49 protein-coding genes, 1 tRNA gene, 1 rRNA gene and 1 other RNA gene (1 of these 52 only partly in view) are annotated in these 49,622 nt (G+C 73.1%); 24 read left to right on the top strand and 28 right to left on the bottom strand.

Features of this window, described 5'->3' with window-relative positions; genetic code table 11:
- Positions 1-366: the 3' portion of an adenosylcobinamide-GDP ribazoletransferase gene (locus tag J3P41_RS16835; RefSeq protein WP_307862046.1), read on the top strand. 399 nt of this gene lie to the left of the window's left edge; 366 of the gene's 765 nt are visible here — the last part of the coding sequence; the start codon falls outside the window, past its left edge; the stop codon is at positions 364-366.
- A 50-nt stretch (positions 367-416) separates the two neighbouring features.
- Entirely contained in the window at positions 417-944 is a 528-nt protein-coding gene (locus tag J3P41_RS16840; protein ID WP_210651669.1) for a bifunctional adenosylcobinamide kinase/adenosylcobinamide-phosphate guanylyltransferase, read from the top strand.
- 19 nt (positions 945-963) lie between these two features.
- On the opposite strand, the gene J3P41_RS16845 is transcribed toward J3P41_RS16840, so the two are convergent.
- The 8 genes from J3P41_RS16845 to J3P41_RS16880 form a co-directional block, all read right to left on the bottom strand.
- Positions 964-1,692 carry a hypothetical protein gene (locus J3P41_RS16845; RefSeq protein ID WP_210651670.1) on the bottom strand — a complete coding sequence of 243 codons (729 nt, stop codon included), beginning with the start codon at positions 1,690-1,692 and terminating at the stop codon, positions 964-966.
- Positions 1,689-2,339, bottom strand: coding sequence for a SatD family protein (locus J3P41_RS16850; protein WP_210651671.1), 651 nt, complete (start codon positions 2,337-2,339; stop codon positions 1,689-1,691). Before J3P41_RS16850 ends, J3P41_RS16845 begins: the two co-directional genes overlap by 4 nt.
- Positions 2,340-2,392: 53 nt before the next feature.
- Complete coding sequence (locus J3P41_RS16855; RefSeq protein WP_210651673.1) at positions 2,393-5,377, bottom strand: bifunctional [glutamine synthetase] adenylyltransferase/[glutamine synthetase]-adenylyl-L-tyrosine phosphorylase; 2,985 nt, start codon at positions 5,375-5,377, stop codon at positions 2,393-2,395.
- Between the two features lie 130 nt (positions 5,378-5,507).
- Complete coding sequence (locus J3P41_RS16860; RefSeq protein ID WP_210651674.1) at positions 5,508-6,854, bottom strand: glutamine synthetase family protein; 1,347 nt, start codon at positions 6,852-6,854, stop codon at positions 5,508-5,510.
- 89 nt (positions 6,855-6,943) lie between these two features.
- A complete protein-coding gene (locus J3P41_RS16865) occupies positions 6,944-7,723 on the bottom strand; it encodes a hypothetical protein (RefSeq protein WP_210651675.1) in 780 nt (259 codons plus the stop codon).
- Positions 7,707-8,060 carry a hypothetical protein gene (locus tag J3P41_RS16870; protein WP_210651676.1) on the bottom strand — a complete coding sequence of 118 codons (354 nt, stop codon included), beginning with the start codon at positions 8,058-8,060 and terminating at the stop codon, positions 7,707-7,709. Before J3P41_RS16870 ends, J3P41_RS16865 begins: the two co-directional genes overlap by 17 nt.
- 94 nt (positions 8,061-8,154) lie before the next feature.
- Complete coding sequence (locus J3P41_RS16875; RefSeq protein WP_210651678.1) at positions 8,155-8,763, bottom strand: hypothetical protein; 609 nt, start codon at positions 8,761-8,763, stop codon at positions 8,155-8,157.
- Positions 8,764-8,831: 68 nt separating this feature from the next.
- Positions 8,832-9,260, bottom strand: coding sequence for a hypothetical protein (locus J3P41_RS16880; protein WP_210651679.1), 429 nt, complete (start codon positions 9,258-9,260; stop codon positions 8,832-8,834).
- A 101-nt stretch (positions 9,261-9,361) separates the two neighbouring features.
- On the opposite strand from J3P41_RS16880, the gene J3P41_RS16885 reads away from it, so the two are divergent.
- Positions 9,362-10,069: a response regulator transcription factor gene (locus J3P41_RS16885; RefSeq protein ID WP_210651680.1), complete on the top strand. Its 708-nt coding sequence runs from the start codon at positions 9,362-9,364 to the stop codon at positions 10,067-10,069.
- Position 10,070: 1 nt separating this feature from the next.
- The gene (locus J3P41_RS16890; protein ID WP_210651682.1) at positions 10,071-11,372 is read left to right on the top strand and encodes a HAMP domain-containing sensor histidine kinase; all 1,302 of its coding nucleotides are present in this window, start codon (positions 10,071-10,073) and stop codon (positions 11,370-11,372) included.
- Positions 11,373-11,392: 20 nt separating this feature from the next.
- Here the strand turns inward: J3P41_RS16890 and J3P41_RS16895 are convergent, their stop codons facing one another.
- The 5 genes from J3P41_RS16895 to J3P41_RS16915 form a co-directional block, all read right to left on the bottom strand.
- On the bottom strand, positions 11,393-11,779 hold the full coding sequence (locus J3P41_RS16895) for a hypothetical protein (protein WP_210651683.1): 387 nt from the start codon (positions 11,777-11,779) through the stop codon (positions 11,393-11,395).
- A 24-nt stretch (positions 11,780-11,803) separates the two neighbouring features.
- Entirely contained in the window at positions 11,804-12,187 is a 384-nt protein-coding gene (locus tag J3P41_RS16900) for a hypothetical protein (RefSeq protein ID WP_210651684.1), read from the bottom strand.
- Between the two features lie 115 nt (positions 12,188-12,302).
- Entirely contained in the window at positions 12,303-14,345 is a 2,043-nt protein-coding gene (locus tag J3P41_RS16905) for an NAD(+) synthase (RefSeq protein WP_210651685.1), read from the bottom strand.
- A 51-nt stretch (positions 14,346-14,396) separates the two neighbouring features.
- On the bottom strand, positions 14,397-15,626 hold the full coding sequence (locus tag J3P41_RS16910) for a hypothetical protein (RefSeq protein WP_210651687.1): 1,230 nt from the start codon (positions 15,624-15,626) through the stop codon (positions 14,397-14,399).
- Entirely contained in the window at positions 15,623-16,111 is a 489-nt protein-coding gene (locus J3P41_RS16915) for a SigE family RNA polymerase sigma factor (protein WP_210651690.1), read from the bottom strand. The genes J3P41_RS16910 and J3P41_RS16915 overlap by 4 nt, the downstream gene beginning before the upstream one ends.
- A 147-nt stretch (positions 16,112-16,258) precedes the next feature.
- On the opposite strand from J3P41_RS16915, the gene J3P41_RS16920 reads away from it, so the two are divergent.
- The 6 genes from J3P41_RS16920 to panB all read left to right on the top strand — a co-directional run bounded on the left by J3P41_RS16920 (position 16,259) and on the right by panB (position 21,879).
- A complete protein-coding gene (locus J3P41_RS16920) occupies positions 16,259-17,449 on the top strand; it encodes a sorbosone dehydrogenase family protein (RefSeq protein WP_210651693.1) in 1,191 nt (396 codons plus the stop codon).
- Positions 17,450-17,519: 70 nt separating this feature from the next.
- Complete coding sequence (locus J3P41_RS16925; RefSeq protein ID WP_210651694.1) at positions 17,520-18,053, top strand: hypothetical protein; 534 nt, start codon at positions 17,520-17,522, stop codon at positions 18,051-18,053.
- Entirely contained in the window at positions 18,050-18,379 is a 330-nt protein-coding gene (locus J3P41_RS16930; RefSeq protein WP_210651701.1) for a hypothetical protein, read from the top strand. Before J3P41_RS16925 ends, J3P41_RS16930 begins: the two co-directional genes overlap by 4 nt.
- A complete protein-coding gene (locus J3P41_RS19375; RefSeq protein WP_210651703.1) occupies positions 18,376-20,388 on the top strand; it encodes an alpha/beta hydrolase in 2,013 nt (670 codons plus the stop codon). The genes J3P41_RS16930 and J3P41_RS19375 overlap by 4 nt, the downstream gene beginning before the upstream one ends.
- Before the next feature lie 17 nt (positions 20,389-20,405).
- On the top strand, positions 20,406-20,924 hold the full coding sequence (locus J3P41_RS16940) for a hypothetical protein (RefSeq protein WP_210651704.1): 519 nt from the start codon (positions 20,406-20,408) through the stop codon (positions 20,922-20,924).
- A 94-nt stretch (positions 20,925-21,018) separates the two neighbouring features.
- Positions 21,019-21,879, top strand: coding sequence for a 3-methyl-2-oxobutanoate hydroxymethyltransferase (gene panB, locus J3P41_RS16945; protein WP_210651705.1), 861 nt, complete (start codon positions 21,019-21,021; stop codon positions 21,877-21,879).
- Between the two features lie 34 nt (positions 21,880-21,913).
- Here the strand turns inward: panB and J3P41_RS16950 are convergent, their stop codons facing one another.
- Positions 21,914-22,138 carry a hypothetical protein gene (locus tag J3P41_RS16950; protein ID WP_210651706.1) on the bottom strand — a complete coding sequence of 75 codons (225 nt, stop codon included), beginning with the start codon at positions 22,136-22,138 and terminating at the stop codon, positions 21,914-21,916.
- 23 nt (positions 22,139-22,161) lie between these two features.
- On the opposite strand from J3P41_RS16950, the gene map reads away from it, so the two are divergent.
- The 3 genes from map to J3P41_RS16965 all read left to right on the top strand — a co-directional run bounded on the left by map (position 22,162) and on the right by J3P41_RS16965 (position 24,102).
- Positions 22,162-23,010: a type I methionyl aminopeptidase gene (gene map, locus J3P41_RS16955; protein ID WP_210651707.1), complete on the top strand. Its 849-nt coding sequence runs from the start codon at positions 22,162-22,164 to the stop codon at positions 23,008-23,010.
- A 13-nt stretch (positions 23,011-23,023) separates the two neighbouring features.
- An RNA gene (rnpB, locus tag J3P41_RS16960) (RNase P RNA component class A) lies at positions 23,024-23,399 on the top strand.
- Positions 23,400-23,538: 139 nt separating this feature from the next.
- Positions 23,539-24,102, top strand: coding sequence for a hypothetical protein (locus J3P41_RS16965; RefSeq protein ID WP_210651708.1), 564 nt, complete (start codon positions 23,539-23,541; stop codon positions 24,100-24,102).
- 108 nt (positions 24,103-24,210) lie between these two features.
- Here J3P41_RS16965 and J3P41_RS16970 read toward each other — a convergent pair whose 3' ends face one another.
- Entirely contained in the window at positions 24,211-25,668 is a 1,458-nt protein-coding gene (locus tag J3P41_RS16970; protein ID WP_210651710.1) for an RNB domain-containing ribonuclease, read from the bottom strand.
- A 51-nt stretch (positions 25,669-25,719) separates the two neighbouring features.
- Between J3P41_RS16970 and yaaA the strand changes: the two genes are divergently transcribed.
- Positions 25,720-26,499: a peroxide stress protein YaaA gene (gene yaaA / locus J3P41_RS16975; protein ID WP_210651711.1), complete on the top strand. Its 780-nt coding sequence runs from the start codon at positions 25,720-25,722 to the stop codon at positions 26,497-26,499.
- A gap of 15 nt (positions 26,500-26,514) precedes the next feature.
- Here the strand turns inward: yaaA and J3P41_RS16980 are convergent, their stop codons facing one another.
- The 4 genes from J3P41_RS16980 to J3P41_RS16995 are packed head-to-tail and all read right to left on the bottom strand — an operon-like array spanning position 26,515 to position 31,072.
- Positions 26,515-27,606: an aromatic acid exporter family protein gene (locus J3P41_RS16980; RefSeq protein WP_210651712.1), complete on the bottom strand. Its 1,092-nt coding sequence runs from the start codon at positions 27,604-27,606 to the stop codon at positions 26,515-26,517.
- Positions 27,607-27,619: 13 nt separating this feature from the next.
- The gene (locus J3P41_RS16985; protein WP_210651713.1) at positions 27,620-28,360 is read right to left on the bottom strand and encodes a zinc ribbon domain-containing protein; all 741 of its coding nucleotides are present in this window, start codon (positions 28,358-28,360) and stop codon (positions 27,620-27,622) included.
- A 32-nt stretch (positions 28,361-28,392) separates the two neighbouring features.
- Positions 28,393-29,511 carry a Nif3-like dinuclear metal center hexameric protein gene (locus J3P41_RS16990; protein ID WP_210651714.1) on the bottom strand — a complete coding sequence of 373 codons (1,119 nt, stop codon included), beginning with the start codon at positions 29,509-29,511 and terminating at the stop codon, positions 28,393-28,395.
- A gap of 28 nt (positions 29,512-29,539) precedes the next feature.
- Positions 29,540-31,072, bottom strand: a complete 1,533-nt coding sequence (locus J3P41_RS16995) for an AMP-binding protein (RefSeq protein ID WP_210651715.1) — start codon at positions 31,070-31,072, stop codon at positions 29,540-29,542.
- Positions 31,073-31,220: 148 nt separating this feature from the next.
- Between J3P41_RS16995 and J3P41_RS17000 the strand changes: the two genes are divergently transcribed.
- From J3P41_RS17000 to J3P41_RS17010, 3 genes are read left to right on the top strand one after another with little or no spacing between them, the layout of a single operon-like run.
- Positions 31,221-31,748 (top strand): hypothetical protein, encoded by a 528-nt coding sequence (locus J3P41_RS17000; protein ID WP_210651716.1) that lies wholly within the window; start codon positions 31,221-31,223, stop codon positions 31,746-31,748.
- A complete protein-coding gene (locus J3P41_RS17005) occupies positions 31,687-33,171 on the top strand; it encodes an ATP-binding protein (RefSeq protein WP_210651718.1) in 1,485 nt (494 codons plus the stop codon). Before J3P41_RS17000 ends, J3P41_RS17005 begins: the two co-directional genes overlap by 62 nt.
- 13 nt (positions 33,172-33,184) lie before the next feature.
- A complete protein-coding gene (locus J3P41_RS17010) occupies positions 33,185-33,856 on the top strand; it encodes a response regulator transcription factor (protein ID WP_210651719.1) in 672 nt (223 codons plus the stop codon).
- On the opposite strand, the gene J3P41_RS17015 is transcribed toward J3P41_RS17010, so the two are convergent.
- The 6 genes from J3P41_RS17015 to J3P41_RS17040 all read right to left on the bottom strand — a co-directional run bounded on the left by J3P41_RS17015 (position 33,846) and on the right by J3P41_RS17040 (position 38,033).
- Positions 33,846-34,727, bottom strand: coding sequence for a serine/threonine-protein kinase (locus tag J3P41_RS17015; RefSeq protein ID WP_210651720.1), 882 nt, complete (start codon positions 34,725-34,727; stop codon positions 33,846-33,848). The genes J3P41_RS17010 and J3P41_RS17015 overlap by 11 nt on opposite strands.
- A 23-nt stretch (positions 34,728-34,750) precedes the next feature.
- The gene (locus J3P41_RS17020; protein WP_210651721.1) at positions 34,751-35,134 is read right to left on the bottom strand and encodes a hypothetical protein; all 384 of its coding nucleotides are present in this window, start codon (positions 35,132-35,134) and stop codon (positions 34,751-34,753) included.
- A 121-nt stretch (positions 35,135-35,255) separates the two neighbouring features.
- A tRNA-Val gene (locus J3P41_RS17025) sits at positions 35,256-35,330 on the bottom strand.
- Between the two features lie 157 nt (positions 35,331-35,487).
- Positions 35,488-35,961, bottom strand: coding sequence for a peroxiredoxin (locus J3P41_RS17030; protein ID WP_210651722.1), 474 nt, complete (start codon positions 35,959-35,961; stop codon positions 35,488-35,490).
- Between the two features lie 3 nt (positions 35,962-35,964).
- Entirely contained in the window at positions 35,965-37,608 is a 1,644-nt protein-coding gene (locus J3P41_RS17035; RefSeq protein WP_307862047.1) for an AMP-binding protein, read from the bottom strand.
- Positions 37,605-38,033, bottom strand: coding sequence for a DUF3052 domain-containing protein (locus J3P41_RS17040; protein WP_210651723.1), 429 nt, complete (start codon positions 38,031-38,033; stop codon positions 37,605-37,607). Before J3P41_RS17040 ends, J3P41_RS17035 begins: the two co-directional genes overlap by 4 nt.
- Positions 38,034-38,206: 173 nt before the next feature.
- On the opposite strand from J3P41_RS17040, the gene aceE reads away from it, so the two are divergent.
- The 7 genes from aceE (at position 38,207) to J3P41_RS17075 (ending at position 47,664) form a co-directional block, all read left to right on the top strand.
- A complete protein-coding gene (gene aceE / locus J3P41_RS17045; protein ID WP_307862048.1) occupies positions 38,207-41,002 on the top strand; it encodes a pyruvate dehydrogenase (acetyl-transferring), homodimeric type in 2,796 nt (931 codons plus the stop codon).
- Positions 41,003-41,057: 55 nt separating this feature from the next.
- Entirely contained in the window at positions 41,058-42,230 is a 1,173-nt protein-coding gene (locus J3P41_RS17050) for a CdaR family transcriptional regulator (protein WP_210651724.1), read from the top strand.
- A gap of 79 nt (positions 42,231-42,309) precedes the next feature.
- Positions 42,310-43,494 (top strand): acyltransferase domain-containing protein, encoded by a 1,185-nt coding sequence (locus tag J3P41_RS17055; protein ID WP_210651725.1) that lies wholly within the window; start codon positions 42,310-42,312, stop codon positions 43,492-43,494.
- Positions 43,494-44,507, top strand: a complete 1,014-nt coding sequence (locus tag J3P41_RS17060) for a beta-ketoacyl-ACP synthase III (protein WP_210651727.1) — start codon at positions 43,494-43,496, stop codon at positions 44,505-44,507. Before J3P41_RS17055 ends, J3P41_RS17060 begins: the two co-directional genes overlap by 1 nt.
- Before the next feature lie 71 nt (positions 44,508-44,578).
- A complete protein-coding gene (locus tag J3P41_RS17065) occupies positions 44,579-44,824 on the top strand; it encodes an acyl carrier protein (RefSeq protein ID WP_129456799.1) in 246 nt (81 codons plus the stop codon).
- An 89-nt stretch (positions 44,825-44,913) separates the two neighbouring features.
- The gene (locus J3P41_RS17070) at positions 44,914-46,167 is read left to right on the top strand and encodes a beta-ketoacyl synthase (protein WP_210651729.1); all 1,254 of its coding nucleotides are present in this window, start codon (positions 44,914-44,916) and stop codon (positions 46,165-46,167) included.
- A gap of 90 nt (positions 46,168-46,257) precedes the next feature.
- Positions 46,258-47,664, top strand: a complete 1,407-nt coding sequence (locus J3P41_RS17075) for a carboxyl transferase domain-containing protein (RefSeq protein ID WP_210651770.1) — start codon at positions 46,258-46,260, stop codon at positions 47,662-47,664.
- A gap of 83 nt (positions 47,665-47,747) precedes the next feature.
- Here the strand turns inward: J3P41_RS17075 and J3P41_RS17080 are convergent, their stop codons facing one another.
- From J3P41_RS17080 to rrf, 3 genes are all read right to left on the bottom strand, one after another.
- Positions 47,748-48,263, bottom strand: a complete 516-nt coding sequence (locus J3P41_RS17080) for a DUF3145 domain-containing protein (protein ID WP_210651771.1) — start codon at positions 48,261-48,263, stop codon at positions 47,748-47,750.
- A gap of 171 nt (positions 48,264-48,434) precedes the next feature.
- Positions 48,435-49,055, bottom strand: coding sequence for a hypothetical protein (locus J3P41_RS17085; protein ID WP_307862050.1), 621 nt, complete (start codon positions 49,053-49,055; stop codon positions 48,435-48,437).
- 485 nt (positions 49,056-49,540) lie between these two features.
- Positions 49,541-49,622, bottom strand: a 5S ribosomal RNA gene (gene rrf / locus J3P41_RS17090); the annotation flags it as partial.

The following is a 49,622-nucleotide window of genomic DNA, read 5'->3' on the forward strand; positions in this document are numbered from 1 at the left end:
CGGCACGAGCACGGGTGGTGGGTCGTCGCCCTGCTCGTCTGCGCCTCGCGTGCCTGCCTGGCCGTGGCGTGCCTTCGCGGCGTGCCGGCCGCCCGAGCCGAGGGGCTGGGCGTGGTCCACGTCGGCGCGGTCCCGGCGCTCGGCGCGGTCGTCTCGCTGCTCGTGGCCGCCGCCGCCGTGGCAGCGGCCGGACACGGGCTCGGGTCGCCGTGGCCGCTGCTGGCGGGACTGCTGCTGATGGTGGCGGCGGTCCTCGCGCTGGCCCTGCGCTGCGTACGCCGGCTCGGCGGGATCACCGGAGACGTGCTCGGAGCCGCCGTGGAGGTATCGCTCGCGGTGCTGCTCCTGGCGGCGGCCACCGTCTGAGCGATGCCCGCCGAAGGCGCGCGGGAGAAGGCTCTGACAGGATGCGCGCCATGCGGATCCTGGTCACCGGCGGCGTGCGGTCCGGCAAGTCCACCCATGCCGAGGCGCTGGTGGGCGACGGGCCCGCGGTCTACGTCGCGGCCGGGCCTTCGCCGGACGTCGACACCGACCCCGACTGGGGCGCGCGGATCGCCGCCCACCAGGCGCGGCGGCCCGCGTCGTGGGAGACCCTGGAGACGCAGGACCTGGTGCAGGCGCTCCAGGGCGGCGCCGATCCCGTGCTCGTCGACTGCCTCGGCACCTGGCTGGCCGCCGTGGTCGACGCTGCGGACGCGTGGGAGCAGGACTCCGCGACCGTCCACGACCTGGTGAGCGCCCGCGCCGACGAGTTCGCGGCCGCGCTGCGGGTCTGCGAGCAGGACGTCGTGGTCGTCACCAACGAGGTCGGGCTCGGCGTCGTGCCCGAGCACCGCTCGGGGCGCCTCTTCCGCGACCTGCTCGGCGTGGTGAACATGCGGGTCGCCGCGGCCTGCGACGAGGTCCACCTGGTGGTGGCCGGGCGCGTCCTGCGCCTCTGACGAGCCGCGCGCAGACCCGTCAGGACAGCAGGACGACCCCGCCGAGCGCCACCAGCCACGACACGAACGAGCCGAGCAGGAAGTACTCCGTCATCTGGTGGACGCGCTCCTGCTCGCGTCGCGACGACAGCTCGGGGAAGCGCAGCAGTCCCTTGGCAGCGACGACCACGCTGGCCGCCGTCACCTGGCCGGCCAGGGCGAGGCCCAGGATGAAGATCCGCTCCAGCGGTCCGAGCAGGCGGCCGCCCTTGAGGCGCGTGGGAGGCATCCGGCCGTCGGCGAGAGGGTGGATGGTGCCGGTCGACTTGAGGACCAGGCGGACCAGCACGTTGCCGGTGGAGAGCTGGACGCCGAACGCGCCGAGCAGCAGCAGGAAACGGTCGGGGTCCATGCCTTCGAGTGCGGGCAGGGCGACCGAGTCCAACCAGCGCCCCAGCAGCCTGTCCGCCCCGGGCGCGAGTCCGGAGCAGGCCACCGACACGGCGAGCGCCAGCAGGAAGACGCCGAGCGGCAGCCATGCGGGTCCCGGGTGCCCGAAGCCCCACGTCACCGTCACTCCCCACACGAGCACCGCTGCGACGATCGCGAACAGGGCGACGACGTCGCGACCACCGGTCAGCCCCGCCAACAGGCCGACGACGAGGGCAACGAGTGCCCCCACGCACTCGGGCAGGTAACGCACCTTGCGCACGGAGTGGGTGAGGTCCGTGGCGGCGAAGCCGATCAGCATGATCGCGATCCAGCTCATCGCTGACCATCTCCCTTCTGCGGCCCCAGCATGTCGTGGGCTGCGACGATCGCCCCCAACCCGTCGGCGCGCACCCGTTGCGACACCGCGGAGGCACTGATGCCGAGCTGCTCGGCGAGCTCGCGCTGCGTATGCTGCGACAGCAGACCACGCAGCACCGACAGCGAGCGTTCGGACAGCCGGCTGACCCGCTCGTCGCGCAGGACCAGACCGGCGTTGACGAGCCCGGCGTGCGGTCCGTCGGTGGCGCCGTCGGCCGCGACGTACGCCGTGCGCAGCCAGCGAGATGCTGCCGTGCGCCCGGCACGGGCGGCGGCGTCGATGGCGGCGCGAGCGGCCCACCACCCGGGACCGTCCTCGATGCCGCCGTCGTCCAGGACGGTCGTGGTCCCCCAGCCGATGCCGTGCCGCACGTCGTGGTCGGGCAGGAGCCGCAGGCGCACCAGCAGGGAGGCCTGAACCGCCTCCCCGACCGTGCCGAAGGTCCCCTGGTGCTCGTCGCCGGCGGTGATCCACAATGGCCGCACCGGTCGCAGCAGCTCGTTGACCTCCTGCAGCGCGGCGTCGAGGCGCCGGTGCAGCTCGGCCCGGTCGCGCGAGGACCGGGAGCCCACGAGGTCACCGATCACGGTCGCCACGGACGTCATGGCCCAATGGTGAAGGTGATTGCTTCATCTGTCTAGAGATGAAGCGTTCGACTTCACTCCCAGAACACGCGCTCGACCACGGCGTGCGCCCGGCGCGTGGTGCGGAGGTAGTCGTTGAGCAGCTCGTCGGACGAGCCCGGCGGGTAGCCCAGCACGCCGGCCACCGCGGCCCGTTCGCGGGCGTCGCGGGGCAGCTGGTCCGACGGCCGCCCGCGCACCAGCGTCACCGCGTTGCGCACCCGGCTCACCAGCCGCCACGCCTCCGCCAGCCTCGCTGCGTCGGACTCGGCGATCAGTCCGGCCTCCACGGCGGCGGCCAGCGCCGGCAGGGTCTGCGGCGTCCGCAGCGCCTCGACCGTCCCCGCGTGGCGCATCTGCAACAGCTGGACCGTCCACTCGACGTCGGCGAGCCCGCCGCGCCCGAGCTTGAGGTGCGTCTGGCGATCGGCTCCGCGCGGCAGGCGCTCCTCGTCCACCCGCGCCTTGATCCGGCGCACCTCGACCACGTCCGCCTCCGATATCCCCGCCTCGGGGAAGCGCAGCGGGTCGACGAGCTCGGTGAACCGCCGCCGCAGGCCTTCGTCGCCGGCGACCGGGTCGGCGCGCAGCAGGGCCTGGAACTCCCACACGTGCGACCACTTCGCGTAGTAGGCCGCGTAGGACTCCACCGTGCGCACCATCGGGCCGTTCCTGCCCTCGGGCCGGAGGTCGGGGTCGACCTCCAGCGGCGGGTCGCTGGCGGGCAGCGCGAGCAGCCGTCGCACCTCTGCGACCACCGCCTGGGCGAACGACGAGGCGACCTGCGGATCGGCGCCGTCGACGGGCTCGTGCACGAACATCACGTCGGCGTCGCTGCCGTAGGACAGCTCGAAGCCGCCGTAGCGGCCCATCGCGATCACCGCCAGCCGGCTGGGCGCGTCCGGCAGGCCGCGCTGGCGGCGCACCGACTCCGTGGCGATGTCGAAGGCGGCCTGCAGGGTGGCGTCGGTGAGCCGGCTCAGGCCCTGGCCGACCAGCGCCACGTCCGTCCCGGCCACCAGCTCGCCGCACGCGATGCGCAGCAGCTCGCGCCGGCGTACGGCCCGGACGGCGACGATCGCCGCCTCCGGTGACTCGGCTCGCTCGACCAGCGCCCGCATCTCGGCCAGCACCGCCTCGGCGGTCAGCGGCTCCAGCGGCTCCCCCAGCATCTTCACGCCCTGGGGCTCGCGCTCGAGCAGGTCGGTGGCATAGCGGGAGGTGCCCAGGACGTGCGCGAGCCGCTGGGCGACCTCACCCTCGTCGCGCAGCATCGTCAGGTACCACGGCGTCCGCCCCAGGCTCTCGCTGATCCGGCGGAACCCGAACAGCCCGGCGTCGGGGTCGGGCGAGTCCGCGAACCACTCCAGCAGCACCGGCAGCAGCGTGCGCTGGATGTCGGAGGTGCGGGACACGCCGCGGGTGAGCGCCTCGAGGTGGCGCAGCGCTGCCTTGGGGTCGGCGTACCCGAGTGCCGACAGCCGCGCCTCGGCCGCGTCGAGCGAGAGCCGAGCCTCGTCCCCGGCCAGCTTGGCCACGGCCCCGAGCAGCGGGCGGTAGAACAGCTTCTCGTGCAGCCGCCGCACCTCGCGGCGGTGGTGGCGCCACTGCCGCTCGATCTGCTCGGCCGGCTCGGAGAAGTAGCCCAGCGAGCGGCCCAGCCGGCGCAGCGACGACTCGTCCTCGGGCAGGACGTGCGTACGACGCAGCTGGTGCAGCTGGATGCGGTGCTCGAGCGTGCGGAGGAACGAGTAGGCCTCGTGCAGCCTCTCGCCGTCCTCACGACCGACGTAGCCGCCCTCCGTCAGTCGCGCCAGCGCACTGAGCGTGGCCGCGTCGCGCAGCGAGGGGTCCACCCGGCCGTGGACCAGCTGCAGGAGCTGGACCGCGAACTCGACGTCGCGCAGTCCTCCCGAGCCGAGCTTGAGCTGACGCTCGGCCTCGTGGGCGGGGATGTGCTCGATCACCCGGCGACGCATCCCCTGGACCTCGGTGACGAAGCCGTCGCGCTCGGCGGCGGTCCACACCATCGGCTCGATCATCTCGAGGTAGTCCCGGCCCAGGGCCAGGTCGCCGGCCACCGGCCGGGCCTTGAGCAGCGCCTGGAACTCCCAGGTCTTGGCCCACTTCTCGTAGTAGCCGCGGTGGCTGGCGAGGGTGCGCACCAGTGGCCCCTGGCTGCCCTCGGGACGCAAGTTGGCGTCGACGGGCCAGATGGTGCCCTCGCGCGTGTGGTCGGAGCAGATCCGCATCAGGTGCGAGGCGAGCTGGGTGGCGGTCCGCAGGGCCGCCTGCTCGTCGGCGCCCTCGGCCGGCTCGTGGACGAAGACCACGTCGACGTCGGAGACGTAGTTGAGCTCGTGCCCTCCGCACTTGCCCATCGCGACCACCGCGAGCCGGACCGCGTGCGCCGCCTCCCCCAGGCGCGCCCGGGCCACCGCCAGGGCCGCGTCGAGAGTGGCCGCGGCGAGGTCGGACAGCTCGGCCGCCACGTCGTCGACGCCCACGTGGTGGGCCAGGTCGCGGGCGGCGAGCCGCAGCAGGATCCGCCGGTGCTCCACGCGCAGCGCGTCGACCGCCTCCGCGTCGGGCATCCGCGCCACCGGCTCGGCGTCGTGGGGGTCGGCCCCGACCGCGGTCAGCAGCGCCTCGCGCACGGCGTACGCCGCCGGGCGGGTGCTGCCGAGCGTCGGGTCGGTCAGCTCGCGCCAGTGGTCGGGGTGCCGCGAGAGGTGGTGGGCGAGCGCCTCGCTGGCCCCGAGCACCGCGCACAGGCGCATGGCCGTGCCCTCGTCGTCGGCGATCGCCCGCAGGACGGTCCCGGGGTCGCCCCCGCCGTCTGCGACCGCCTCGGTGAGGCGCAGGAGGGCGGCCAGGGCGGAGTCGGGGTCGGCCGACGCCGACAGCGGTCCGACCAGCTCCGGGCCGCACCCGCCGAGCAGCGCGAGGTCGCGCAGCGCCCCCGTCCCGTCGCGGAACCCGCGCCGCACGAGCTGGCCGGCCGTCACGTCCTGCGCCACGGTCGCGCTCAGCCCCGGCGCGACGTGGCGCCGACGCCGGACGGCTCGTGCTCGTCGATCACGTCGCCGATCCTATGCCCGGGACGCACGGTCCCGTGGGGAGCGCCCGCTCCAGCCGGTGACGCTCGGGCTAGAGGACCGGGAGCATCCGGTCGCGCTCGTAGGCGGTGACCTGGCCCCGGTACTCCTCCCACTCCGCGCGCTTGTTGCGGAGGAAGAAGTCGAAGACGTGCTCGCCCAGGGTCTCGGCGAGCAGCTCGGAGTCCTCGGCGATGCCGATCGCGTCGTGCAGGCTCTTGGGCAGCGGCGCGATCCCCAGCGCCTTGCGCTCGCGCTCGGTGAGGGACCACACGTCGTCCTCGGCCTCGCGCGGCAGCTCGTAGCCCTCCTCGATCCCCTTCATGCCGGCGGCCAGGACCACGGCGAAGGCGAGGTAGGGGTTGCAGGCGGCGTCGACGGTGCGCAGCTCGATGCGGGTCGACTGGCCCTTGTTGGGCTTGTACATCGGCACGCGGATCATCGCGGAGCGGTTGTTGTGGCCCCAGCAGATCGACGAGGGCGCCTCGCCGCCGCCGAGCAGCCGCTTGTAGGAGTTGACCCACTGGTTGGTCACCACGCTGATCTCGCTGGCGTGGCGCAGGATCCCGGCGATGAACTGCTGACCGGTCCGCGACAGCTGGTACTGGGCGCCGGCCTCGAAGAAGGCGTTGCGGTCGCCCTCGAACAGCGAGACGTGCGTGTGCATGCCCGAGCCGGGGTGGGTGGTGAACGGCTTGGGCATGAAGGAGGCCCAGATGTCCTGGCCGAGCGCGACCTCGCGGATGACGGTGCGGAAGGTCATGATGTTGTCGGCCGTGGTGAGCGCGTCGGCGTACCTCAGGTCGATCTCCTGCTGGCCCGGGCCGCCCTCGTGGTGGCTGAACTCCACCGAGATGCCCATCGCCTCGAGCATCGTGATCGCCTCGCGGCGGAAGTCCGCACCCCGGGACTGCGCGGTGTGGTCGAAGAACCCGCTGCGGTCGACGGGCTGCGGCTCGTCACCCTTCCCGGGCACGTCCTTGAACAGGTAGAACTCGATCTCGGGGTGGGTGTAGAACGTGAAGCCCTTGTCCGCCGCTGCCCCCAGGGTGCGCTTCAGCACGTGGCGCGGGTCGGCGTACGAGGGGCTGCCGTCGGGCATCACGATGTCGCAGAACATGCGAGCCGTGGCCGGTCCGCCGTCGTCGCCGGTGCGCCAGGGCAGGATCTGGAACGTCGAGGCATCGGGGTGGGCGAGCATGTCGGACTCGTAGACGCGGGCGAAGCCCTCGATGGCCGAGCCGTCGAAGCCGATGCCCTCCTCGAAGGCGTTCTCCAGCTCGGCCGGCGCCACGCTCACGCTCTTGAGAAAGCCGAGCACGTCGGTGAACCACAGCCGGACGAACCGGACGTCGCGCTCCTCGAGCGCGCGCAGTACGAAGTCCTCTTGCTTGCCCATGGCACCAGCCTAGGGGGCGTCGGCTGGCATCCCGCCCGGTGGCTGCGGTGTGGGCCCGACGGGCCGCGGTCACCGGTCCCGGTCAGCGGTCAGTGCTCGCCGTCCGAGGGCAGGCGGCTGCTGATGACGGCCTCGCGACGCGCCCGGTCGGCGACGTGCAGGTCGCGCAGCACGCGCCGCAGCTGGGCCTCGTCGGGCACCAGGCCGAAGCGCAGGTGGATGCCCGGGGGGTCCGGCTCGCGGTCCATCGGCAGCAGCAGCCGGCTGAGTCGCCAGCGGTACGACGGCGCGCCGGCGACCGCGGTGAGGACGAGGGCTGCCCAGCGCGTCCCGAGGTTCTCGTGCACCACGGCACCGACGTCGTCCCACGCCAGCTCGCTGTCGATGCCTGCGCCGTGCAGCTCGACGAGGTCGGCGGAGATCCGCAGCTCGGGACGCCTCGCCCACGCGCGCCACATCTCGGCGGCCAGGACCAGCAAGAACACCGCCGGCAGACCGGCCACCACGCGCACGCCGGCCCGGTCGTCGAGGACCGCGGCGAGGGCGAGCCCGGCGCCGAGCACCGTGAGGACCACGGCGACGGCCGGGACCTGCCCGCGCTCACCGAGCCCGAGCGCCCAGGCCGGCCGGCCGCGCAGCTCGGTGCGGCGCCACGTGGACACGCTGCGCCGCTGCCCGAGCGCGACCAACACTGCCACGGACAGCATGAACGCGCCGACGACGCCGTTGAGGAGGCGCTGGTCGTCCCGGGTCCCGGCCAACCAGAGGGCGCCGACACCGATGACACCGGTGATGAGGACGGTGAAGATCCCGACGGGACGGGAGGTGAAGGCGTTGCGCCCCGCCACCCGCTCAGAAGATCGAGTCAAAGACGTCTCCCACTCCCTCGCCGATCGCGCCGAACGTCTCGCCGATCTCCTCGACGCCGTCGACGACGGCCCCGCCCCAGTCGCCGAGGGTGTCGGCGCCGGAGTCGAAGAGGCTGTCGATCGCGCCCGAGGTGAAGGCACCCACCACCGTACCGACGGCGGCGCCGACGATCACGCCGGCCGCCGTGCCGACGCCGGGGATCGGCACGAAGCTGCCGACGACGCCGCCGATGTAGGCACCTGAGGCGGCGCCCGCGGCGATGGACGCGATCGCCGGGACCGCGTTGGAGGTGATCGCCTGGGCGGGACCCTCCTCCTCCCCAGTTCGAGAGCGCACGGCGCGCGGCGGGGTGGTCAGCGTCGAGCCGGTCGGCCCCGGGAAGGGCGGGTAGTCGCGCGGCAGCCTGCGCGTCTCGGAGACGGGCGCGCGGTCAGCGGCAGACGTTGACGTCCTGGGAGCCGAGGACGCCGTCCCAGACCTCGCGCATCGGCCCGACCCAGCTCTCGGTGGTCGGCACGAACGCGATGCTGCCGGGCACCTTCCCGTGCACGCCGTCCACCTCGACCTCCTCGACGACGAGCGGGACGGTGACCGCGCGGCGTCGGACGCCCTCCCAGCAGGCGGAGGCCTTCTTCTTCGTCACCGCCTCCTCGAGGGTGACGGGGTCGCCCACGCGCTCGCCGTTGTAGCGCCAGGCGACGGTGGTGACGTAGCCGGTGTGGCCCTCCCACGGCGCGCGCACCGTGACGGACATCCCCCAGGTGCGCTTGGTCGGCACGCGGAAGGTGACCTTCCCGTCCTCGACCTCACGGGTGCGGGACTCCCACACGTGCACCACGTCGGCGTCCAGGGTGCCCCGGGCGTTGACGAGCTGGATCTCGCAGCCCTCGCAGTCCTCGACGGTGAACGTCAGGCGGGTGCGCTGCTCGGCGGCGCGCTCCTCGGTGAAGGCCGCGCCCGCCGCGCCCATGGGCGCGAGCACGGTGGCGAGCAGGGCGCTGGCGACGGCGCTCACGAGGACGGTGGTTCGGTTGTTCATGGTGTCTCCTGTGGTGTGTTCTGTCCCCCTCTGGACGCGAACCACCGTCCGCGGGTTGCAACGACTTCTCAGTCGTCGCCCAACGTGTTCCGCTCCACCTCCGCCAGGGTCGGTCGGCCGCGGTTGCAGAAGACCTCGAGGTCCACCGAGTTCCGCCCGTCGCTGAAGACGGCGTCGACGTCGTCGTCGGGTCCCTTCTCCCAGCTGACGACCCGCCACCCGCCCGGCCGGTCGGGTCGCACGCCGACGCCGTACGCCCAGGTGTCACGACACTCCACCACGAACGCCCCCCACTCCCCGGCGACCTCGTCGCGCACCCGCGGGCCCGTCGGCGAGGGGACCGACGCGTCCACGACGTCGCCGCGGAGCACCTCGTCGCCCACCGGACCGCGGTCGCGGATCGTGGCGCCCACGGTCGAGACGGCGAAGACGCCGGCCATGACGGCGACGGCCGTGGTGGCAGCCCACAGGCCCACGAGCAGCATCCGACGTCGCACCCGCCCATCGTGCCCGGCGCCGGGTCAGCGCGACGACAGGGCGTGGTTAAGGCACGGCTAACGGTGACGGTGCGGCGTCGCCCGGAAGGTACGGTCACGGCGTGGCGCAGGTGCTGATCATCGAGGACGACGACCGGATCCGGCCCTTGCTGGTGCGCGGCCTGCGCGAGTGCGGCCACACCGTGACCTCGGCACCCACGGGCATGGCCGGCCTTCAGCTGGCTGTCGACTCCACGCCCGACCTGGTGGTGCTCGACCTCGGGCTGCCGGACGTCGACGGCACGCAGGTGCTGTCCATGCTGCGCGCGGTCAGCGCGGTGCCGGTGATCATCGCCAGCGCCCGTGCCGACGACCCGTCGCTGGTCGGCGCGCTCGACGCCGGCGCCGACGACTACGTCGTGAAGCCCTTCACCAGCGCCCAGCTCGACGCGCGCGTCCGCGCGGTGCTGCGGCGGGTCGAGCACGGCCGCCGGCGTCCGAGCACCCTGACGGTCGGCGGCCTTGCGGTCGACCTGGCGGGCCGCCGGGTCCATCTCGACGGGCGCGAGGTGGACCTGACCCCGCGCGAGTTCGACCTGCTCGCCCACCTCGCCGAGCGACCCGGCGAGGTGGTCACCAAGCGCGACCTGCTGGTCGAGGTGTGGCGCCAGCCGTGGGGCGGCTCGGACAAGACCGTCGACGTCCACCTGTCGTGGCTGCGCCGCAAGCTGGGCGAGACGGCCGCCGCTCCTCGCTACCTCACCACCGTCCGCGGCGTCGGCGTACGGCTCGCGGCGCCCGACGACCTCACCTCCGACGGGGACGGCTGACGTGCGCCGGAGCCTGCTGGTCACCGCCGCCGCGGCGATCTCGATGGTGCTCCTCGCCATGCTGGTGCCGATGGCCATCCTGGTCCGCAGCTATGCGCTCGAGGACCGGCTGGCCCGAGCCTCGCTGGAGGTGCAGGCCGTCGAGACCGTGGTGACACGCCACGACGACAAGGGCTCGGTGGCGGTCTACCTCGACCGGCTGAACGACGCCGACGCGCACAGCCGGATCACCGTGCTGTACCCCGACGGCACGGAGGTCGGACCCGACCCGGGCCAGGACGACAAGGTGCTCGACGCGCGCAACACGGGTCGAGCACGCGTGGACGACGTGCCTGGCGGCTCACAGGTGCTCGTGCCGGTCTCCCGGGGCGGGAACTCCGCCCTGCCGTCGCAGACCCCGGTCATCCGGGTCGTCGTCGAGGAACCCGGCCTGGACTCGGTCGTCGGGCTCGCCTGGGGCCTGCTCGCGCTGCTGGCGCTCGCGCTGCTCGCGGGCTCGCTCGTGGTCGTCGACCGCCTGGGCCGCTCGTTCGTGCAGCCGATCCGCCGGCTCGCCGAGCACACGCAGGCGCTGGGCCGCCCCGGCGCCATCGCGTCCGTGGCGACGTTGGAGGGCCCGCCCGAGGTGCAGGAGCTGGCCGGCGCCGTCGACCGGCTCGTCGGTCGCATCCAGCTGCTGCTGGCCCGCGAGCGGGAGCACGTCGCCGACCTCTCCCACCGCCTGCGCACCCCGGTGACGGCGCTGCGGCTGCGCGTGGAGACCGTCGCGGACCCCGCCCTGCGCGAGCGGCTCGGGTCCGACCTCGACGCCCTCCAGGCCACGGTGGACCAGATCGTCCGCGAGGCGCGGCGCTCCGAGCGCGAGGGGCTCGACCCGCGCACCGACGCGGTCGCCGTCATCACCGACCGGGTCCGCCACTGGGAGCCGCTCGCGGAGGACCAGGGCCGTCCCTGGGACACCGACCTCGCCCCGCGAGGACCGCTGCTGCGTGCCAGCCGGGCCGACCTGGAGGCGCTGGTCGACGTGCTGCTCGACAACGTCTTCTCCCACACGCCCGACGAGGCCGGCGTACGCGTCACGCTGACCGCCGACGACGACCACGTCGAGCTCGTGGTGGAGGACGCCGGCCCCGGCCTCCCCGCCGACCTGGACGCGACCGGCCGGGGCGAGAGCGGAGCCGGCTCGACCGGGCTGGGGCTCTCCATCGCTGCCCGGACGGCGGCTGACTCGGGCGGCACACTCGTCACGGGCGGCTCGGACATGGGCGGAGCCCGGGTCGCCGTGACGTTGCGGACGGCCTGACCCGGGCTCCCCTGCGTCGCTCAGCGCACGGTGACCTTCACCGAGCAGGCACGGCCGGTCTCGGGCGTCACCGTCAGCCGGAACGTGTCGCTGCCGGCGGTGTCGCGCCGCCACGTGCTGAGGTCGAGCTCGCCCTCGGCGTCGGCACGCAGGACCCGCGAGGCCGCGAGCGCGCCGTCGTGGCGCAGCGTGACCCGCCACTCGCTGCCGGGACGGGCCCCGTCGAGGTCGGCGTCGACGTCGAAGCCGCGGCGCTCACGGTCGACGCCCAGCTCGTACGTCGCGCCGGCGCACGTCCCGGCGCGGTCCACGTCGGCGGCGGCGGGTCCGGCGACCAGGACGGCGCTGCCGCCGACGGTCGCGAGCAGGGCGGTGGCGGCGACGGTCTTGCTCATGGTGGTGTTCATGCGATGTCTCCTACGGAAGTGGGGTCAGGAGCCGAGCGTGGCGGAGCAGGGCTCGCCCTCGGCCGGGGTGAAGGTGACGGCGTACGTCGCGTCGCCGGGATTGCCGGAGGCGTGGGCGTCGACGTCGATCTCGCCGTCCTCGTCGGTGGTGCGGGTCCCCGTCAGCAGCGTGCTGTCGCCGCGGGTCAGCTCCACGTCCCAGGTCTCGCCGGGGCCGGCCGACTGCAGCTCGGCGCTGACCTCGGTGCCGCCGTCCTCCGCCTCCGCGCTGAGCTCCCACGTGGCGCCCCCGCACGTCCCGCGCTCGGTCGTCTGCTCCTCCACCGAGCGGTCCACGGCGTACCAGGTGCCTGCGCCGGCCAGGACCGCGACGGCGGCGACGCTGCCGATGACTGCCTTCTTCTGCACTGTTCCTCCTCGTCGTCCGACGCCGAGGTGGCGTCTCGACCACGAGGCTCGCCGCAACGCCGCTAACCGCGCTGCAGCCGAGCGCTAAGGGCCGGCAAAGGCCGCGGCGGTCGCGTCAGGAGACCGGCACGTCCCGCTCGATCTCCGCCAGCCAGGCGGTGCCCTTGGCGTCGCTGGGCATCCGCCAGTCGCCGCGCGGGCTCATGGTGCCGCTCGGACTGACCTTGGGGCCGTTGGGCAGCGCCGAGCGCTTGAACTGGTTGGCGAAGAACCGCTTCACGAACACCTGCAGCCAGGTCCGGATGTCCTCCAGCCCGTACGCCACCCGCGCGTCCTCCGGGAAGCCCGGGGGCCACTCGCCCTCGTCGATGTCCTTCCACGCGTGCCAGGCCAGGAACGCGATCTTGCGGGGACGGAAGCCGTGCCGCACGACGAGCGCGAGGGTGAAGTCCTGCAGGTTGTAGGGACCGACCGAGTCCTCGGTCGCCTGCGGCTTCGTACCCTCCTCGGTCGGGATCAGCTCCGGGGTGATCTCCTGCTGGAGGATCTCGCGCAGCACCTCGTTGACCGGCTCGTCGAACTCGCCGTTGCCGATGACCCAGCGGATCAGGTGCTGCACGAGTGTCTTGGGAACGCCGGCGTTGACCGTGTAGTGCGACATCTGGTCGCCGACGCCGTACGTGCACCAGCCGAGCGCGAGCTCGGAGAGGTCACCAGTCCCCACCACGATGCCGCCGCGCTGGTTGGCGAGGCGGAAGAGGTAGTCGTAGCGCAGGCCGGCCTGGACGTTCTCGAAGGTGATGTCGTAGACCTTCTCGCCGCGTCCGTAGGGATGCCCGAGGTCGCGCAGCATCTGCTCGGCGGCCGGGCGGATGTCGAGCTCCTCGAAGGTGATCCCGAGGGCCTGCGAGAGCCGGGTGGCGTAGCCCTTGGTGGTCGCGCCGGTGGCGAAGCCGGGCATGGTGAAGCCGAGGACGTCGCTGCGCGGGCGGCCGAGCCGGTCCATCGCCTTGCACGCCACGATCAGCGCGTGGGTGGAGTCGAGTCCGCCGCTGACCCCGATGACCGCCTTGGGCGAGCCGATCGCGTTGAGCCGCTGCTCGAGGCCGGAGACCTGGATGTTGTAGGCCTCGTAGCAGTCGAGCTCGAGCCGCTCGGGGTCGTCGGGCACGAACGGGTAGCGGTCGACCTTGCGCATCAGCCCGATGTCGCCTGCCGGCGGGTCCAGCTCCCACTCGACGGTGCGGAAGCGCTGCACGCGCTCGGCGTGGGTGCGGCGGTTGTCGTCGAAGGTCACCTGGCGCAGCCGCTCCTGTCGCACGAGGTCGAGGTCGACGTCGACGACGGTGCGGCGCGGACCGTCGGGGAACCGCTCGCTCTCGCCGAGCAGCCGGCCGCACTCGTACACCATCGTCTGGCCGTCCCAGCTCAGGTCGGTCGTCGACTCCCCCTGGCCGGCCGCCGCATAGACGTACGCCGCCGCGCACCGCGAGCTGGCGCTGCGGACCAGCAACCGGCGGTCCTCGGCCCTCGCGACCGTGATCGGGGAGCCGCTGAGGTTGACGAGCACGGTCGCCCCGGCGAGGGCGGCCTCGGCGCTCGGCGGCACCGGCACCCACAGGTCCTCGCAGACCTCGACGTGCATGTCGAGGCCCGGGACGTCGAGGCAGCGGAAGATGAGGTCCGGACCGAACCGCACCTCCTGCCCGGCCACGGTCGCCCACTCGAGCTCCCGGTCGTCCCCCGGCGCGAACCAGCGACGCTCGTAGAACTCGCGGTAGTTGGGCAGGTACGACTTCGGCGCCACGCCGAGGATCGACCCCCGGTGCACCACCACGGCGCAGTTGTAGACCCGGTTGCCCTGCGCGATCGGGGCGCCGACGACCAGCGCGGTCATCAGGTCGGCGCTCGCCGCGACGATCTCCGCGATCGCCTCGTCGACACCGGCCAGGAGCGTGTCCTGCAGGAACAGGTCGTCGACGGAGTAGCCGGTGAGGCCGAGCTCGGGGAACACCGCCACGGCGACGCCGTCGTCGTGGCAGGCGCGCGCCTGCTCGATCACGGCCGCGGCGTTGGCCGCCGGATCGGCGAGGTGCACCGGCAGGGTGCAGGCCGCGATGCGGGCGAATCCTTGGGCGTAGGCCGAGTAGAAGTCCACGGCGTCACTCTAGGGATCGCGACCTGTGGCTGTGCGCCTCCCTCCGGGCGGTCAGTCCAGCAGCAGGTCGGGAGCGACGGCGACCGTGCGCATCCGGGAGTCCCCGGTCGCGAGGAGTCCGAAGTCGCCGGTGGCCGAGTCCCACGTCGCCAGGTGAGTCTCGCCGTCGTCCACCCCCATCGTCCGGTAGTCCATCGGCGACACGAGCAGCACCACAGTGGTTTCGTCGAGGAAGCCGAGCGGTGTGAGGTTCACGTTGTCGCTGTAGACCCCGTCCGGGTCGCGGATGGGGGCGAACGCCGCGATCCGTGCGTCGGCGAGGTCGACCACGACCGGTCCGCTCTTCATCACTCCCCTGTTGGGGCCGGGGTTGCCGACGTAGGCCACCCGCGAGAACCGGGTCACGAACCGCTCGCCGTAGCCGGCGATGCGGACGGTCGAGGCGACCTCGTCGCCGTCCCAGGTCCGGATCGTGCCGTTGGGCCAGCGTCGCTCGCGGACGGTGCCGGTGTCGGGGTCGACCATCAGTCCGCTGCTGTGCCTCCCGCCGTACGGCGCCGGGCGGGCGCCCCCGTCGAAGTCCATCAGCCAGGGTTGCTCGAAGTGCAGCACGAGGAAGCCCTCGTCATCCGGCAGCCACAGGAGCCTGGGCCGTCCGTCGAAAGGCCCGACCAGCTCCGGCGGCCACGGCAGCACCTGCTGTGCACCTGTCGTCACGTCCACCACCAGGACGCCGGCGTCGGTCGACATCGCCACCCGGTCGCCCTCGGGGGTGATCACCGGGACGACGACGTCGTAGAACGTCCCGCGGATCGCGTGCGCCGTGCCCTCCACGCGGCGCCACTCCCCGTTCGTCCCGAGGACGCGCAGGTCGACACCCTCCTCCGGCCAGGCCAGGGCGACGTCGGGCAGGGGCTGCGTCGAGAGTCCCGGCGGGTCGGGCGGCGGATCGACCCGGGCGGGCAGGACGCTCGCGACGCGAGGCGCGTCGACCACCGTGAACGGGTCCCAGATCGGCTGCGTCGCCGGGTCGGTGTCCGGCAGTGACGGAGTCGCCGTGGCGGTGGGGTTCGGGGGCGCCGTGTCCACGACGTCGGCGCGCGGCACCCGGTCCTGCACGGCCCACGTCACGCCCCCACCCAGCACCACGACTGCCGCGAGCGCGCCCACCGCCGCTCGTCGGAGCCTCGTCCGGTGCGCCGAGGCGAGGGCGCGCTGAGCCAGGTGCGGGGCGGGAAGGTGCTCGGTGGCGCGCTGCAGCGCCTGGTGGAGCTCGTTCACGAGGTCCTCCCGATGAGGCTGAGGAGCTCGGGCGCCCCGGTGCGGAGGCGGCTCAGGGCAGCCGCGTTCTGGCTCTTGACCGTGCCGACCGACACACCCAGCACCTCGGCGGTCTCCCGCTCGGTCAGGTCCTCGAAGTGCCGCAGCACGAGCACCGCGCGCTGGCCCGGGCTGAGCCGCCCGAGCGCGCGACGTACGACCAGCGCGATCTCCGGCTCGTCGCTCGCGGCGCCGTCGTCGTGGAGCACGGCCGTCGGCACGTCCCGGCGGCGGCGCCACCAGCTGATGTTGTCGCGGGCGATGATGCGCAGCGCGTACGCCGTCGGGTTGCCCGCCGCGAGCCTGGACCACCGGAGCGCGACCTTGGTCAGCGCCTCCTGCACGAGGTCCTCGGCGCGGTGCACGTCACCGGTGAGCAGGTACGCCGAGCGCAGCAGCTGGCGTTGCCGCCCGACCGCCCAGTCGGTGAAGCCCTGCTCGTCCACCGGTGCCCCTCTCAGGTGTGGTGCCTACTCAACCCCCCGCGACCCCGAAATGGTTGGGGCGACCTCTCCCGGGCGCGCCTCCGGCTCGGCAGGGGATCGCCGGCGGACGCGTTCCCAACGCCGAGGCGGGCGCGTAGCGTCCTCACCGTGCGCCCCACTCCTCGCAGCACCTCGCTGTCGGTCTCCGTCGCCGGACTGCTCACCGCGCTGCTCGCCGGCCCGATCGCCGGCTCAGCCCCCTCCGCAGCCGAGGGACCGGCCCGGGCCGGCGCGCCGCAGGCGGCCTCCACCACTGCGGCCCGCGCCCCCGCCCTGCGGGTGCGGACCCTGGCCCGCGGGCTGCAGCACGCGTGGGACGTCCAGCAGGCGCCGGGCGGCCGGCTGGTCGTGTCCGAGCGCGACCGCGCCCGGGTGAGCGTCGTGCGCGACGGCAGGCGCCGCACGCTCGCCCGCCTGGCCGGCAGGGTGTGGGTGTCCGGTGAGACGGGCCTGCTGTCCTTGGCGGTCGATCCCGCGTCCCGGACGCTGTGGGCCTGCCACGGCGCCCGCACCGGCGCCGGCCCCGAGGTCCGGGTCACGCGCTGGCGGGTCGACCGGCGCTGGCGCCGGCTCGCGCAGCGCCAGGTGGTGGTCACCGGCATCCCCGCCACCTCGGGTCGCCACGGCGGCTGCCGGCTGCTGCTCGAGCGTGAGGGCGACGGGCTCCTCGTGGGCACCGGAGACGCCGCGGTCGGCACCAACCCGCGCGACCTCGACTCCCTGGCCGGCAAGGTGCTCCGCGTGCACCGGCGTACGGGCGCACCGATGCCGGACAACCCCTGGGCCGGCGCCGACACCGACCGCCGCCTCGTGTGGACCTACGGCCACCGCAACGTGCAGGGCCTGGCCCAGCGCGCGGACGGGTCGCTGTGGTCGGTCGAGCACGGCAGCTTCCGCGACGACGAGGTCAACCTGCTCGTGCCCGGCGGCGACTACGGGTGGAACCCGGTGCCCGGCTACGACGAGTCGGTCCCGATGACGGACCAGTCGCTGCCGGGCGCGCAGCAGGAGGCCGCCTGGTCATCGGGCGAGCCCACCGTCGCCACCTCGGGCGCTGCCTGGGTCACCGGCCGGCAGTGGGGCTCGCTGGAGGGCACGTTGGCGGTCGCCGCGCTCAAGGGCTCCGAGGTGCTCTTCCTCCGCTTCGATGACGCCGGCGGGCTCGTCTCCGTCACCCGACCCGCGCGCCTCCAGCGGTTCGGGCGGCTGCGCTCGATCACGTCGGCCGCCGACGGCGACCTCCTGGTGACCACCGACAACGGCACCGGCGACCGGGTGCTGCGGGTGTCGCCGCGCTGAGTGCCCGCCCGACTGTCCACAGTCGCCCCGGACGGGTTTGAGGCGGCGTCGGCCGCGGAAGAAGAAGGCCATGACGCCCCCTCCGAGCGACGCGCCTCCTCCTGACCCGTCCAGGGCCGACCCGGCGATGGCCGACCCGATGCTGCGGGTGCTGCGCGAGCGGCATCCCGAGGTCGACGTCGTCGTCCTGCCCCAGCCCGCGCCCGTCCCTGCGGCGGCGGAGCTGACGCTGCCCCAGCGCGAGGCGCTGGCGACCACCCTCGAACGGTCCCTCGACGACCTGCTCGCGCGGGTCGCCGACCCGGCCCCCGCCGAGACCGTGCGCGGGTCCCGCTGGCACACCGACGAGTGGGGCCTCACCTGGTACGAGTGCACCGCAGTGGTCGGCCCGCTGCCCGAGGGCGGCAACATCGCGCTGCTCCGAGCGACCGGACACGCCCTGGTGGGTCTCGGGTGGCAGGCGCGACCCGTCCCCGGCGACCGGCCCCGGCTGGTGGGCCGCCGGCGCGGCGGCCTCGACGCCGCAGCCACCGTGCGTCCCGACTCCCTGGTCCTCACCCTCCGGACCGCCAAGGTCCGGGCCGCCCAGGAGGTCGCGTCATGACGCTGCAGATGTGGACCGCCACGCTCGCCAAGGCACGCGACGCCTGGGAGGAGCAGGCCGAGGCGCTCGACGGGCCCCGCAAGAACCTCGCGCAGGCCGATCCGGCGCTGCTCGGCGACGCCGTCCAGGGTGCCGCCGACGCGTTCCTGACCACGTGGGAGCAGCGCGTCCTGGCCTTGCGCGAGCGTGCCTCCGGCCACGCGGACGCCCTGGCCCAGACGATGTACGACCTGCTCGTCACCGACCAGGCCAGCGTTCGCGCGACCCAGGACCTCCTGCTGTGGGAGGACCGGGACACCCCGCCCGTCACGGCGGTGGGACCGTGACGACGATCGCCGTCCCCGCCTGGCTCCCGCGCGAGCCCGAGCTCGAGGTGCAGGAGTCCTCCAGCGCCGTGCTCACCGACGTACGCGCCGCGGCCACCGGGGTCAGCGACGTCGCCGACTGGGCGCGCGCCAACGGCGCGCCCGCCGACTTCAGCGGCGACGCGGCCGAGGCCGCCTCGCACGCGGTGACCCGGTTCGGCACCGACACCGACGCGGTGAGCGCCGCGCTCGAGCGCGGTGCCCTGGCCATCGACACCTTCCTGTCCGCCATGCGGCAGCGCCGCACCGAGCACGCCGAGCTGATGGACCGGCGCCAGCGGCTCAACGACGACCGCGAGGCGCTGCTGGCCCGCATCGAGAACGCCACCGAGGACCAGGTCGAGGCGCTGCAGGCCGATGCGGCCGAGGTGAGGCAGCGTTTCGAACGCTACCACCAAGACCTCCAGGCGTGGCGCGACCGCGTGGACAGCGACGAGCAGGCGTGCGTGCGCGCCCTGGCCGCGGTCGACCAGCTCGCCGAGGGCGTGGCCGCCGCGGCGGACCCCTCACGCGCCGACACGGCCGCGCTTGCGGCCGAGCTGCGCCGCCTCGGCACCGACACGGACGCGGTGCACTCCTGGTGGACCGGGCTGAGCGAGGCCGAGCGCAACGCGCTGCTCATCTCCGACCCCGACCTCGTCGGCAACACCAACGGGATCCCCACGCGCGACCGCCACGAGGCCAACACCTCGGCGGTGCAGCGCGACATCGAGTACCTCCTCGCCCGGCAGGCCGCGGGTGACGACCTCAGCGCCAGCGAGCAGCGGTGGCTGGAGAACGCCCAATCCATCGAGAAGGCGCTGCAGCAGGCGGACGACCCGAAGTGGGCCGGTCTCGACGTCGACGCGTTCGTGATGGCCTACCAGCCGCACGCCTTCGGCGGCGACGGCATCGCCGCCGTCGCCTACGGCGACCCGGACACCGCCGACCACACCGCCGTCTACGTGCCGGGCATCATGCAGGACGGCACCTACATCGACGAGAACGGCTCGCAGGCGCTCAACCTCTACGAGGAGACCGTCAACAGCATGCTCTCGGAGGACCCGCCGCGCGCCGGATCGGTGTCCACCATCGCGTGGATCGGCTACGACTCCCCCAACTTCAATCCCGAGTCGATGTGGCCCTGGGACCTCGGCGACTCCGCGGGCGACGTCGGACACACCGTGACCGAGGCCAACGCGCAGGCCGGCGGCCTGGCGCTCTCGCAGTTCGTCGACGGGCTCAACAGCACCCACGCCGGCGGCGACCAGCCGCACCTGACCGTCATCGGCCACAGCTACGGCTCCACCACGTCGGCGTCCGCCGCCGCCCACGGGATGGACGCGGACTCGCTCGTCCTGATCGGCAGCCCCGGCGCCAGCGAGGGCGTCCACCACGCGTCCGACCTCAACATGCCGGCGGGCCAGGTCTTCGTCGGGGCGGCTGACAACGACCCGGTCACGTGGCTCGGTGGCGAGGACGGGCTGTTCGGCGGATCGTGGGACGACAGCCTCGGGCTCGGTCAGGACCCCGCGCAGAGCGACTTCGGCGCCCACGTGTTCGGCGTCGACAACGGACAGGAGTTCCACGGTCCGGGCGGTCTGGTCGACACCGGCTTCATGCAGAACCACGTCAACTACTTCGACGACGGCAACCCCGCGCTGGCCAACATGGCAGACGTCGTCTCGGGCAACTCCGACGACGTCGCCGACACCGGCGGCCGCACCCAGGAGGCGCACGACTACCTCTACGACTGGGCGGGCGAGGAGGTGCAGCACCACGTCGTCGAGCCGATCGTCGAGACCTACGAGGGGGTCCGCGACGGGGTGGTCGACACCTACGAGGGCGTGCGCGACGGGGTGGTCGACACCTACGAGGGCGTGCGCGACGGCGTGGTCGACACCTACGAGGGGGTCCGCGACGGTGTCGGGGACGCGGTCGACGGCGCCCAGGAGGCCTGGGACGACCTGTGGCCGGACCGGTGGCCGTGAGCACTACCGTGGGTCGCGTGCGCAGCGCCCTGATGCTCCTCGTCCTCCCGGCCGTCCTGGCGACCGTGCTGTCCGCGTGCGCGGACAGCGGTGGGTCGACGGGAGGCGCCGACGCCGGCCCCGATCCGGTCGACGCCGTACGCGCCGCCACGACCGAGCGCGCGCAGCAGGCGATCCCGCTCGTCGCCGAGGCCCTCGGGGCCACGGCGGTGCAGGCGCACGGTCAGTGGCAGAGCTGCATGGCCATCAGCTGGCGCTACGAGGCCTTCGCCACCGTCGAGGCCGCGGCCGGAGAGACGGCGGCGCAGCTCGAGCAGGTGCGCAGCGCCCTGGTCGACGCCGGCTGGGCGGACGCGACCCAGGTCGAGGGGCACGTGACCGTCGAGCGCGACGACACCACCGTCGACGTCCAGCCCACCCCCGCCCGCGGTCGCCGCGCCTGGACGGTGTCGGTGACATCGAGCTGCGCCGACTACGACGGTGACGACCTCGAGCGGGTGGAGAACGACGAGCCTCGCGAGATCAGCGGCGTGTGAGCGCCACCACAGCGCCCTACCAGTGAGGCACGACTAGCCTGACGAGTGGTCCGTGGACTCCACGAGGGAGCCGCGAGATGACGAGGAGCGAGCCATGTCCGCACAGAGCGAAGAGACCGCCCCCTACGGCGCCGGTCCGGCCGCAGCCGCCTCCCAGCCGGTCCGGCGGGTGCGCACCCACCACCTGCGGGAGATGAAGCAGCGCGGCGAGAAGATCACCATGCTGACCGTCTACGACATGCACACCGCGGCGGTGTTCGACGAGGCCGGCATCGACATCTTGTTCATCGGCGACTCGGCAGCGAACAACGTGCTCGGCTACGACACCACGCTGCCGGTCACGGTCGACGAGCTCATCCCGCTCGCCCGGGCCGTCGCGCGCAGCGTGCGGCGTGGCCTCGTGCTGGCCGACCTGCCGTTCGGCAGCTACCAGGCCTCCCCCGAGCAGGCGTTCCACACCGCCGTGCGGTTCATGAAGGAGGCCGAGGCGCACGCGGTCAAGCTCGAGGGCGGCATCGAGGTGGCGCCGCAGGTGGAGAAGCTCGCGACCAACGGCATCCCCGTGATGGCGCACATCGGCTTCACCCCGCAGAGCGAGCACGCCCTCGGCGGCTACCGCGTCCAGGGTCGCGGCGAGACGGCCGAGCGCATCCTGCGCGACGCGCGAGCCATGCAGGACGCCGGCGCGTTCGCCGTCGTGATGGAGATGGTGCCCGGCGACGTCGCCGAGCAGGTCAGCAAGGAGCTCGAGATCCCCACCATCGGCATCGGCGCCGGCCCCGGCTGCGACGGGCAGGTGCTGGTCTGGCAGGACGCCTTCGGGCTGCGTACCGGCAAGATGGCGCGGTTCGTCAAGCAGTACGCCGACGTGCACGGGGTGCTGCTCGAGGCCGCCCGTGCCTACGCCGACGACGTACGGGGCGGCACCTTCCCCGGTCCCGAGCACACCTTCTGACGCCCCGGGGCGTGCTCAGCCGCTCCGGCTGCAGTCAGCTGCTCCGGGTGCCGTCGACCGGGCCGTCGCTGGAGTCGGGATCGTCGTCGTTCCACGCCGGGTCGTTGTCCCACTCCTCGTTGCGCTCCTGCACCGTCTCCAGCGCTCGGGAGGCCGCTGCCGCGGAGGGGTAGGGACCGAGGCGGTCAGCGTTCTTGCACCCGTCGCGCCCCTCGACCGTGTGGTGCTTCAGGCAGAACCAGTATTCGTCCTCGCTCATGGGCCGAAACTACACTCGCGCTCGTGCCCGCCGTAGCCCCAGCCGTCATCTCGCCGCGTCGGGCCGTGCCCCCGCAGATCGCCCGCCCCGAGTACGTCGACCGGCCCGCACCGCAGCGCTTCACCGGCGAGGAGGTCAAGGACGCCGAGACCATCGAGCGCATGCGGGTCGCCGGCCGCCTCGCCGCCCAGGCACGCGACCTGGTGGGCTCCCACGTGGTGCCGGGTGTGACCACCGACGAGCTCGACCGCATCGGGCACGAGTTCCTGTGCGACCACGGCGCGTACCCCTCCACGCTCGGCTACCGGGGCTTTCCCAAGTCGCTGTGCTCCAGCGTCAACGAGGTCATCTGCCACGGCATCCCCGACTCGCGCGTCGTCGAGGACGGCGACATCGTCAACATCGACATCACCGCCTACATCGGCGGCGTCCACGGCGACACGAACGCCACCTTCCTCGCGGGCGACGTCGACGAGGAGTCACGGCTGCTCGTCGAGCGCACCCGGGAGGCTCTCGACCGGGCCATCAGGGCGGTCAAGCCGGGTCGGCGGGTCAACGTCATCGGTCGCGTGATCGAGGCCTACGCGCGGCGGTTCGGCTACGGCGTGGTCCGCGACTTCACCGGTCACGGCATCGGCACCGCGTTCCACTCGGGGCTGATCATCCCCCACTACGACGACCCCCGTTACGACGACGAGATCCGCGTGGGGATGACCTTCACCATCGAGCCGATGCTCAACCTCGGCACCCCCGACTACGACATGTGGGACGACGGCTGGACCGTCGTCACGCGGGACCGGCGCCGCTCGGCGCAGTTCGAGCACACCCTGCTGGTCACCGACGATGGCGCCGAGGTGCTGACCCACCCCTAGACTCCTGCGCGAGTGGGTCGGCCGGGCGGCCGCGGTCCGCCACCTCCGGGTGGTGGGTCGAGGAAGGTCCGGGCTCCACAGGGCAGGGTGGTGGCCAACAGCCACCCGGGGCAACCCGCGGGATCAGTGCCACAGAGAACAGACCGCCTCCCGGCGCTCCGGCGTCGGGCGGTAAGGGTGAAACGGTGGTGCAAGAGACCACCAGTGCGCCAGGCGACTGGCGCAGCTAGGCAAACCCCACCCGGAGCAAGATCAGACAGGATGCGTCCGAGGGCGGCCCGCCCGAGCATCCGGGTAGATCGCACCAGGCGGCCGGCAACGGTCGTCGCAGATGGATGGTCGCCCCCGCTGTTGCGGGACAGAACCCGGCCTACAGGCCGACCCACTCCCCCGCAGCCCGCCTCGCCTCCCCCCGCACGCGCGCCGTCATCCCGACAATCGGTGATGTGCGCCCCGGAGGCGGGTGGAAACGTCGGTCGCGTCCGTCACCCGTGAGGGGATCTCGGCCTCTCGTCCTGAGGAGGAACTGTGAAGAAGGGACTCGCTGCGGCCTCCGTCGCGGCCATCGCCACCGCCATGCTGGGCGTGGGCACGTCCACGGCCTCGGCCCACGACCTGCCTGAGCCGCTGGAGCAGACCGCCGGCATCGCGTGGTTCGGGGACAAGGCGCACGTCAAGGCGCACCGGCCCGACGAGGCCGTCGTCAGCGTCCGGTACAAGTGCGAAGGCGTGGGCGTCCACCTGTGGGCCTCGTTGAAGCAAGGGCCGGGCGTCCGGTCCTACGAGCCCACCGCCGAGCGCCCGTACCCGCCGTCCGACGTCTCCCGCGCCTGGTACGAGACGCCAGAGGGTGTGGTGCCGACCTGCGACGGCACCTACCACACCTTCCACTACACCGTCTCGCGCGCCACCACGGGCTCGGAGACCCACCCGGACGCCTGGGAACGGCTGTGGCGGGGCAAGGCCTTCGCCCAGTTCGTCGTCTTCTCGGTCCCCGAGGGCGCCGACCCGGCGACGACCCCGCCGACCCGCGAGGCGTTCGCCGGCTGGGTCCGGGTCATGAAGCCGCGCATCTACAGCTCGCACCACTGAGCTCGCCGGCTCCCTGACGAGCCGGCTGTCAGGTGGGCCGACGCTGTGTGCCGGGACCGTCCGCGGAACGGCCGTGGGCGGCCCCGGCGCGCAGCCGCGCCGTACGCCTCACGCCAGGCGGAAGGACACCGCGCGCGAGCCCGGGTCGGCCTGCACCAGCTCGACCGCGACCTCCTCGCCGAGCGGCAGGTCGCCGTCGGCCGCCACCCGGGCCTCGACGGCGGGATCCTGCACGGTGACGTCGCCCCGGGACCCGTCCTTCTCGTCGATCTCGACCACGACGCCGGTGAACGTCTCGCCGACCCGGTCCTCGAGCAGCATCGCCTCACACAGGTCCAGCACGGCGTTCTCGTACTGGTTGGCGCGCCGGCTCGACTCACGCATGGTGTCGGGCAGCCGGTGCATGCCCTGGATGACCCAGTCCGGCACGTCGGTGCCCGCGCACAGAGCCACGCAGATCTCGAGGGCGTAGCGGTCGACGAGCCGGCGCAGCGGCGCGGTGACGTGGGCGTACTCCGAGGCGAGCGCCGAGTGCTGGGCATACTCGGGCAGCTCGCCGTGGAACGACACGTAGCCGGAGCCGCGCAGCAGTCGGGTGCAGGCGACGACCATGGCGGCGTGCGCGGGCTTCGAGGGGTCGAGCGAGCGGATGAAGTCGGGGTAGAGCTGCTCGGCCGGCCAGTCGATGCCCAGCGCCCGCGCGGTGCGGTGCAAGCGCTGCACGTCTCGCGGGTCGGCCTGGGGCAGGATCCGCAAGATGCCGGTGCGGGCGTAGACCATCAGGGAGGCGGCGCCCATCCCGGTGAGGAGGGAGACCTGGGCGTTCCACTCCTCCACCGGCAGCAGCTCGCGGAACTCCAGGCGCCACCGCCCGTCCTCCTCGACCAGCTCCTGCTCCGGCAGCGGCAGGGAGACACCACCGCGGGCGGCCTCGCGTTGCAGTCGCAGCTGCCCCAGCTCCTTGAGCAGCAGGAACATCTCGTCGGCCGTGCCGGCGTCGAGGTCGGCCTGCACGCCGGCGTACGACAGCTTGGCGCGCGAGCGGACCAGCGCGCGCTCGACGACGACGTCGGTGCCCTCCCCGGTCTCGTCGACGCGGATGGTCCACAGCAGCGCGGGTCGCACCTGGTCGGGCAGCAGCGACGCGGCGTCCTCGCTCAGCACCTTGGGGTGCAGCGGGATCTTGGAGTCAGCGCCGTAGAGCGTCTCGCCACGGCGGTTGGCCTCCACGTCGACCGGGTCGCCGGCGGAGACGAACGCCGCCACGTCGGCGATCGCGTAGTGGACGACGTAGCCCCCGGTGCGGTCGGCGTCGCGCTGGATGTGCACCGCCTGGTCGAGGTCCATCGAGGACTCGGGGTCGATCGTCACGAACGGGATGTCGGTGCGGTCCAGGTCCGGCAGCCGTGGCGCGGCGGCCGCGGCTCGCGCCGCCTCCTCGACGGCCGCGGGGAACTCCGCGGTGACCTCCAGCTCGGCCTGGATCTTCGCGATCCCCTCGCGCAACGCCCGGCCCGGGACGCTGTCGGCACTCGTGCGGACGCTGACCACGCGGTTGCTCGGCATGTCCCGACCCTAGCCGGGCGGGACGCGGAGGCGCTCCCTACGCTTGCCGGCGTGCTGATCCTGCTGCCGCCCAGCGAGGGCAAGACCGCCCCCCGCCGCGGCAAGTCCCTCGACCTCCCCTCGCTGTCGTCGCCGACCCTGACCCCGACGCGCGCGGCGCTGCTCGAGGCGCTCACCACCCTGTGCCGGGACGATCCCGACAAGGCCGCCGCCGTCCTCGGCCTCGGCCCGGCGCAGCGCGAGCTCGTGCAGCGCAATGCGGCGCTGGCGGGCGCGCCGACCGCCCGCGCGGACGCGATCTACACCGGCGTGCTCTACGACGCGCTCGACCCGCGGACGCTCTCGGCCGCGGCGCGCCGCCGCGCGACCACGCGCCTGGCCGTCACCAGCGCGCTGTTCGGGATCGTGCGTCCCGGTGACCGCATCCCCGCCTACCGCCTCTCCGGCGACGCCGTCCTGCCCGAGGTGGGCTCGGTCGCCGGCGCCTGGCGCGAGGTCCTCGGCGACGCGATCACCGACGCGATGCGCAACGGACTGCTCGTCGACCTCCGCTCGAGCACGTACGCCGCCTTCTGGCGGCCCACACCGGACCTCGGCCGCCGGGTGGCGACCGTGCGCGTGCTCCACGAGTCCGGCGGCCGGCGCACCGTAGTGAGCCACTTCAACAAGGCCACCAAGGGACGCATCGTCCGCGCGCTGCTCGAGGACGGCGCCGACCCCCGCACGCCGACGGCGCTCGCCGACACCCTCACGCGCCTGGGCTGGACCGTCGAGGTGGGCGCTGCGACCCCGCGCGGCACCCAGCTCGACGTGGTCGTCAGCGAGGTCTGACCCGCCCGAGCCCGCTCAGCGCAGCGGGATCACGTCGGTCGCCTCGAGCGGGTCCATGCCGCACAGGGCGAGCAGGTCGGCGATGATCGAGCGCACCTGGGCCAGGATCACCTCGGCGGAGAGCTCCTCGCTGTGCTCGACGGTCGCGGTGGCCCGGCCGAGCGCGACCAGGTCGTCGATGACGGCTGTCGCCATCCGGTCGGCCACGAGCTCGTCGGCGACCCGGTCGGCGAGCCCGGCCAGGTCGCGCATCAGGGAGGCGTACGACGCCGGCACGGGCTCGCGGCGGTAGCAGGCCACCGCCACCCGGCGCACCACCACGCGGGTGTTGCGCAGCGCGACGTCGAGCGGCTCCACGAGGTCGGCGAGGCGGCGCTGGTGCTCGCCGTGCCGTCTGCGGAAGGGAGAGGAGCTGACCACCGAGAGGCCCTCGGAGGAGGCGGCGCGCAGCTCCGCGATCAGCACGTCGGTGGATCGCGCGTCGCGCAGCACCGCCAGGGCGCGCTCCACGTCGCCGTCCCCGAGCCGGTCCGCAGACGAGCGCAGCAGGTCGGCGATCGTGCGAACGACGACCGCGGCCTGGTCGCGCGGGCGCCGCAGCGGCGCGCGGGGCACGACCGTCGCCGCCGCGAGGGCGACCGCGCCGCCGACGAGGGCGTCGGTCCAGCGCAGGAACGCGTCGCCCGGCGCCGGCGCCAGCGCCGCCACGACGATGCCCTGGACGGCCGCCTGGATGAGGAGCAGCTGCCCGGCGTCGAGCAGCAGGGCGATCGACATGCCCGCCGCCACGATGAAGGCGATCTGGAGGCCTCCGGAGCCGATCAGGTGGGTGGTCACGTCCCCGAGCAGGACGCCCAGCGCCACGCCGACGGTCACTTCGGCGACCCGGCGCTGGCGCTGGCCGTAGGACATCCCGAGGGAGACGACCGCCGCGATGGGCGCGAAGAACGGCAGCCGGTGCCCGAGGACGTCGGCGGCGAGCCACCACGCCACGCCGGCGGCGACGGCGCACTGGCCGATGACCCAGCCCTTGGCCCGCAGCCGCGCGACGCGCGTGCGCAGCGACGTACGACCGCGAGCCGCCATCAGCTCGGAGTCGATGCGCATCGGGGTCGCGCTCTCAGAGTCCCGACTCGTCGGTGCGCACGAGGATGCGCTGGCACTCCTCGCACCTGACCACCTCGTCGGCCGGCGCGGAGCGGATCCGCGAGAGCTCGGACGCGTCGAGGCTCATGTGGCAGCCGCCGCACTGGCGCGCGCGCAGCAGCGCCGCCCCGACACCCTTCTGCTCGCGCAGCCGCTCGTAGAGGGCCATCAGGTCCTGCGGCATCGACTCGATGGCCGGTCCGCGGTCGCCGGCCACCCGGGCCAGCTCGGCGTCGATCTCGGCCTGCTTCTCGTCGCGGGCCGCCACGAGCTCGGCCAGCCGGGCGTCGAGGTCCTCGGCGCGGATGCCCAGGCCGTCGAGCACCTGCTGGGCCTCCTCGAGCTTCTCCATCACCTCGAGCTCGGCGTCCTCCAGCGTGGCGATGCGCCGCTCGAGGGAGACCAGCTCGTGCTGCATCCGTTCGAGGTCCTTGGGGTTGGTCACCTGGCCGGTGTCCATGCGGGTCCGGTCGCGCTCGCGCCGCGCCTTGACCTGCTCGACCTCCCGGTCGGCTCGCGCCTGCTCCACCGTCAGGTCGTCGACGACGATCCGCGCGTCGCGCACCTGGTCGGTGAGCGCCGTGCGCTCCGCCTCGAGCGCGCTGATCTCGGCCAGCTCCGGCAGGTGCGATCGCTGGTGCCGCAGCTGGGCGGCGCGCGAGTCGAGCTCGGCGACCCGGAGGAGCTGCAGCTGGTGGGTGGGATCGGCCTTCAACGGCCCTCCTGCTTCTGCGAACGGGCGTGGGTTCAGGGACGGAACGTCCACGGGTCGGTGCACCGCGTGCTGACCCGGGTCTCGACCCTATCGCCCGTGGCCGCGCGCAGCCGAGCCTCCACCACCGGCAACCACGTCCACTCCGCCGACCAGTGCGCGACGTCGACCAGGGCCGGGCCCCCGTGCTCGAGGAACTCCCCCGCCCGGTGGTGCCGCAGGTCGCTGGTGACGTAGACGTCGACGTCGCTGTGCGCCAGCTCGTCGAGCAGGAAGTCGCCCGCCCCGCCGCAGACCGCGACGCGACGCACCGGCCGCTGTGGGTCCCCGGCGACCCGTACGCCGTGCGCGGTCGGCGGCAGGCTCGACGCCACCCGTGCCGCGAACGCTGCCAGCGTCGTCTCCTCCACCGTGCCGATGCGGCCGGTGCCCGTGGCGGACACGCCGGGGTCGGCGAGCGGCAGGACGTCGAAGGCCGGTTCCTCGTAGGGGTGGGCGTCGAGCAGCGCCCGCACCACCGCCGTACGCCGACCGCGCGGCACCACGGCCTCGATCCGGGCCTCGTCGACGACCTCGAGCTCGCCGACGCGTCCGATGGCCGGCGAGGCGCCGTCGAGCGGCCGGAACCGGCCCTGCCCCGCCATCGAGTAGGTGCACGAGTCGTAGTCGCCGAGTCGTCCCGCGCCTGCGTCGGTGAGCGCGGTGCGGACGGCGTCGGCCGCGGACTCCGGGGCGAAGACGACGATCTTGTCCAGCGGCTGGGCCGGCGTCGGCCTGATCGGCGCGAGGTCGGTCAGACCGAGCGCCAGCGCCAGCGACTCCGACACGCCGGAGGCGGCCTGGTCGGCGTTGGTGTGCGCGGTCAGCAGCGCGCAGCCTCCGGCCGTCAGCGTGTGCAACGTGCGTCCCTTGGGCGTGGTCGCGGCCACGGAGCTCACCGGGGTCAGGAACAACGGGTGGTGCACGACGAGCAGGTCCGCTCCCCACTCCACAGCCTCGCGCGCGACCTCGACGGTCGGGTCGACGGCGAACATGACGCGGGAGGCCTCGGCGGCCGGGTCGCCGGCCACCAGCCCCACCGCGTCCCAGGAGTCGGCGGTGCGGGGTGGGTACCAGTCGTGCAGCAGGGCGACGACGTCGGCGAGGGTCGGCATGGCGCCAGTATCGAGGATGGGCCGCGGGTCAGTTGACCTGCCGCTCCTGCCCCTCCCAGTAGGGCTGGCGCAGCTTGAACTTCTGCAGCTTGCCGGTCGCGGTGCGGGCGAGCGAGTCGCGGAACTCCACCGACGTGGGGGCCTTGTAGCCGGCCGCGCGCTCCTTGCACCACGCGATCAGCTCGGCCTCGTCGGCGCTCGCCCCCTCGGCCAGCACGACGAGCGCCTTGATGGTCTCCCCCCACTTCTCGCTCGGCACCCCGATCACCGCCACCTCGGCCACCGCCGGGTGGGAGAACAGCACGTCCTCGACCTCGATCGAGGAGACGTTCTCCCCGCCGGTGATGATCACGTCCTTCTTGCGGTCGCTGATCGTGAGGTAGCCGTCGTCGCCGACGACGCCCCCGTCCCCGGTGTGGAACCAGCCGTCGACCAGTGCCTTCTCCGTCTCGTCGGGCCGCTCCCAGTAGCCGTCGAGGACGACGTTGGAACGCGCCAGCACCTCGCCCTGGTCGTCGGTGCGCAGCCGTACGCCGATCGCCGGCGCGCCGGCGCGCACCAGCTTGGCAGCACGCTCCTCGGCGGGCAGGTCGTCCCACTCGGCGCGCGAGCGGTTGACGGTCAGCAGCGGCGAGGTCTCGGTGAGCCCGTAGATCTGCATGAACTCCCACCCGAGCTCCTCCTCGACCCGGACGACGGTCCGCGTCGGCGGTGGCGCGCCGGCCATCACGATCCGCACCCGGTCCCGGCCGGGGATCTCGCCCTCCCAGTCCTGGGCGGCGTCCAGCACCGCCGCCGCGACAGCCGGGGCGGCGCACATCAGCGTCACCCCGTGCCGCTCGACCCGCCGCAGGATCTCGGCGCCGTCGACCTTGCGCAGCACGATCTGGGGCACGCCCATGCCGGCCACGGCGAACGGCATCCCCCAGCCGTTGGCGTGGAACATCGGCAGCGTGTGGAGGTAGACGTCGCGGTCGCTCACGCCGGCGTGCAGGCCGAACGTGACCGCGTTGGTCCAGAGGTTGCGGTGGGTGAGCTGCACCCCCTTGGGCCGCGCGGTGGTGCCGGAGGTGTAGTTGATGGTCGCCGTGGCGTTCTCGTCGGGCTCCCACACGCGCGGCGCGCTGCCGGGAGCGGCGTACATCGACTCGTCCTCCCCGAGCACGAAGGTGTGCTCGACGTCGACGCCCTTCAGCGCCTCGACCAGCTCGGGATCCACGAAGAGCACGCGCGCCCCGGAGTGCGACACGATGTAGGAGATCTCGTCGGGCCGCAGACGGAAGTTGATCGGCACGAGGACCCGACCCGAGCCGCTCACGCCGAAGAAGGACGTCAGCAGGCGCGCCGAGTTGTGGCTGACGATCGCGACCCGTTCGCCGACCCCGATGCCGAGCTCGTCCAGCCTCGCCGCCTGCCGGCGCGCGAGGTCGTACGTCTCCGCGTAGCTGAGGGAGCCGAGGGACGCGGCCGGCTGGTCGGGCTCGTCGACGACGCCGACCCGGGAGCCGTAGACGGCGGCGGCACGCTCGAGAAAGTCGTTGACGCTGAACGGGACGATCATGCGCCCACTGTGGCATGCGTCACGTCGCCCGGCGAGGCGTCGCGCCCGCCGAGCGACGAGCGGCACGCCACGCTCGGTGAGCGGAGCATGAGGGTGTTCTCACGTGCGTCTCATGCGGGCGCCACGATCGGCAGCGACGCTGTCGCGCATGGGACAGGTGACCAAGGCGGTGCTGCTGCTGGTGTTCGTCGTTCCGGTCACGGCGTACGTCACTGCGTCGCTCGCCTCGCCGGGCGGGCCGGAGCCCGGCGACCACAGTCCGGTGATCCTCCGGGACGCGCCGGACAGCCCGGCCGGGCCCGCCGGACCGGGCGCCGGAGCCGACGTCGACCGCGAGCGAGACGATGCTCCCAGTCGCAGCCCGGGCCGCAGCGACCCCTCCTCCCCCGGCCCGTCGCCGTCCCAGCCCTCCTCGAGCCCCCGCCCGACCGCCCCGGACGGCGGCGACGACGCGTCGCGCGAGGACCCGGGTCCGGAGCCGAGCCGGGACCCGAGCCCGGACCCGGATCAGGGGCAGGCACAGGACCAGGACGACGAGGCCCGGGTCGTGACCCCGCAGCCCACGCCGGTCGGGGAGGATGACGACGACGAGTGGGAGGACGACGGGCCTGAGGATGACGAGACCGACGACGGCGGGGACGACGACGCCGGTGACGACGAGGGCGGGGACGACTGAGCGCGCCACCCGGCGGTTCGCGCAGGTCTCGGTCCGCACCCGTATCGCGGTGCTCATCGCCCTGCTGACGGCCCTGGCCATGGCCGGCGCGGGAGTGCTCGTCTACACGCTCGAGTCGGCGCGGATCGAGCGCGCGGTCAACGCGCAGATCGACCAGGAGATCGCCGAGTTCAGGAACCTCAAGCGCGACCCCAACACGGGTCGCCCGTTCGACGACGTGGGCAGCCTGCTGCACGTCTTCCTCACCCGCAACGTGCCCGACGACGACGAGATGCTCGTGGGCTACGTGAAGGGCGAGGTACCTGAGCGCACGCGCAACCGCTACGGCCAGGAGGTCCTCGACGAGCCTGCCTTCCGCGCAGCCGTCAGCGACCTCGCGGACACCGGCGGCACCCGGGTGATCGACTCCCCCGCGTTCGGCGAGACGTGGGTCAGCGTCGTGCCGGTCGTCGGCACGCTGGGCAACGGGGCGCTGGTGATCGTCAACTTCCTCGCCGACGAGCACGACGAGCTCGACCGCACGCTACGGACCTACACGATCGTGGCCCTGCTGTCGCTCGGCCTGATCACCACCGTCGCGGCGTTCCAGTCCGGCCGCCTGCTCGCGCCGCTGCGCACCCTGGAGGAGACCGCCCGCGAGATCACCGCCACCGACCTCTCGCGACGCATCCCCGAGCAAGGCAACGACGACATCACCGCGCTCACCCGCACCATCAACGGCATGCTGGAGCGTCTCGACGGCGGCTTCGCGGCCCAGCGGCAGTTCCTGGACGACGCCGGCCACGAGCTCAAGACACCGCTCACCGTGCTGCGCGGACACCTCGAGCTGCTCGACCACGGCGACGACCCGGCCGAGCTGGCCGAGACCCGCGAGCTGCTCCTCGACGAGGTCGACCGGATGTCGCGCCTGGTCGGCGACCTGATCCTGCTCGCCAAGAGCAGGCGGCCCGACTTCCTGGTCCTCGACGAGGTCGACCTCGACGCGCTGACCCAGTCGGTGCTGGCCAAGGCCCGGGCGCTCGGCGACCGCGACTGGGAGCTCGACGCGACGGCCGACGGCACGGCCGTGCTGGACGAGCAGCGGGTCACCCAGGCGCTGCTCCAGCTCGCCGACAACGCCGTGAAGCACACCGATCCCGGAACGGTCGTCGCCATCGGCTCGGCGCGCGGCGACGGCCGGGTCAGGCTGTGGGTGCGCGACGTGGGCGACGGCATCCCCCCGGACGATCGGGAGGCGGTGCTGGAGCGCTTCGGCCGCGGCCAGGTCCGCCCGGGCGACGACGGGTTCGGGCTCGGCCTCAGCATCGTCAGCGCGATCGCCGACGCCCACGGCGGCGACGTACGCATCACCGACGCGGAGCCCCACGGCGCCCGCGTGGAGATCACCATTCCCGACCGACGGGCCGGGGAGACGACCGCATGACCGAGGAGACGCCATGGCCCAGATCCTGATCGTGGAGGACGAGCAGCGCATCGCCTCGTTCGTGGCCAAGGGGCTGCGCGCCGAGGGGCACCAGCCCACCGTCGCGGCCGACGGCCACAGCGGCCTCGACGAGGCCATGTCCGGTCGCTACGACCTCGTGGTGCTCGACATCGGCCTGCCCGGCATGGACGGCTTCGAGGTGCTCGACCAGCTCCGCTCCCAGGGCAGCCGGATCCCGGTCATCGTGCTGACCGCACGGGACTCGGTCACCGACACGGTGGCCGCGCTCGACAGCGGGGCCGACGACTACATGGCCAAGCCCTTCCGCTTCGCGGAGCTGATGGCGCGGATCCGGCTGCGGCTCAGGTCGCTGGCGCCCGCTGAGGCGCCCGCAGGCGGCGACGAGCTCGTGGTCGGCGGGCTGCGCCTGGATCGGCGCACCCGCCGCATCACCGCCCCGCACGGCGAGTCGGAGCTGTCGGCGCGCGAGTTCGCGCTCGCCGAGATCTTCCTGCTCAACCCCGGTCAGGTCCTCACCCGCGAGCAGCTGCTCGACCTGGTGTGGGGCTACGACTTCGACCCCGGCTCCAACGTCGTCGACGTCTACGTCGGCTACCTCCGCAAGAAGCTCGGCGGGGCGGCGATCTCGACCGTGCGCGGCGTGGGCTACCGGCTCAACCCCTGATCCGGAACCCCGCGAGCGAGCCGCGCGGCAGCCCTGCCAGCACCGGCTCGAGCGCCTCGGCTACCTCGTGGGGCAGCGGCCGGTCCGCAGGATCCCGGCGCAGGCAGGCCGCCACGACCGCCGCCACCTCGCTCGGCACGTCGTCGGGCAGCGGGGCGGGGTCGTCGACCAGCTGCGGGAACCGCAGGCGTACGTCGTCCGCGTCGGGGTCGCCGTGGGCGAAGGGCCGCACGCCGGCGACGGCGTGGAACAGCGTGGCGCCCAGTCCCCACACGTCGGAGGCGTGCGAGGGCACCTGCTCGCCCGGGTCGCACTGCTCAGGGGCCATGTAGGCGTCCGTGCCGATGGGGTGGCGCAGCCGGGCGGCGTCCTCCACGGAGCGGGCGACCGAGAGGTCGATGAGCCGCGCCGGGGCGCCCATGATCACGTTGCTGGGCTTGATGTCCAGGTGAGTCCAGCCGATGTGGCGGAAGTAGTGCAGCGCGGAGGCAACGTCGATGGCGAGGGGGAGGTACTGCTGCTCCTGCAGCCGCCCGTAGCGGCGGACCAGGCTGGAGAGCCGCGGCCCGTCGACGTGCTCCAGCACGACGTGGGGACGGTCGCCGTCCTGGCCGTCGCGCAGTCCCCGGACCACGACGGGGTGGTTGACGGTCGCGAGGGCGAGCACCTCCCGGCGCAGGCCGCGCCGGGCGTGCTCGTCCCCGACCTGGGAGGGGCGCAGCACCTTGACGACGACCGCGGACCACGTCACCTCGTCGAAGCACAGCCACGCCTCGTACGCGGACCCTCCGCCGAGGCGGCGCAGCGCGCTGAGTCCCGGCGCGAGCAGGTCGCCCTCGGCCAGGGGCCAGCCGTCGTCACGCGTACCCATGTCCGCTCCTCCCAGGTCGACCGTCACCCGCGGGTGTCGTTGCGGCTGCGGTCGTTGGTCTGGTGCGCCGACCGGTCGCGGGTGCGGTCGCCGCCGTCACGGGTCCAGTCGCGGGTCTTGTCCGCGCGGCTCCGGTCGCGGTCCCGGCTCACGTCGGTGGCGTTGCTCGCGGTGTTGTCGTTGGTGTTGCGGCTCGCCCCGGTGCGCGTGCGGGTCTCGTCGTCGCCGTCGTCGTCGTTGGTGTCGTCGTCGTCATCGTCGGCGACGAGCACCAGCGCCGGAGCGTCGTCCTCGCGCTTGGCCGCCTCGTCGGCGGCCGAGGCGATGGTCGGCGACGACATGCCGATGAGGCCGACGGCGGTCAGTCCGGCGACTCCCAGCAAGGTGGTGGGAAGAAGCTTGCGCATGGTGGTTCCTCTCGTCGGGGGCCGAGTGGCCCGGTTGCAGGAGCAACCCTGGCGACGCGGCGTGAGCCGTCCGTGAGGCGCCGATGAGAGGGCTCTCATGCCGTGGGCACGAGGGCGGACGTGGTGCGTCGGGACGGTTTCGAACCGCCGACCGCTCGGGTGTAAACCGAGTGCTCTACCGCTGAGCTACCGACGCGCGCCGCACAGACTACGGGACTGCTCGGCCTGCCCGGGCCACGCGGGAGGAAATGAGTTGAGCCGCTGGCGTCTCGGGTCACCAGCGGCTCAACAAGAAGAAGATTACACCAGTCGCCAACGGCGTCTCGGGAAACCAGAAATTGGCAACGAGATGTCTAGACCACCGCTGCGTGGAGCTCGCGGAGGTGCTCGTCGAGGTCGCGTCCGTCGGGGTTCGCGTTGTGCACCGCCCACCGCAGCCGACCCTCGCGGTCCACGACGTACGACGACCGGCGCGGCGCGCCCTTGACCGGGTCGAACACCTCGTAGGCCGACGACACCTCGCCGTGGGGCCAGTAGTCCGACAGCATCGGGAAGTTGAGCCCCTCGGTCTCCGCGAACGTGCGCAGGGCGTACACCGAGTCGCACGAGATGGCCAGCACCTCGGTGTCGAAGGTGAGGAACTCGTCGAGGCGGTCGCGCACCCCCGACAGCTCGCCGGTGCAGACGCCGGTGAACGCGAACGGGAAGAACATCAGCGCCACCGCCTTGCGCCCGCGGAAGTCGCTGAGCCGCACGTCCTGCCCGAACTGGTCGCGCAGCGTGAAGTCAGGTGCCTCGTCGCCGATGCACAGCCCGTCGCAGCCCACGTCTCACTCCTCGCCGTCCTGGTCCTCCCACCGTGCCTGGTCCTGCTGGGCGAGCTCTCGCCTGAGGACCTTGCCGGTGGCGTTGCGCGGCAGCTCGTCGACGAACACGATCTCCCGCGGCACCTTGAACCGGGCCAGGTTGGCCCGGACGTGGTCGCGCAGCTCGTCCGCCGAGACGTCGCCGCTGCGCACCACGAAGGCACGCAGGCGCTGACCATAGTCGTCGTCGACGACTCCGACCGCAGCGACCTCCCGCACCCGCTCGTGGGCGACCAGGCAGTCCTCCACCTCTTGGGGGAAGACGTTCTCACCGCCGGAGACGATCATGTCGTCGTCGCGACCTGCCACGTGCAGCCGGCCGTCGGCGTCGAACCAACCGAGGTCGCCCGACGACATCAGGCCGTCGACGACCTCCTTGGACCCGCCGTGGGTGTAGCCCTCGAAGAGCAGCCCGTTGCCCACGAAGATCCGGCCGGTCTCCCCCCGCGGCACCTCGCGTCCCGCGTCGTCGAGGATCCGCACCACCGTGCCGTGCGGTGGCCTCCCCGCCGACGTCGGGTCGGCGCGCAGGTCCGCCGGCGTCGCGATCGAGGCGTAGGCCACCTCGGTCGAGCCGTAGATGTTGTAGAGGTTGTCGCCGAAGCGGTCCATCCACGCCTGCGCGAGCGTGGCCGGCAGGGCCGAGCCGGACGACGCGACCACCTCGACGCGCCCCAGGTCGACGGCGCGGAGCTGCTCGGCGTCGAGGGCCAGGATGCGCTGCAGCATCACCGGGATGACGACCATCGACTGGCAGCGCTGCTCCTGCACGGTCCGCAGCGCGGCGGCCGGGTCGAACGAGCGCCGCAGCACGACGGTCGACCCCAGCAGCATGGCGAGCGCGAGGTGGGCGAAGCCCCAGGTGTGGAACAGCGGGGCCGCGATGTGCGTGCGCCATCCGGCCTTCAGCGGCATCCGCGAGAGCAGGGAGACGGCGGCCGGGATGCCGGCCTCCTTGCGCGGCGCACCCTTGGGGGTCCCGGTCGTGCCGGAGGTGAGGATGACGACCCGGGCGTGGCGCGTGGGCGGCTGCAGGTCGCCCTCGTCGTACGCCGACAGCAGCTGCTCGAGCGTCTCCGCGCCGCCGCTGTCGCCGTCGGTCCAGGCCAGGACCCGGCGCCCGACCGGGGCGTCGGCGAGCAGGGCGGTGAACTCCTCGTCGTGGACCACCATGCTCGGCGCCTCCCGCTCCAGGACGTCGCGCAGCTGCGGGCCGGCGAAGGAGGTGTTGAGGTAGAGGAGGTCGGCCCCTAGCTTGGCGACGGCGATCGTGGCATCGACGAAGCCGCGGTGGTTGCGGCACATCACCGCCACCGTGTCGCCCTCTCGCACGCCGCGCTCGGCGAGGGCGCGGGCCAGCGCGTTGGACCGGCGGTGCAGCTCGTCCCAGGTCAGCTCGCCGAGCTCGTCGACGAGCCCCACCCGGTGCGGCGAGCGGGCCGCGAGCGTCGCGAAGCCGCCGGCCGGGCCGGTCCCCCAGCGCAGCACCACCCGGCCGATCCGCGCGAGGGTGCGCGGTCCGTAGGGCCGGATCACCCCGGCGCGACCCAGCACGCCCACGGTCGCAGCACACCCCGACAGCACGCCCGTCAGGGTGCGGTGGGTCACGCGGGGGTCTTCGGCGCGACCAGGCGGGTGGCCTGCCAGTCCTTGCTCACAGCGGCGGTGGTGGTCTGGGACAGGCCCGCGATCGGCGCGGCCTCGGCGATGTCCGCCGGGTCGACCGTGCCCGAGCGGCCCACCTTGGGCGTCAGCAGCCAGATCGAGCCGCCGCCCACCAGGTCGGTGAGGGCGTCGACGAGCCCGTCGACGAGGTCGCCGTCGTCGGCGCGCCACCAGAGCACGACCGCGTCGACCACGTTGCCGTAGTCGCCGTCGACCATGTCGGCATCGATGCAGTCCTCCACCGCGACGCGGAGCTCGTCATCGGTGTCGTTGTCCCAGCCGAGTTCCTGGACGACCATGCCGGGCTTGAGCCCCAGCCGGTCCCCTATGCCTGTCGCCGGGGCAGAGTCGCCCACCGTCGAGCTCACGCAGTGCCTCCAATGTCCAAGGGGTAGGGCTGGTCACGCATAGTCCACCCGAAAGACGGCAGCAGCCGCAACCCCGCCCCGCCCCGGCGGGCGGGAGGACGCCGTTCGGGCGGCTGGTGCGCTTTACTGGTGGGTAGATTTCGTGGCGGGCGGACGCGTGACACGATGAGCGGGTGAGTGACGCCGAGAAGTCCAGCTCCATCACCGGCAAGGGCCAGCCCATCGCCTCTGTGATCCACGAGGGACTCCCCACCCAGCTGCCCGACATCGACCCCGACGAGACCCAGGAGTGGCTCGCGTCCTTCGACGCGATGCTCGACGACCGGGGTCGCGACCGGGCCCGCTACGTGATGCTGCGCCTGCTCGAGCGCGCTCGCGAGAAGCAGGTCGGCGTCCCGGCCCTGCGCTCGACCGACTACATCAACACGATCCCGCCCGAGCGCGAGCCGTGGTTCCCCGGCGACGAGGAGGTCGAGCGCCGCATCCGCGCGTTCATCCGCTGGAACGCCGCGGTGATGGTGTCCTCGGCGAACCGCAAGGGCCTCGAGGTCGGCGGCCACATCGCCACCTACCAGTCCTCGGCCAGCCTCTACGAGGTCGGCTTCAACCACTTCTTCCGCGGCAAGGACCACGAGGGGGGCGGCGACCAGATCTACATCCAGGGCCACGGCTCCCCGGGCGTCTACGCCCGCGCGTTCCTCGAGGGCCGTCTCGGCGAGGACCAGCTCTACCGCTTCCGCCAGGAGGTCCAGCACGGCAAGGGCGCCGGCCTCCCGTCGTACCCGCACCCGCGCCTGATGCCCGACTTCTGGGAGTTCCCGACGGTGTCGATGGGCCTCACGGCCATCGGCTCGATCTACCAGGCCCGGTTCAACCGCTACCTCGACAACCGCGGCATCAAGGACACCGGCCAGCAGCGCGTGTGGGCGTTCATGGGTGACGGCGAGATGGCCGAGCCCGAGTCGCTCGGCGCGATCCGCGTCGCCGCCCGCGAGGAGCTCGACAACCTCACCTGGGTCATCAACTGCAACCTCCAGCAGCTCGACGGCCCGGTCACCGGCAACGGCAAGATCATCCAGGAGCTCGAGGCCAACTTCCGCGGCGCCGGCTGGAACGTCATCAAGGTCGTTTGGGGTCGCGAGTGGGACGCCCTGCTGGCCCGCGACGTCGACGGCGTGCTGGTCAACCAGATGAACTCCACGCCCGACGGCCAGTTCCAGACCTACTCCACCGAGGACGGCGCCTACGTCCGTGAGCACTTCTTCGGTGGCGACCCGCGGCTGCGCAAGATGGTCGAGCACATGTCCGACGCGCAGATCGAGAAGCTGCCCCGCGGCGGCCACGACTACCGCAAGGTGTACGCCGCGTTCGACGCCGCCACCAAGCACACCGGCCAGCCGACGGTGATCCTGGCCCACACCATCAAGGGCTGGACGATCGACGCCCTCGAGGGCAAGAACGCCACGCACCAGATGAAGAAGCTGACCCTCCCGGACCTCAAGAAGTTCCGCGACCGGCTCTACCTCCCGATCAGCGACCGTGACCTCGAGGAGTCCTACGAGAAGACCGGCGGCGCGCCGTTCTACCACCCCGGCGCCGACGCGCCCGAGATCGAGTACATGCTCGAGCGCCGCAGGGCCCTCGGCGGCTCGATCCCGCGCCGCATCAACCGCGCCACGGCGCTCAAGCTGCCCGGCGACGAGCTCTACGCCGAGCTCAAGCAGGGCTCCGGCAAGAACAAGTTCGCCACGACGATGGCCGTGGTCCGCCTCCTGCGCGACTGGATGAAGGACCCCGAGATCGGCGACCGCGTCGTCCCGATCGCGCCTGATGAATACCGCACCTTCGGCATGGACTCGATGTTCCCGAGCGCCAAGGTCTACAACCCCGCCGGCCAGCAGTACGAGTCGGTCGACCGCAAGATGCTCCTGTCCTACAAGGAGTCCGCTCAGGGCCAGATGCTCCACGAGGGCATCTCCGAGGCGGGCGCGATGGCGTCGGCCACCGCCGCCGGCTCGGCGTACGCCACGCACGGCGAGCACATGATCCCGTTCTACATCTTCTACTCGATGTTCGGCTTCCAGCGCACCGGCGACTCCATCTGGGCGATGGCCGACCAGCTCGCGCGCGGCTTCCTCATCGGCGCCACGGCCGGCCGCACCACGCTCACCGGCGAGGGCCTCCAGCACGCCGACGGTCACTCGCCGCTCCTCGCGGCCACCAACCCCGCGGTGGTGCACTACGACCCGGCGTTCGGCTACGAGATCGCGCACATCATGCAGAGCGGTCTCGAGCGGATGTACGGCTCGGGTGGGCCCGAGGGCCAGGGCGAGGACGTCATCTTCTACCTGACCGTCTACAACGAGCCGGTGTCGCAGCCGGCGGAGCCCTCCGACGTCGACGTCGACGGGATCCTGCGCGGCATCCACAAGATCGCGACCGCCGAGGGCGAGGGCCCCCGGGTCCAGCTGCTGGCCTCGGGCGTCGGCCTCCCGTGGATCCAGGACGCGGCGCGGATGCTCGCCGAGGACTGGGGCGTGCAGTCCGACCTGTGGTCGGTCACCTCCTGGAACGAGCTGGCCCGCGACGCGGCGGCCGCCGAGCAGTGGAACCTGCTGCACCCGGGCGAGCAGCGCCGCACCGCCTACGTCAGCGACAAGCTGGCCGGCGTGCAGGGGCCGGTCGTCGCGGTGTCCGACTACATGCGGGCCGTCCCGCTGCAGATCGCGCGCTGGGTGCCGGGCGACTACCGCGTCCTCGGGGCCGACGGCTTCGGCTTCGCCGACACCCGGCCGGCCGCTCGCCGCTTCTTCCACATCGACGCCGTCAACGTGGTCGTCCAGGCGCTGCAGGCGCTGGCCGACGCCGGCGAGATGCCGGTGGAGAAGGTCGTGGAGGCGGCCGCGCGATACCGGATCGACGACCCCACCGCGACCCGTGACATCAAGCAGGAGGGCGGCGACGCCTGACGCCACGCGTTGGTGGGAATCCCACTACGCGCGCGGTCGCACTACAGTCAGGGCCATGCCACCGTCCCGACGTCGCGCAGCCGAGGCGCTGCGCAACTCGGCCGGGGCGCTCAGCACGGCCGCGACGGGACGGATGTCGTCGGACCTGCCCTGGTTCGACGACCTGAGCGCTGAGGACCGCTCGTGGGTCGGCCTGATCGTGCAGGCCGGCATCCGGGGGTTCGTCGACTGGTACGACCGCGAGGTCGAGGCCTCGTCGAACGATCCCCTCGACGTGGTGGTCTTCGGCGCCGCCCCGCGTGAGCTGACCGGGGTCATCTCCCTGCAGCAGACCGTGGAGCTGGTCCGGTTGAGCATCCGCGTGGTGGAGACCACCATCGACGCGCTGCTCGATCCGGAGGACGCCGGCGAGGTGCACGACGCGGTCCTGCTCTATGCCCGCGAGGTCGCCTTCGCGACCGCAGCGGTCTACGCGCGCGCTGCGGAGTCCCGCGGCGCGTGGGACGCCCGCCTCGAGGCGCTGGTCGTCGACGCAGTGGTGCGCGCCGAGGCCGACGAGACGGTGCTCTCCCGCGCCAGCGCCCTCGGCTGGGGCGCCCACGGTGACGTCGCGGTGGTGCTGGGCGCCGTGCCCCCCCACCGTGCCGAGCTCGACGTGTTCGAGTCCGTACGCCGCTCCGCGCGCGCCGGCGGCATGGACGCCCTCTGCGCCATCCAGGGCGACCGGCTGGTGGTCGTGCTCGGCGGCGTGACCGACCCGCTCGCGGCGGCCACACGACTGCAGGACCACTTCGGCGCAGGCCCGGTCGTGGTCGGCCCGGTGACCGCCGACCTGGCCCACGCCAACGCGTCCGCGCGAGCGGCGCTGTCGGCCCACCGGGCGGCGAGCGGGTGGCCGGACGCGCCCCGCCCGGTGGCGAGCCGCGACCTCCTCCCCGAGCGCGCCCTGGCCGGGGACGGTCACGCGCGGCGGCACCTGGTCGACGAGGTCTACCTGCCGCTGCTGGCCGCCCGCGGCACCCACCTGGAGACGCTGGGCGCCTGGTTCGAGCACGGCTCGTCCATCGAGGCCACGGCCCGCGCGCTCTTCGTGCACCCCAACACCGTGCGTTACCGCCTGCGCCAGATCGCCGACGTCACCGGCTGGTCGCCGACGCGCCCACGCGAGGCGTTCGCCCTCCAGCTGGCGCTGATCCTCGGGCGCCAGTCCGGCCGGACGCAATTGTAGGAACCCTACAGAGATCGGGGGTGGAGATTCGTGGGCGTCGGACCCGCGTCCGGAACCCGTGACCCGGCACAGTGGTCCTGTGCTCGTCATCGTCGCGCCCGGTCAAGGGGCCCAGACTCCCGGTTTCCTCTCCCCCTGGCTGGAGGACCCCACCTTCGCCGCGCGGTTCGACTGGCTGGCCACGGTCGCCGGCCTCGACCTCGCCCACTACGGCACCGAGGCTGACGCCGAGACGATCCGGGACACGAAGATCGCCCAGCCGCTCCTCGTCGCCACAGGTCTCATCGCCGCCCTGGACCTCTTCCCGCACCCGGCGGACGCGTTCGCACGGATCGGCGCCGTGGCGGGCCACAGCGTCGGTGAGCTGACCGCGGCAGCCGGCGCCCGTGCGATCACGGCCGAGCAGGCCATGGTGCTGGTCCGCGAGCGCGGCAAGGCGATGGCCGACGCCGCCGCGACCACCGCCACCGGCATGACCGCCGTCCTGGGCGGCGACCGCGAGGAGGTCCTCGCGGCGATCGAGCACCACGGCCTGACCGCGGCCAACGACAACGGTCCCGGTCAGGTGGTCGCGGCCGGCACCATGGAGCAGCTGGCGGCGTTCGCGGCCGAGCCGCCCGCCAGGGCGCGGTTGATGCCGCTCAGCGTGGCCGGCGCGTTCCACACCACCCACATGGCGCCGGCGGTCGACCGCCTCGCGTCGCTGGCGCGCTCGGTCTCGACCCACGACCCGCGCACGCCGGTGATCTCCAACCGCGACGGCCAGGTGGTCCACGACGGGCGCGAGGTGCTGCGCCGCATCGTCGGCCAGATCGCCAACCCCGTCCGCTGGGACCTCTGCCTGGAGACGATGAGCGACCTGGGCGTCACGGGCGTCCTGGAGATGCCGCCGGCCGGCACGCTCACGGGCATCGCCAAGCGCGCCCTCAAGGGGGTGGAGACCTTCGCCCTCAAGACCCCCGACCAGCTCGACGCGGCCCGCGAGTTCTGCGACAAGCACGGGGAGGCCTCGATGATCGAGACGACCCCCACCTGGCGGATGGTCGTCTCGCCGGCCAAGGGCACCTTCCACCTCTCCCCCGAAGCCGCCCAGCTGCACCTCCTGGCGCCCGGTGCCACCATCGGCACGGTCGCCAGCCTGCGCCAGCGCACCGAGATCACCGCCGCCCACGGCGGCTCCGTGGTCGAGTGGCTCGTCGAGGACGGCGACCTCGTCTCCCCCGGACAGCCCCTGCTGCGGCTGCACCCCGAGGCGGGCTTCTGATGGCGCCGATCGGCGCAGGCGCCGGTGCTCCGCACAGCCGCATCATGGGCGTGGGCGCCTACCGTCCCTCGCGCATCGTCCCCAACTCCGAGGTCGTCGACGCGATCGACTCCAGCGACGAGTGGATCCAGCAGCGCTCGGGCATCAAGCAGCGTCGCTTCGCCACCGACGAGGAGACCATCCAGATGATGAGCGTGGCCTCCTCGCGCATCGCCATCGAGCGCGCCGGGATCACGCCCGACCAGATCGACTGCGTCCTGGTCGCCACGGTCAGCCACCTGCTGCAGACGCCGGCCATCGCCCCGGCGATCGCCACCGAGCTCGGCACCGAGCACGCTGCGGCGTTCGACATCTCGGCGGCCTGCGCCGGGTTCTGCCACGGCGTGGCCCTCGGGTCGGACATGGTGCGCGGCGGAAGCGCCCGCCACGTGTTGGTGATCGGCGTCGAGCGGCTCTCCGACATCACGGACATGACGGACCGCGGCACCGCCTTCATCTTCGCGGACGGCGCGGGCGCGGTCGTGATCGGCCCGAGCCAGACCCCCGGCATCGGCCCCGTGGTGTGGGGCTCCGACGGCGAGCAGTACGACCTCATCCGGCAGCGCGAGGACTGGCGCGACGTCGTGGGGTCGGACGACTCGCCCGGCTCCGGCGTCATGCCGCACCTGACGATGCAGGGCAACCCGGTGTTCCGCTGGGCGTCCTTCACCATGGCCAAGGTGGCCCTCGAGGCGCTGGACGCCGCCGGTGTCACCGCGGCGGACCTGGACGTGTTCGTGCCTCACCAGGCCAACATGCGCATCATCGACGCGATGGCTCGTTCGATGAAGCTGCCCGAGCACGTCCGCATCGCCCGCGACGTCGCCGAGCAGGGAAACACCTCGGCGGCGTCGGTACCGCTCGCGCTCGACCGGATGATCGAGGAGGGCGACGCCCGCAGCGGCGACACCGCGCTGCTCATCGCCTTCGGCGCCGGGCTGGCGTACGCCGCCCAGGTCGTCACGGTCCCCTGACCGCCGACCGCCGGCCCGCGCCGACCACCACCCAGACCACCCGAAGCACCACCAACAAGAAGGGAAGGCCCATGGCCACCACCGAAGAAATCCGCGCCGACCTCGCCGACATCGTCAACGAGGTCGCCGGCGTGGACGCCGACGACGTCCAGCTGGACAAGTCCTTCGTGGACGACCTCGACGTCGACTCGCTCTCCATGGTCGAGGTCGTCGTGGCCGCCGAGGAGAAGTTCGGCGTGACCATCCCCGACGACGAGGTGAAGAACCTCAAGACCGTGGGCGACGCCGTGGCCTACATCGAGCGCGCCCAGGGCTGACGCCCTGGCACCCGGTCACGGGTGGCCGGCCCGACCGGCCCCCGTGACCTCCAGGACCTCCTCCACCCCAGCGAGAAACGGAACCTCTGATGCCCTCGACCCGCGTAGTCGTCACCGGCCTCGGCGCCACCTCCCCCGTCGGCGGAGACGTCGCCTCCACCTGGGAGGCGCTGCTCTCCGGAACATCCGGCATCGCACGCCTCGACGACGAGTGGATCGACCAGCTGCCGGTCAGGATCGGCGGCCGCGTGGCCGTGGAGCCCTCCGAGGTCCTCGAGCGGGTCAAGGCACGCCGCCTCGACCGGTCCACGCAGTTCGCCATGGTCGCGGCCGGCCAGGCGTGGGCCGACGCCGGTCTCGAGGGATCCGGGCTCGAGCCCGAGCGCCTCGGCGTGGCCGTGGCCTCCGGCATCGGCGGCGTCACCACCCTCCTCGCGAACTACGACACCCTCCTCGAGAAGGGTGCTCGTCGCGTCTCGCCGCTCGCGGTGCCAATGCTCATGCCCAACGCCCCGGCCGCCAACGTCAGCCTCGCCTACGGCGCCCGCGCCGCGGTGCACGCTCCCACGTCCGCCTGCGCCTCCGGCAACGAGGCCATCGCGATGGCCCTCGACCTGATCCGCCTCGGTCGCGCCGACGTCGTCCTCGCCGGCGGCACCGAGGCGGCGATCCACCCGCTGCCCATGGCCGCCTTCGCGAACATGATGGCGCTGTCGAAGACCGCGAGCGGCGACGACGGGCGCGACCCGACGACGGTCTCGCGCCCCTGGGACAGCGCTCGCGACGGCTTCGTCCTCGGCGAGGGCGGCGCCGTGCTGGTCCTCGAGTCCGAGGAGCACGCGCGCGCCCGCGGCGCGCGGATCTACGCCGAGGTCCGCGGCGCGGGCATCAGCAACGACGCCCACGACATCGCACAGCCCGACCCCGAGGGTCGTGGCGGCACCCGCGCCATCCAGATGGCGCTGCGTGAGGGCGACGTCGACCCCGCCACCGTCGTGCACGTCAACGCGCACGCCACCTCCACGCCCAAGGGCGACATCGCCGAGGGGCTGATGCTCCACGCCGTCCTCGGCGAGCACGTCGACCGCTGCGTCGTCACGAGCACCAAGTCGATGACCGGACACCTGCTCGGTGGCGCCGGCGCGCTGGAGGCCGTCGCGACCGTGATGGCGCTCCACGACCGGGTCAGCCCGCCCACCATCAACCTCGACGACCTGGATCCCGAGGTCGACCTCGACATCCCGACCTCGCGGCGCGACCTGCCCGAGGGCGACGTGGTGGCGCTCAACAACTCCTTCGGCTTCGGCGGCGCCAACGTCGCGGTGGCCTTCGGCAGCGCCTGATCCACGGTTCGACCCGCCTCTGCCCCGGAAGGAACACCCGTGACCGCCGCCCCCAGCGCCGCCACCACCACCGCCGCCGCCGCCGCCAAGGTGAAGCCGCCGCGTGAGGAGGACCCCCGCAACCCGGTCCACCGTCTCGCCGCCCTGCTCGATGAGGGCACCCTCGAGCTGATCACCCCTGACGACGAGTCCGGCATGCTGGCGGCCGTCGGCCGCGTCGACGGCACCCCCGTGGTCGCCTTCTGCAGCGATGCCACCGTGATGGGCGGCGCGATGGGCGACGTGGGCTGCCGGGTCGTCGTGGACGCCTATCACCGCGCGATCACCGACGGCGTCCCGATCATCGGGCTCTGGCACTCCGGTGGCGCGCGCCTGGCCGAGGGCGTGCTGTCCCTCCACGCCGTGGGGCGCATCTTCCAGGTCATGACCCAGGCGTCCGGCGTGATCCCGCAGGTGTCCGTGGTGCTCGGCCCGGCCGCCGGCGGGGCCGCCTACGGTCCGGCCCTCACCGACGTGGTCATCCTGGGCCCCGAGGGGCGCATCTTCGTGACCGGCCCCGACGTGGTGCGCTCGGTGACCGGCGAGGACGTCGACATGCTGCGCCTGGGCGGCCCCGAGCCGCACGGCCGACGCTCCGGCGTGGTTCACATCCTCACCGACTCCGAGCGCGAGGCCCTCGACAAGGCACGCACCGTCGCCTCTCTGCTCGGCGCGCAGGGCAGCCTCGCCGTCGACTCCGTCGACGACCGCGACCTCGGAGCGCTGCTGCCGGAGTCGAAGAAGCGCGCCTACGACGTACACCCGCTCGTCGACGGCCTGCTCGACGAAGGCACGATGCAGGAGCTGCACGCCCGGTGGGCGCCCAACATCGTGACGGCCCTCGGCCGCTTCGGCGGACGCACGGTCGGCGTCGTCGCCAACAACCCGCTGCGCCTCGGCGGCTGCCTCGACTCGCTGTCGGCGGAGAAGGCCTCACGCTTCGTGCGCATGTGCGACGCGTTCGGGGTGCCGCTCGTCGTCCTCGTCGACGTCCCCGGCTACCTGCCCGGCGTCGGCCAGGAGTGGGACGGGGTCGTACGGCGCGGCGCCAAGCTGCTGCACGCGTTCGGCGAGTGCCTGGTGCCGCGGGTGACGCTGGTGACCCGCAAGACCTACGGCGGCGCCTACATCGCCATGAACGCGCGCTCGCTCGGCGCCACGCGTGTCTTCGCCTGGCCCGGCGCCGAGGTGGCCGTCATGGGGGCGGTGGCCGCGATCCGCATCCTGCACCGCCGCAAGCTGGCGGAGGTCTCCCCCGAGATCCGCCCGCAGGTCGAGGCGGAGCTGGCGGCCGAGCACGAGCGCATCGCCGGCGGCGTCGACAAGGCGGTCGAGATCGGCGTCGTCGACGAGGTGGTCGAGCCGACGCGCACCCGCAGCGCGATCGCCGCGGCGATCCGCCACGAGATCGACACCGCCGGCGTACGCCGCGGCCGACACGGCAACATCCCCCTCTGACCCCCGGCGCGGGTGAGAGCCCGCGGTCCCGAGCGCCGGATCCGCGCCGTCGCGCGGCGTGGCCGCCGCGCCGGCAGGAGCGCTCAGACGACCTGGTGCAGCCAGCGCACGGGGGCCCCTTCGCCCGCGTGCCGGAACGTCTCGAGCTCGTCGTCCCACGGCTTGCCGAGCAGGTGGTCGATCTCGAGCAGCAGCGTCGTGTCGCCGAGCGCGGCCTTCACCACGGCGGCCTTGAGACGGTCCTCCGGGATCAGGATGTCCCCGTGCGGACCGGTGATGGCGTGGAAGATGCCGAGGTCGGGCGTGCAGGAGAAGCGCGTGCCCTCCGTGGAGCTGGTCGGCTCCTCGGTGATCTCGAAGCGCAGGTGGTTCCAGCCACGCAGCGCCGACGCGACGGCTGCAGCGGTGCCCGCGGCGCCGGTCCACGAGAGCTCGGCACGGTAGGTCCCCGGCTGGGCAGGCTGGGGCGTCCAGTCCAGCGAGACGGCAGAGCCCAGCACCCCGGCGACTGCCCACTCGATGTGCGGGCAGAGCGCGGAGGGTGCAGAGTGCACGTAAAGGATGCCCCTCGTCCCCGGACCGTCCGGGCGGGAAGCAATGCGTGTGGTCACCGTGACCTCCTTGAGTTCCGACGCTCCAGATGCGCCTTCCCCAGCGGTCTGTCGTCCGTGCTCAACGAGAGTCGAGTGACACCTATGTGATTAGGACACCTATTGTGGCCCATGCCGGGCTGCGACGCCAGTGTTCGAGCCCGGCAAGGACAGGTGTCGTCAGGACTGCTTGCGCTCGAGCGCGTCCGCGCGGGCCGCCGCGTCGGTGAGCTCCTCGGAGTCGATCGCGTGCGTGCGGTGGAACCAGGCCAATGCGTCGGACTCGCGGCCGGCCGCCTCGAGGGTGTCGGCGTAGGCGTAGCGCAAGCGGACGACCCAGGCGGACCGGCTTTTCGACGTCAGCGGCGCCAGCTCCAGCGTACGCAGCGCGGCGTCGAGCTGCCCCATGTCGCGACGCGCCCCGGCCTCCACCAGCGTCATCTCGGCCTTGGCCTCGGAGCTGAAGTTGGCGACCGACGGGCTCTTGGCCAGCTTGATGGCCTGCTCGGGGTTGCCGAGAGCGCGGTGGCAGTCCGCCATGATGGGCAGGTAGTCGGTCGCGCCGTTCATCCGCTTGGCGGCGCGGAGCTCGGCCAGCGCCTCTGCGTAGTGGCCGGCAGCGTACGCCGCCTCGCCGGTCGCCTCGCGCACCACGGCGAGCCGGGACGCGCGGGCACGGGCGGCCAGCGTGTGCTGGTAGGCCGTCTCCGGGTCCTCGTCGATGAGCGCGCCGGCGGCGGCCAGGTGGCGAGCCACCCGCGCCGCGAGCTTCTCGGGAAGCCCCTTCAGCTGGGCGCGCACGCCGCGGTCGAGCTCCGCGCCCGTGATGTGCTCGGGCAGGTCTGGGCCGTCGTACGTCGCCTGGTCAGGCGTGCGGCCCTTGTCCTCGACGCGACCGCGGGGGCTGCGCTGCTGCGAGCCGGCAGGCTTCGAGCCGCCCTGGTAGCCGCCGCGCGACGAGCCGCTCTTGCCGCGGGCCTGGTCGTCACGCGACCCCCTGCCGCGAGAGTCCCCGGCCGACCGACCGGAGCCGCTGCGCGAGTCTCCCCGCGAGTCGCCTCGCGCATCACCACGCTGGCCGCCACGTGGCGACCCGCCACGCCCCCCGGCGGAGCCGCCCCGACCGGAGCTCGACCCACCTCGAGACGGACGCTGTCCTCGACGGTCCTCGGCCACAGCCGCACTCTCCTTCTTCGCGTTGGCCCGCTCCCGGTGCCACCGTACTCACTCTTGCCATGAAATGACGCAGAGGCCACCAGATCACTGGTGGCCTCTGCCAAAGGTATGTCCGGCGGCGTCCTACTCTCCCACAACCTCTCGGTTGCAGTACCATCGGCGCTGAAAGGCTTAACTTCCGGGTTCGGTATG

The sequence above is a fragment of the Nocardioides sp. SYSU D00065 genome (assembly GCF_017916425.1).
Classification (GTDB): Bacteria; Actinomycetota; Actinomycetes; order Propionibacteriales; family Nocardioidaceae; genus Nocardioides.

Coding starts and splice junctions, on each gene's coding strand:
- J3P41_RS16980 (WP_210651712.1), bottom strand. CDS start 27,606: ATGCGCATCGACTCCGAGCTGATGGCGGCTCGCGGTCGTACGTCGCTG.
- J3P41_RS16875 (WP_210651678.1), bottom strand. CDS start 8,763: ATGAACAACCGAACCACCGTCCTCGTGAGCGCCGTCGCCAGCGCCCTG.
- J3P41_RS16840 (WP_210651669.1), top strand. CDS start 417: ATGCGGATCCTGGTCACCGGCGGCGTGCGGTCCGGCAAGTCCACCCAT.
- J3P41_RS17065 (WP_129456799.1), top strand. CDS start 44,579: ATGGCCACCACCGAAGAAATCCGCGCCGACCTCGCCGACATCGTCAAC.
- J3P41_RS17015 (WP_210651720.1), bottom strand. CDS start 34,727: ATGGGTACGCGTGACGACGGCTGGCCCCTGGCCGAGGGCGACCTGCTC.
- J3P41_RS16930 (WP_210651701.1), top strand. CDS start 18,050: ATGACGCTGCAGATGTGGACCGCCACGCTCGCCAAGGCACGCGACGCC.
- J3P41_RS16895 (WP_210651683.1), bottom strand. CDS start 11,779: ATGAACACCACCATGAGCAAGACCGTCGCCGCCACCGCCCTGCTCGCG.
- J3P41_RS17010 (WP_210651719.1), top strand. CDS start 33,185: ATGGCCCAGATCCTGATCGTGGAGGACGAGCAGCGCATCGCCTCGTTC.
- J3P41_RS16860 (WP_210651674.1), bottom strand. CDS start 6,854: ATGGGCAAGCAAGAGGACTTCGTACTGCGCGCGCTCGAGGAGCGCGAC.
- J3P41_RS16970 (WP_210651710.1), bottom strand. CDS start 25,668: ATGCCGAGCAACCGCGTGGTCAGCGTCCGCACGAGTGCCGACAGCGTC.
- J3P41_RS17020 (WP_210651721.1), bottom strand. CDS start 35,134: ATGCGCAAGCTTCTTCCCACCACCTTGCTGGGAGTCGCCGGACTGACC.
- J3P41_RS17005 (WP_210651718.1), top strand. CDS start 31,687: ATGACGAGACCGACGACGGCGGGGACGACGACGCCGGTGACGACGAGG.
- J3P41_RS17060 (WP_210651727.1), top strand. CDS start 43,494: ATGGCGCCGATCGGCGCAGGCGCCGGTGCTCCGCACAGCCGCATCATG.
- panB (WP_210651705.1), top strand. CDS start 21,019: ATGTCCGCACAGAGCGAAGAGACCGCCCCCTACGGCGCCGGTCCGGCC.
- J3P41_RS16850 (WP_210651671.1), bottom strand. CDS start 2,339: ATGACGTCCGTGGCGACCGTGATCGGTGACCTCGTGGGCTCCCGGTCC.
- J3P41_RS16995 (WP_210651715.1), bottom strand. CDS start 31,072: ATGATCGTCCCGTTCAGCGTCAACGACTTTCTCGAGCGTGCCGCCGCC.
- J3P41_RS16925 (WP_210651694.1), top strand. CDS start 17,520: ATGACGCCCCCTCCGAGCGACGCGCCTCCTCCTGACCCGTCCAGGGCC.
- J3P41_RS16990 (WP_210651714.1), bottom strand. CDS start 29,511: ATGCCGACCCTCGCCGACGTCGTCGCCCTGCTGCACGACTGGTACCCA.
- J3P41_RS16950 (WP_210651706.1), bottom strand. CDS start 22,138: ATGAGCGAGGACGAATACTGGTTCTGCCTGAAGCACCACACGGTCGAG.
- J3P41_RS17050 (WP_210651724.1), top strand. CDS start 41,058: ATGCCACCGTCCCGACGTCGCGCAGCCGAGGCGCTGCGCAACTCGGCC.
- J3P41_RS17000 (WP_210651716.1), top strand. CDS start 31,221: ATGGGACAGGTGACCAAGGCGGTGCTGCTGCTGGTGTTCGTCGTTCCG.
- J3P41_RS17070 (WP_210651729.1), top strand. CDS start 44,914: ATGCCCTCGACCCGCGTAGTCGTCACCGGCCTCGGCGCCACCTCCCCC.
- J3P41_RS16845 (WP_210651670.1), bottom strand. CDS start 1,692: ATGAGCTGGATCGCGATCATGCTGATCGGCTTCGCCGCCACGGACCTC.